This is a genomic window from Pseudoalteromonas sp. SG43-1 (genome assembly GCF_014164415.1).
Lineage (GTDB): Bacteria > Pseudomonadota > Gammaproteobacteria > Enterobacterales > Alteromonadaceae > Pseudoalteromonas > Pseudoalteromonas distincta.
Map to the genome: position 1 here is coordinate 57,672 of NZ_JACJFD010000015.1, position 47,587 is coordinate 105,258.

Annotated in this window: 38 protein-coding genes (1 of these 38 running past the window's edge); 23 read left to right on the top strand and 15 right to left on the bottom strand. The window is 38.8% G+C overall.

Going from position 1 to position 47,587, the window contains the following annotated elements; translation table 11 throughout:
• Window positions 1–97, bottom strand: partial view of a MoxR family ATPase gene (locus tag H5159_RS11810; protein ID WP_010554437.1) — the beginning only. It extends 752 nt beyond the left edge of the window; the window shows 97 of its 849 coding nt (coding positions 1–97); it begins with the start codon at window positions 95–97; its stop codon lies off the left edge, out of view.
• Between the two features lie 52 nt (window positions 98–149).
• A complete protein-coding gene (locus H5159_RS11815; RefSeq protein ID WP_039486721.1) occupies window positions 150–389 on the bottom strand; it encodes a DUF1653 domain-containing protein in 240 nt (79 codons plus the stop codon).
• 60 nt (window positions 390–449) lie between these two features.
• Here H5159_RS11815 and H5159_RS11820 point away from each other — a divergent pair, with 60 nt between their 5' ends.
• The 11 genes from H5159_RS11820 (at window position 450) to rpoS (ending at window position 8,036) form a co-directional block, all read left to right on the top strand.
• A complete protein-coding gene (locus H5159_RS11820; protein ID WP_002958965.1) occupies window positions 450–929 on the top strand; it encodes a DUF2947 domain-containing protein in 480 nt (159 codons plus the stop codon).
• A 75-nt stretch (window positions 930–1,004) separates the two neighbouring features.
• On the top strand, window positions 1,005–1,640 hold the full coding sequence (locus H5159_RS11825; protein WP_002958964.1) for a hypothetical protein: 636 nt from the start codon (window positions 1,005–1,007) through the stop codon (window positions 1,638–1,640).
• A 37-nt stretch (window positions 1,641–1,677) separates the two neighbouring features.
• Entirely contained in the window at window positions 1,678–1,965 is a 288-nt protein-coding gene (ftsB, locus tag H5159_RS11830; protein ID WP_182780329.1) for a cell division protein FtsB, read from the top strand.
• The gene (gene ispD / locus H5159_RS11835; RefSeq protein WP_182673805.1) at window positions 1,955–2,656 is read left to right on the top strand and encodes a 2-C-methyl-D-erythritol 4-phosphate cytidylyltransferase; all 702 of its coding nucleotides are present in this window, start codon (window positions 1,955–1,957) and stop codon (window positions 2,654–2,656) included. Before ftsB ends, ispD begins: the two co-directional genes overlap by 11 nt.
• Complete coding sequence (gene ispF / locus H5159_RS11840) at window positions 2,653–3,150, top strand: 2-C-methyl-D-erythritol 2,4-cyclodiphosphate synthase (protein WP_024604077.1); 498 nt, start codon at window positions 2,653–2,655, stop codon at window positions 3,148–3,150. The genes ispD and ispF overlap by 4 nt, the downstream gene beginning before the upstream one ends.
• Window positions 3,147–4,199, top strand: coding sequence for a tRNA pseudouridine(13) synthase TruD (gene truD / locus H5159_RS11845; protein ID WP_182768998.1), 1,053 nt, complete (start codon window positions 3,147–3,149; stop codon window positions 4,197–4,199). The genes ispF and truD overlap by 4 nt, the downstream gene beginning before the upstream one ends.
• Window positions 4,180–4,944: a 5'/3'-nucleotidase SurE gene (surE, locus tag H5159_RS11850; protein WP_024600608.1), complete on the top strand. Its 765-nt coding sequence runs from the start codon at window positions 4,180–4,182 to the stop codon at window positions 4,942–4,944. Before truD ends, surE begins: the two co-directional genes overlap by 20 nt.
• Window positions 4,934–5,572 carry a protein-L-isoaspartate(D-aspartate) O-methyltransferase gene (locus H5159_RS11855; RefSeq protein WP_002958958.1) on the top strand — a complete coding sequence of 213 codons (639 nt, stop codon included), beginning with the start codon at window positions 4,934–4,936 and terminating at the stop codon, window positions 5,570–5,572. The genes surE and H5159_RS11855 overlap by 11 nt, the downstream gene beginning before the upstream one ends.
• Window positions 5,573–5,581: 9 nt before the next feature.
• Window positions 5,582–6,160, top strand: coding sequence for a YqaA family protein (locus tag H5159_RS11860; RefSeq protein WP_182780330.1), 579 nt, complete (start codon window positions 5,582–5,584; stop codon window positions 6,158–6,160).
• A gap of 41 nt (window positions 6,161–6,201) precedes the next feature.
• On the top strand, window positions 6,202–7,026 hold the full coding sequence (locus H5159_RS11865; RefSeq protein ID WP_182780331.1) for a peptidoglycan DD-metalloendopeptidase family protein: 825 nt from the start codon (window positions 6,202–6,204) through the stop codon (window positions 7,024–7,026).
• Between the two features lie 35 nt (window positions 7,027–7,061).
• Window positions 7,062–8,036, top strand: coding sequence for an RNA polymerase sigma factor RpoS (rpoS, locus tag H5159_RS11870; RefSeq protein ID WP_002958955.1), 975 nt, complete (start codon window positions 7,062–7,064; stop codon window positions 8,034–8,036).
• 91 nt (window positions 8,037–8,127) lie between these two features.
• Here the strand turns inward: rpoS and mutS are convergent, their stop codons facing one another.
• Window positions 8,128–10,713 (bottom strand): DNA mismatch repair protein MutS, encoded by a 2,586-nt coding sequence (gene mutS, locus H5159_RS11875; RefSeq protein WP_182780332.1) that lies wholly within the window; start codon window positions 10,711–10,713, stop codon window positions 8,128–8,130.
• Window positions 10,714–10,734: 21 nt separating this feature from the next.
• Between mutS and H5159_RS11880 the strand changes: the two genes are divergently transcribed.
• On the top strand, window positions 10,735–11,223 hold the full coding sequence (locus H5159_RS11880; RefSeq protein WP_024597314.1) for a CinA family protein: 489 nt from the start codon (window positions 10,735–10,737) through the stop codon (window positions 11,221–11,223).
• A 67-nt stretch (window positions 11,224–11,290) separates the two neighbouring features.
• The gene (recA, locus tag H5159_RS11885) at window positions 11,291–12,334 is read left to right on the top strand and encodes a recombinase RecA (protein WP_002958952.1); all 1,044 of its coding nucleotides are present in this window, start codon (window positions 11,291–11,293) and stop codon (window positions 12,332–12,334) included.
• A 190-nt stretch (window positions 12,335–12,524) separates the two neighbouring features.
• On the opposite strand, the gene H5159_RS11890 is transcribed toward recA, so the two are convergent.
• Window positions 12,525–14,648 carry a TonB-dependent siderophore receptor gene (locus tag H5159_RS11890; protein WP_182780333.1) on the bottom strand — a complete coding sequence of 708 codons (2,124 nt, stop codon included), beginning with the start codon at window positions 14,646–14,648 and terminating at the stop codon, window positions 12,525–12,527.
• Window positions 14,649–14,867: 219 nt separating this feature from the next.
• The gene (locus H5159_RS11895; protein ID WP_024600614.1) at window positions 14,868–16,034 is read right to left on the bottom strand and encodes a DcaP family trimeric outer membrane transporter; all 1,167 of its coding nucleotides are present in this window, start codon (window positions 16,032–16,034) and stop codon (window positions 14,868–14,870) included.
• Between the two features lie 444 nt (window positions 16,035–16,478).
• Between H5159_RS11895 and acs the strand changes: the two genes are divergently transcribed.
• Both acs and H5159_RS11905 read left to right on the top strand, forming a co-directional pair.
• The gene (gene acs / locus H5159_RS11900; RefSeq protein ID WP_024597311.1) at window positions 16,479–18,419 is read left to right on the top strand and encodes an acetate--CoA ligase; all 1,941 of its coding nucleotides are present in this window, start codon (window positions 16,479–16,481) and stop codon (window positions 18,417–18,419) included.
• A gap of 104 nt (window positions 18,420–18,523) precedes the next feature.
• Window positions 18,524–19,174 carry a response regulator transcription factor gene (locus tag H5159_RS11905; RefSeq protein ID WP_002958948.1) on the top strand — a complete coding sequence of 217 codons (651 nt, stop codon included), beginning with the start codon at window positions 18,524–18,526 and terminating at the stop codon, window positions 19,172–19,174.
• A gap of 99 nt (window positions 19,175–19,273) precedes the next feature.
• Here the strand turns inward: H5159_RS11905 and purU are convergent, their stop codons facing one another.
• Entirely contained in the window at window positions 19,274–20,104 is an 831-nt protein-coding gene (gene purU, locus H5159_RS11910; protein WP_024597310.1) for a formyltetrahydrofolate deformylase, read from the bottom strand.
• 206 nt (window positions 20,105–20,310) lie between these two features.
• Entirely contained in the window at window positions 20,311–22,197 is a 1,887-nt protein-coding gene (locus H5159_RS11915) for a hypothetical protein (protein WP_182780334.1), read from the bottom strand.
• 313 nt (window positions 22,198–22,510) lie between these two features.
• Here H5159_RS11915 and H5159_RS11920 point away from each other — a divergent pair, with 313 nt between their 5' ends.
• The 3 genes from H5159_RS11920 to H5159_RS11930 all read left to right on the top strand — a co-directional run bounded on the left by H5159_RS11920 (window position 22,511) and on the right by H5159_RS11930 (window position 26,037).
• Window positions 22,511–23,488, top strand: a complete 978-nt coding sequence (locus H5159_RS11920; RefSeq protein WP_002958945.1) for a DNA topoisomerase IB — start codon at window positions 22,511–22,513, stop codon at window positions 23,486–23,488.
• 210 nt (window positions 23,489–23,698) lie between these two features.
• The gene (locus H5159_RS11925; RefSeq protein ID WP_182780335.1) at window positions 23,699–25,024 is read left to right on the top strand and encodes a murein L,D-transpeptidase; all 1,326 of its coding nucleotides are present in this window, start codon (window positions 23,699–23,701) and stop codon (window positions 25,022–25,024) included.
• Window positions 25,025–25,035: 11 nt separating this feature from the next.
• Window positions 25,036–26,037, top strand: a complete 1,002-nt coding sequence (locus H5159_RS11930; protein WP_154903679.1) for a D-Ala-D-Ala carboxypeptidase family metallohydrolase — start codon at window positions 25,036–25,038, stop codon at window positions 26,035–26,037.
• 274 nt (window positions 26,038–26,311) lie between these two features.
• Here the strand turns inward: H5159_RS11930 and pelG are convergent, their stop codons facing one another.
• The 8 genes from pelG to H5159_RS11970 form a co-directional block, all read right to left on the bottom strand.
• Complete coding sequence (gene pelG, locus H5159_RS11935) at window positions 26,312–27,676, bottom strand: exopolysaccharide Pel transporter PelG (protein WP_182695071.1); 1,365 nt, start codon at window positions 27,674–27,676, stop codon at window positions 26,312–26,314.
• Window positions 27,664–29,181, bottom strand: coding sequence for a GT4 family glycosyltransferase PelF (gene pelF / locus H5159_RS11940; RefSeq protein WP_182780336.1), 1,518 nt, complete (start codon window positions 29,179–29,181; stop codon window positions 27,664–27,666). The genes pelG and pelF overlap by 13 nt, the downstream gene beginning before the upstream one ends.
• Window positions 29,174–30,157, bottom strand: coding sequence for a hypothetical protein (locus H5159_RS11945; protein ID WP_024597303.1), 984 nt, complete (start codon window positions 30,155–30,157; stop codon window positions 29,174–29,176). Before H5159_RS11945 ends, pelF begins: the two co-directional genes overlap by 8 nt.
• Window positions 30,154–31,452, bottom strand: coding sequence for a PelD GGDEF domain-containing protein (locus H5159_RS11950; RefSeq protein WP_182780337.1), 1,299 nt, complete (start codon window positions 31,450–31,452; stop codon window positions 30,154–30,156). Before H5159_RS11950 ends, H5159_RS11945 begins: the two co-directional genes overlap by 4 nt.
• A complete protein-coding gene (locus H5159_RS11955; RefSeq protein ID WP_182721403.1) occupies window positions 31,449–31,964 on the bottom strand; it encodes a protein PelC in 516 nt (171 codons plus the stop codon). Before H5159_RS11955 ends, H5159_RS11950 begins: the two co-directional genes overlap by 4 nt.
• 14 nt (window positions 31,965–31,978) lie before the next feature.
• A complete protein-coding gene (locus H5159_RS11960) occupies window positions 31,979–35,266 on the bottom strand; it encodes a tetratricopeptide repeat protein (protein ID WP_182780338.1) in 3,288 nt (1,095 codons plus the stop codon).
• Window positions 35,266–37,974: an endo alpha-1,4 polygalactosaminidase gene (locus tag H5159_RS11965; RefSeq protein WP_182780339.1), complete on the bottom strand. Its 2,709-nt coding sequence runs from the start codon at window positions 37,972–37,974 to the stop codon at window positions 35,266–35,268. Before H5159_RS11965 ends, H5159_RS11960 begins: the two co-directional genes overlap by 1 nt.
• A gap of 305 nt (window positions 37,975–38,279) precedes the next feature.
• On the bottom strand, window positions 38,280–40,985 hold the full coding sequence (locus H5159_RS11970; protein WP_182780340.1) for an endo alpha-1,4 polygalactosaminidase: 2,706 nt from the start codon (window positions 40,983–40,985) through the stop codon (window positions 38,280–38,282).
• Window positions 40,986–41,506: 521 nt separating this feature from the next.
• On the opposite strand from H5159_RS11970, the gene H5159_RS11975 reads away from it, so the two are divergent.
• From H5159_RS11975 to H5159_RS11995, 5 genes are all read left to right on the top strand, one after another.
• Complete coding sequence (locus H5159_RS11975) at window positions 41,507–43,174, top strand: methyl-accepting chemotaxis protein (RefSeq protein WP_154903671.1); 1,668 nt, start codon at window positions 41,507–41,509, stop codon at window positions 43,172–43,174.
• A gap of 106 nt (window positions 43,175–43,280) precedes the next feature.
• The gene (locus tag H5159_RS11980) at window positions 43,281–43,796 is read left to right on the top strand and encodes a MarR family winged helix-turn-helix transcriptional regulator (RefSeq protein ID WP_259397988.1); all 516 of its coding nucleotides are present in this window, start codon (window positions 43,281–43,283) and stop codon (window positions 43,794–43,796) included.
• A 133-nt stretch (window positions 43,797–43,929) separates the two neighbouring features.
• On the top strand, window positions 43,930–44,679 hold the full coding sequence (locus tag H5159_RS11985; RefSeq protein WP_182780341.1) for an RIO1 family regulatory kinase/ATPase: 750 nt from the start codon (window positions 43,930–43,932) through the stop codon (window positions 44,677–44,679).
• Between the two features lie 315 nt (window positions 44,680–44,994).
• Entirely contained in the window at window positions 44,995–46,347 is a 1,353-nt protein-coding gene (locus H5159_RS11990; RefSeq protein WP_007584828.1) for a magnesium transporter, read from the top strand.
• A gap of 55 nt (window positions 46,348–46,402) precedes the next feature.
• Window positions 46,403–47,464 (top strand): DUF21 domain-containing protein, encoded by a 1,062-nt coding sequence (locus H5159_RS11995; protein WP_182780342.1) that lies wholly within the window; start codon window positions 46,403–46,405, stop codon window positions 47,462–47,464.
• The last annotated feature ends 123 nt before the right edge of the window (window positions 47,465–47,587 follow it).

Genomic DNA, 47,587 nt, shown 5'->3' on the forward strand with positions numbered 1-47,587 from the left:
CTTTAATTAAAAGTGGTTTTTCGAGCATAATGGCAGCATTTACAGCTTGTTTAAGCGCGCTACTCGCTATGTAATTGTCAGTTGAATTAAATTGCACGGTGTACCCTTGTCTGGTCTGAGCAGTAAGTTATTTTGTTATAATGCCATAGTTAAGCAGCAGGTCCAATATAAGCAAAACGCTGTATGACCTCACCTTCTTTTTCAACAGTTTCTAAAAACATACTAAGTGGGCGCGCCCATATACCAAATTCACCATAAAGTGCTTGGTAAATCACAAGCTGTTCCTCGGTTTCGCTATGGGTGGCAACATGAATAACTTTATATTGCGGGCCTTTGTAGTGTTGGTATATGCCTGGTTTTAGGGAAAGTGGTTTTATTGCTGTAGTCATGTTTTGATCTCTTGTATAATTTGGCTTTGCACTTTTAATGTTAACTAATTTGCCAATACTATGAACTATATTTCTTTAGATGATTACAAAAAGGCGTGGGTTTTTCGCCACAAAGATTTACCTGTATCTGATGAAGACGCAGCAAAAATAAAGCCTATGAGCGACGAGCGCGCAGCCGTACTTTGGACAACCATGGTGAGCCGTGAGTTTGATCACCCTGATTTTTTTGAAGACACCGATTGGTGTGGTCAAGAAAAAAGCTTTAGCCAAGAAGTAGATTGGCAAGATGCGTGGGAAAATGGCGATGCGTTACCACCAGAAGCAATCTTAACGTTTTTAGATTGGGAAGCTAACACCACGGTTTATTTTTGTATGGCACGCGATAATATTATCGAAACGACGTTTGATGTATTTAAACGCAATTGGCAAAACTTTATGTTTTTAGCTGATGGCAGTTTATTGATTGGTAAAAAGCGTAATACGGTTGTGCAATTTTTAGAATCAGGTAAAGCAAAATTAGGTGAAAAGCCAAGCGCTTAAAATAGTGCGCTGCGCTTAAAAAACATTCAATACTGTGTTATAAAACATTTACCTGAATATTTTTGAGTACAGCTTTTGGTCGCTAAAAATCAGTCACTTGGTGCTCAACAGCAAGTTGAAATTTGGCAAACTGATGCACAAAAAGTGTTGTATGCACAATTGTGCAATGCGTTTTATCAGCGTGAGGTTCAGCGATTAGTTGCAGAGCCTAATGCCGATAAACTGCGCCGCCAGTTAAAAAGCCTACCTTATTATATTGAGCGAGCGGCAACGTTAGTTGCCAATGGTGACACGCCTTTTACGCTTGATGCACAAAATGGTACGTGGCTTGAAAAGCAAAAACCGACCCCACCCGATGTGAATGTTCAAGCTAATGAACTTTTTTATCAAACGTATGCCAAAGTGGGGCTTATTGTGCCCGTTATATTGCATGGCTACGATCAGGTGCGTCTTAGAATAGACAGTATCGATCAGTTAGGCGAAAATAAGCTGCATTGTAACGAGCTTGGTTGGTTTGATTTTTTAGGAAATGGGCTAGAGCAGCAAAATGCTCAGCTAATAAAGCCAAGTAAAGTGAGTTTAACCGCTGCATGTTGCGGGCATCAGTGGCAATTTTCGAAGCGTTGCATGCCACGGGTTTTATCACTACGCGAAATGCTTTTAGCGGGTAGTATTAATTGGCGCAATTTAAAGCGCCCCTTAGCGTATTAAAGTTAAGGTATTTGGAATTTAAAATAAGGAGTGTTAAATGCGTATTTTTCAAGTTGGCTTACTGTGCTTAGCACTGTTTGTACAATACAGGTTATGGTTTGGTCATAATGGCTTACAAGACTACACACGACTAAAAGATGCAGTAACGTCGCATCATCAAACCAACGAAAAACTCATTAAACGTAATAAAGTACTTAAAGCAGATATTGAAGACTTAAAGCTTGGCCAAGAAGGCATTGAAGAGCGTGCACGCAACGAATTGGGAATGATTAAACCGGACGAAACATTTATTCGTGTTTTACCGGGCAAACAATATGACAAATAAACAGACTATTGCAGCAATTGTACCTGCTGCGGGTGTTGGCAGTAGAATGCAGCACAATGCGCCTAAGCAATATATACAATTAGCCGGTAAAACCATTTTAGAACACACCTTAGCTAAACTTTCTCAATTACCTCAATTACGCACTATTGTTGTTGCCCTTAGCGACAGCGACCCCTATTTTGACGAACTCCCACTGCTTGATAATCGCATTGTGCGAGCCAGTGGCGGAAAAGAGCGAGCCGACTCGGTGCTCAATAGCTTGCTTTTTTTAGCGCCTAACCCACCAACATGGGTATTGGTGCATGATGCTGCTCGTCCATTAGTTAATATCAGTGATATAGAACGTTTAATTGATGAATGCATTAACGCTGATGAAGGCGGTATTTTAGCTAGCAAAGTAAAAGACACTATAAAACGCGGCCACACTCATGCCCTACAAACTGTGCCGCGAGATGATTTATGGCAAGCACTTACCCCGCAGTTTTTTAAATATGACGAGCTTAAAAATGCACTGCAAAACGCATTAGCAAGTGGGGCTACTATTACCGATGAAGCCAGTGCAATTGAGTGGGCGGGTAAACCGGTTAAGCTTGTAGCAGGTCGTAGCGATAATATTAAAATAACCACGCCAGAGGATTTAGATCTGGCTGGGTTTTTATTACATAAACAACAAAACGAGAGTGGATTATGATACGAATTGGCCATGGTTTTGACGTACATAAATTTGGCGGCGAAGGCCCGTTAACTATTTGTGGTGAAAAAATTGATTACCCACAGGGCTTTTTAGCGCACTCAGATGGTGATGTTGCTATTCATGCATTATGCGATGCTATTTTAGGCTCACTTGCAATGGGTGATATTGGTAAGCACTTTCCCGATACGGCAAGCGAGTATGAAAATATCGATAGCCGTATTTTACTTCGCCATGTGGTGGGCTTAGCTAAAGAACAAGGTTATGTACTTGGTAATGGCGATGTGACTATTGTTGCTCAGGCACCAAAAATGTTGCCACATATTCAAGCTATGCGCGCTAATTTAGCCAGCGATTTAAATTGCGACCTTAGCCAAATTAACGTTAAAGCCACTACTACCGAAAAGCTAGGCTTTGAAGGGCGCAAAGAAGGTATTTCGAGCCATGCGGTGGTTATTATGAGTAAAGAGCTTGCGAGTACAAAAAACGCATGAGCGATTTAAATTATTTATACGGTGCACCGCTTTCTAAAGCTGATTTTAAAACCACAGCTGAAGACTTTATGGTTGATGAAGACTTAGGTATAGAATTTACCGGCAGTGGCGAACACGTGTGTTTGCAGGTGGTTAAAAAAGGCGAAAATACGCAATACGTTGCAAAGCTAATTGCGCAGCGTGCGGGTGTTTCACCGCGAGACGTAAGCTATGCAGGCATGAAAGATCGCCACGGCGTGTGCTCGCAGTGGTTTAGTGTAAAAGTACCGATTAAAAAGCCTATCGATTTTAGCGATTTAAATAGTGAGAGTATTTTTATTGTGTCGCAACAGCGCCACGACCGTAAGTTACGTACGGGCTGCCACAAAGGTAATAAATTTACTATTACACTTCGTAACGTAACCAACCCTCTTGATATTCTATGCCGTATTAATGCCGTGCGCGCAGGTGTGCCTAATTACTTTGGCGAGCAGCGCTTTGGTCATGGCGGTCATAACTTAGTTATGGCTGAAAAAATGTTTGCCGGTGAGCGTATTCGCGATAAAAAGTTGCGCGGTATTATTATTTCAGCAGCACGATCGCATGTATTTAATCAGTTAGTGAGCCTGCGTGTAAAAGAGCATGGTTTAGCTAAAACAATGCATCGTGAAGTATTTATGCTTAGCGGCAGCAATGCATTTTTTGAAGATGCAATTAATGACGAAAACATAGAGCGATTAGCCACTGGCGATATTATGATGTCGGCACCTATGGTGGGTAAAAGTGAAAAAGGCTTAACCGAGCAAGAAAAAGTATGGCTTGTACCTTACCAAACATGGTGTGATGGTTTAGGTGAGTTAGGCCTTAAAAATGAGCGCCGAATGCTGCGCTTAATTCCACAAAACTTAACTGTTGAAACACTTGATGAAACCACACTAAAACTAAGCTTTGGTTTACCAAAAGGGTGTTTTGCAACCGCATTATTACGTGAGCTGGTGGATTACACAGATGCTAGCCCTCGAGAGCGCAAAGAAAAGGATAATGGCATAAATGAAGATACTGTTAAGTAACGATGATGGCGTAAATGCCAAAGGCATTGCGGTTTTATATCAGGCGCTTATACAAATTGCAGATGTAACCCTTGTTGCACCTGATCGCAACTGTAGTGGTGCGAGTAATTCTTTAACACTTATGAACCCGCTACGAGCGACTACACTCGAAAATGGTTTTATGTCAGTTAATGGCACACCCACTGATTGTGTACATTTAGGTGTAAATCAGCTAGCTGATGAAAAGCCAGATCTAGTTGTTGCAGGTATTAACCATGGTGCCAATTTGGGTGATGACACGCTTTATTCCGGTACTGTTGCCGCTGCAACTGAAGGTCGCCATTTAGGTCTGCCTGCAATTGCGGTATCGCTTTGCTCACATAATGGCGATCATTTTGAAACAGCCGCTGCTGTTACCGTAAATATTATTAAAGGCTTGGCTTCGCATCCGCTTCCAAAAGATCAAATAATAAATATTAATGTGCCAGATATTCCATTAAGTGAATTAAAAGGGGTGCAAGTAACACGTTTAGGTGCTCGTCATAAAGCTGAAACGATGACGAAACAAACCGATCCTTGGGGGCGTGATATTTATTGGTACGGATCGCTTGGCACCGAAAGCGATGCTGGTGAAGGCACCGACTTTTACGCAATCAATAATGGCTATGCCTCAGTTACGCCACTGAGTGTTGATATGACAGCTAAAGATAGCTTAAAGGCAGTAGGAGAATGGTTAGCCGATTTGGAGATTAATCGTGCTCGCTAATTATACCCGCAGTGCTAAAGCGCTTTCTGACTTACTAAAGCGTGAAGGTGTTGAAGATACGCAAGTACTTAGTGCTATAGCTGATATTCCGCGCCATATTTTTATAGATGATGTGCTAAAACACAAAGCCTATGAAAATACAGCGCTCCCTATTGGGCAAGGGCAAACAATTTCTCAGCCTTACATAGTAGCGCGCATGACAGAGCTTCTTCGTTTAGCTGGTGTGCGCAATAAAGTGCTAGAAATAGGTACGGGATCTGGGTATCAAACTGCAATATTGGCCAAAACGTTTACAAAGGTTTACTCGGTAGAGCGTATTAAAACACTTCAGTGGCAGGCAAAAAGACGTTTGCAGCAACTCGATTTATATAATGTAACCATGAAGCATGGCGATGGTTGGCAAGGCTGGCAATCACAAGCGCCGTTTGATGGTATTATAGTGACTGCTGCGGCCTCTAAAGTTCCGCAAGACTTACTTGCTCAGTTGGCCGATGGTGGCGTGTTATTAGCCCCAATTGGTGAGAGCGATCAAAAATTAGTAATGGTTATCCGCAAAGGCGATAATTATAAAGAGCATGTTATTGCTCCCGTTAGATTTGTGCCGTTAGTACCTGGCGATATTGAATAGGAATTCATTTTGAAGTTGTTTACCAAGTTATACGATATGGCCCTAGTGTGGGCAAAACACCGTCATGCGGAACGTTACTTAGCTGCTATGAGCTTTGCAGAATCAGTTTTTTTCCCGATACCACCCGATGTAATGCTTGCACCTATGTCGCTTGCGCAACCAAACAAAGCATGGCGATTTGCAAGCTTTGCCACAATAGCATCGGTTATTGGTGGAGTGGTTGGTTACTTACTTGGTTTTTGGCTATTTGAACCCGTTGTAGAGCCTTTGATTGCACAAATGCACTGGCAAGAAAAGTTTGATATAGCACTAAACTGGTTTAAGGATTACGGTGTTTGGGTTGTGTTTTTAGCCGGTTTTTCGCCTATACCATATAAAGTATTTACGATTGGCGCAGGCGTTTTACAAATGGCATTTTTGCCATTTTTAATAGCATCAGCCATTGGGCGCGGTGCGCGATTCTTTTTAGTTTCAGGCTTAATGAAGTGGGGCGGAGCTCAAATGGAGCGAAAATTACGTCAGTATATTGAAATACTTGGTTGGGGATTAGTGGTATTAATTGCGCTAGCTTACTTTTTATTGCGTTAAGCGTTAAAAATATCAATTTTCTAATTTAGGGGAAAAATACAATGAATAAACAGTGTTTACTGTATATAACTATATTTATTAGTATTTTTCTCTTTGGTTGCTCTTCTCGCCATGTTCCTGCACCTGTTAGTAGCTTAAATAATAATGTTAATGATTTAGGTCATACTGTTAACATTAATGGGGCTAGCTATAAAGTACAAAAAGGAGATACGCTCTACTCTATTGCCTTTAGTGCTGGGCAAGACTTTAGGGAGTTGGCAAAAAACAATTCAATTCCATCACCTTACACAATTTTCCCTGGGCAAAACATCTCCTTACTCCCTAAGCCCGAAAAAACAAAAAGGGATGGAAATTATACGAATTCGAGTAAAAAGTCTATAAAAAAATTACAAAAAAATAACAAAATTTTAAAGAAAGAGCTTGATCCCCCAAAACAACGAGAGTATGTTCAGAAACAAGCCAGTAACAAAATTAGTAATACTAAACGTTTGTCGAGCAGTAAAGTTAAGTGGTTTTGGCCTGCACAGGGCAAAATTACCAAACGCTTTTCTAATAAGGAAAACGGTTATAAAGGTTTACAGATTACTAATCGCAAAGGGGCTTCAGTCTTAGCTGCGGCACAAGGAACAGTGGTATACGCGGGTAACGCCCTTCGAGGTTATGGTAGTTTAATCATATTGAAACATAATGATGATTACCTAAGTGCTTATGCACATAACTCGAAATTACTTGTTAAAGAAAAGCAGAAAGTTAAGGCAGGACAAAAAATAGCAGAAATTGGTAATTCAGAATCTCCGGTCACCGCGCTTCGCTTTGAAATCCGCTACCGAGGGCAAGCTGTCAATCCTGCTAAATACCTACCCTAATTTTTAGGTATTGATAATTGCTCGGGAGAAGGCTTATGGCTAGCGCAGCAAAACTTGACAAACATACTACGACTGACGAAAAGTTCGATGACATCGATGTTGATGAAAGCACAGCTCTACTAGATAAAGTAGACGACGATGAAATCTTTGCTAAAGAAGAAGTAACTAAAAATCTTGACGCAACTCAACTTTATTTAGGCGAAATTGGTTTTTCTCCTTTGCTTAGTGCTGAAGAAGAAGTGTTTTTTTCTCGCAAATCACTTCGAGGGTGTGAAGCCTCACGTAAACGTATGATTGAAAGTAACTTACGTTTGGTTGTTAAAATAGCACGTCGTTACAATAATCGCGGCCTTGCTCTACTTGATTTAATTGAAGAGGGTAACTTAGGCTTAATTCGCGCAGTTGAAAAATTTGACCCTGAGCGTGGATTTAGATTCTCTACTTACGCTACATGGTGGATACGTCAAACAATTGAACGTGCCATTATGAACCAAACGCGTACCATTCGCTTACCTATTCATGTAGTTAAAGAGCTTAATGTTTATTTACGTACAGCGCGTGAGTTAACTCAAAAGCTTGACCATGAGCCAACAGCTGACGAAATTGCAGCTTGCCTAGATAGACCCGTTGAAGACGTTACTAAAATGCTACGTTTAAACGAAAGAATTGCATCAGTAGACATGCCTATTGGTGGTGAAAACGACAGTGTACTACTTGATATCATTCCTGATGAAAAAAGTGCTGGTCCTGAAGGCGAAGTACAAAATAATGATATTAATAAACATATTGTTGATTGGTTAGGTGAATTAAACCCTAAACAACGTGAAGTGTTAGCACGTCGATTTGGACTGCTTGGCTATGAGCCATCTACACTTGAAGATGTAGGTCGTGAAATAGGCTTAACACGTGAGCGAGTAAGACAAATTCAGGTAGAGGCATTACGTCGTCTAAAAGACATTTTGCAACAAGAAGGTTTAAGTACAGATAGCTTGTTTAATCAGTTTTCGTAACTAGTTAAATAGTTTAAGAGACTATGTGTGTTAAAAAGCCGAAGAGTTTATTCTTCGGCTTTTTTTATGCTTGTAAATTAGGTGATATAAATTACAGCAATGCTTTTAGTTTATATAACAAATCGTGCGCTTGGCGTGGCGATAAATTATCAGGGTCGATTGCGCTTAACTGCTCTTCAACTTCAGAAGGTGTACTTTGTGCAATTTCGTTATTAAAAGTAAAGGCTTGTTGCTCTGTATTTGGTGCAGTAACGCTTTGATGATTTTCAAGCAACTTAAGTTTTTGCTTTGCTTGTGCAATCACAGCTTTTGGCACACCTGCAAGAGCTGCTACTTGTAAACCAAAGCTTTTGCTTGCTGCACCGTCGAGAACTGTATGCATAAACGCAATCGTGTCATTATGCTCTATTGCATCAAGGTGTACGTTTACAAGGCCCGTAGTTTGCTCAGCAAGTTCTGTTAATTCAAAGTAGTGCGTAGCAAACAATGTTTTAGCAGATATTTTTGATGCTAAATGATCGGCTGTTGCATACGCAAGAGAGAGTCCATCGTAAGTACTTGTACCGCGACCAATCTCATCCATTAATACTAAAGACTGCGCAGTTGCATTATTTAAAATCGTTGCTGTTTCGGTCATTTCTACCATGAAGGTTGAACGCCCTGATGCTAAATCATCGCTTGCACCAATACGTGTAAATATGCGGTCGATATTACCAATTTTAGCGCTGTCAGCGGGTACATAACTGCCAATGTGAGCCATTAAAACAATAAGTGCCGTTTGGCGCATATAGGTTGATTTACCGCCCATGTTTGGACCGGTAATAATTAGCATTTTACGTTGGCTGTTTAATTCAACAGGGTTAGCAATAAACGGTTCTTTCATTACTTGTTCAACAACAGGGTGACGACCTTGCTTAATGCTTATATTGTCGTTATCGCACAATTCTGGTTTTGCATAATTGAGTGCGAATGCACGCTCAGCTAAATTGTTTAAAACGTCTAAATCGGCCAATGCTGCTGCCATCATTTGCAACTGCTCAATATGTGGAGCAATAAATCTAAACAGCTCCTCGTATAGTTGTTTTTCAAGCGCGAGAGCTTTTGATTGGCTACCGAGTACTTTATCCTCGTGCTCTTTAAGCTCTGGAATAATGTAGCGTTCGTTATTTTTAAGCGTTTGGCGACGAATGTAGTCGGCTGGCACTAAGTGCGCATTAGCTCTACTTACTTCAATAAAAAAGCCATGTACGCGGTTATAACCAATTTTAAGCGTACTAATGCCCGTACGTTCGCGCTCTCGCAGTTCTAATTGCTCAAGGACATCAGTGGCACCTTTGCTTAAGTTACGCCACTCATCAAGTTCACTATTGTAACCTGGAGCAATAACACCACCGTCACGAATAAGTACCGGTGGGTTTTCTATCACAGCTCGTTCTAATAACGCTTGTAAATCAGGGAGTTCAGGCGAGTGCTTGATGATACCTGCTATACGAGGATCGTTAGCGTCAGCTAACAAAGTATGCAGTGGTGCAAGTGCTTGTAGCGCACTGCGCAGGCGAGTTAAATCACGCGGGCGTGCAGTACATAAAGCTAGGCGTGCAATAACACGCTCTACATCACCAATCTCTTTTAATGATTCGTGTAATTCACCGCAAAGCTGCGCATCTAAAATAGCGCTAATGGCATTTAAACGTGAATTTAGCTCGTCTTTATTACGAATTGGTGTATGAATACGGCGCTTAAGTAAGCGAGAACCCATAGGTGTGGCTGTTTTATCAAGTACTTGAGCAAGTGTATTTTCAAACCCGCCCGATAAATTAACAGTTAATTCTAAATTTTTACGGGTAGCGGCATCTAAAATAACAGCGTGTTCGTTGTGCTCAAGCGTAATTGCACGAATATGCGGCAGTGCAATACGTTGTGTATCTTTTACGTATTGCATTAGGCAACCTGCAGCAACAAGTGCGCTATGGGCTTTATCAACACCAAAGCCAACTAAATCTTTAGTACCAAACTGATCGCATAATAAATGCTGAGCCGTATCTAAGTCGAACTCCCACTCTGGGCGACGGCGAGCGCCTTTTATATGTTCAATTATATGAACGTTTTCAAAGCTTTCGCTATACAGAAGTTCGGCTGGTGATAGGCGCTGAATAGTTGAGCTAAAGGCTTCGTCGGTATTTACCTCGACAATATTAAAACGACCAGAGTTAATGTCTAAATAAGCAATCCCGTATAAGCCTTTTTTACTTTGCCAAACGCTGGTAAGGAGATTGTCTTGTCGTTCTTGTAAAAGCGCTTCATCAGAAATTGTACCGGGTGTAACTATACGCACTACTTTACGATCAACAGGGCCTTTACTGGTTGCAGGGTCTCCCACTTGTTCGCAGATAGCGACTGATTCACCCATTTGGACTAGACGTGCTAAGTAGTTTTCTACCGCATGGTAGGGTACGCCCGCCATAGGGATAGGATCGCCGCCAGCTTTACCACGATGAGTTTGCGAAATATCGAGTAATTGAGCGGCGCGTTTAGCGTCATCAAAAAAAAGTTCGTAAAAATCGCCCATACGATAAAACAATAAAATATCGCGATGCTCTGATTTTATTTTTAGATACTGCTGCATCATAGGGGTTTGTTGTTTTATAGTGTGTGGTGCATAAAGATCAAACGACATGTATTTACCCAAAGGCTGAATATGGAATTACATCAAGAGATTAAAACACTTGCTGCGCAATTAGGCGCTATTTTAACGGATAAATGCTTATGGATCACTACTGCTGAGTCATGTACTGGTGGCGGAGTGAGTTATGCGCTTACCGATACACCTGGAAGCTCAGCTTATATCGACCGTGCATTTGTCACTTATAGTAACCAAGCAAAGCAAGATTTGCTCAATGTTAGTGCTAGTACATTAAATCAATACGGTGCTGTGAGCGAGCAAACAGTCCATGAAATGGCAGTAGGTGCTATTAAAGCAACAAACGCTAATATATCTATAGCTGTATCGGGCATTGCAGGGCCTGGCGGGGCGACAGAAGGTAAACCTGTTGGACTTGTATGGTTTGGCATACAAATTGATGACAAAGTACTGACCTTTAAACAAATATTTACTGGTGATAGGGCTCAAGTAAGACTGCAAGCTATTGTATTTGCATTAAAAAGTGTAATAGATGAGATAAAATGAAAAAATTAGCTTGATACTGTGATTTCATACAGTATACTTGTTCGCATTAGCTGGATTGGAGAACAAAATGAACGATAACAAACAAAAAGCGTTAGACGCAGCACTATCACAAATTGAACGTCAATTTGGTAAAGGCTCAATTATGAAATTGGGTGACAACAAAGCGTTAAACATTGAATCTGTATCTACAGGTTCACTAGGTATTGATATTGCCTTAGGCATAGGTGGCTTACCTATGGGACGTATTGTTGAAGTGTATGGTCCTGAGTCATCTGGTAAAACAACGCTTACTTTACAAGTTATCGCAGAAGCTCAAAAAGAAGGTAAAACATGTGCCTTTATTGATGCTGAGCATGCTCTTGATCCTGTATATGCACAAAAACTAGGTGTAAATATTGATGATCTTTTTGTATCTCAACCTGATACAGGTGAGCAAGCACTAGAAATTTGTGACATGTTAGTACGTTCAAGCGCAGTAGACGTTGTTATTATTGACTCGGTTGCTGCACTTACACCAAAAGCTGAGATTGAAGGCGACATGGGCGACTCGCACATGGGCTTGCAAGCACGTTTAATGTCACAAGCATTACGTAAGCTTACTGGTAATATTAAACGCTCTAACACGTTATGTATTTTCATTAACCAAATCCGTATGAAAATTGGTGTTATGTTTGGTAACCCAGAAACAACAACGGGTGGTAATGCACTTAAGTTTTACGCATCGGTACGTATTGATATTCGTCGTATTGGTTCGGTGAAAGAAGGTGATGAAGTTGTTGGTAACGAAACCCGCGTTAAAATTGTTAAAAACAAAGTAGCGCCGCCATTTAAACAAGCTGAATTTATCATCATGTATGGCGAAGGTATTTCTAAGCAAGGCGAGTTAATTGATTTAGGTGTTAAGCATAAAATTGTTGAAAAAGCAGGTGCTTGGTACAGTTACAGTGGCAACAAGGTTGGCCAAGGTAAATCTAACTCAATTAAGTTTTTGAAAGAAAACCCAGAAATTGCAGATGAGATCGAAGGTAAGTTACGCGAAATGCTTTTACTAAAAGCAACTATTGAACCTGAAGACGGTGAAGATAAGTTAGGCGACGATCCAGATCTTTAAACTGCACCCAAATGAGTTTTTAAGCTTGATTTGACCCGAGCTTTGAAAAGCGCTAATCAGTAATGATTAGCGCTTTTTTGTTATTAAAAACTTACATCAGGTTAGATAAAATAAAAACGACACATTAAAAATGTGTCGTTTTTTTCTATTGAATTAAAAAAATCTAGAGTCTTTAATTAATCAAATATATTTATAATTGCCAGTTTACAGATAGGGCGTAGTTACGAGGTGCACCGTAGTAACCTTGTGCCCAGTACAGGCTGTGCAAATATTTTTCACCGGTGGTGTTATTTACGTTGAAAGTGACTCCTACGTTATCTGTAATTTCGTAAGTGGCCATTAAATCAAGTAACCCGTATGCATCTTGGTGAGTAGTGACGCTTGCAATACCATTTGTATCTTCGACTTGAACTCGGCTAGTTGAATCCTGCCAGCGATAGTTTGCACCAAATGATAAACCATCAACTAAAGGTACTTGGTAGGTTGCGGCCACTTTAAGTTGATTTTCAGGTGTGTAATCTTTAACTAAATCATCACCATCAATAGTTAGGTTACTAAAACTTACACTTGCGCTTAAATCATCTGTTATTCGACCACTTAGTTCAACTTCAAAGCCGTTGCTGTTAATACCATCTGCTGCATAATAACGCGTATCACTAGGTAGTGAGTCGGGTAAAGCTATGGCAAGCCCTTCCTGCTTTGCATCGAAGTAAGCAAAAGTTACGAAAATTTGGTCATCAAGTAACTGTGCTTTTATACCAACTTCACTGCTTTTACCTATTACGGGAGCTAATTGGTTGGCATTAATATCAAGCTCTTTTTGCGGTACAAATGTTTCTGTGTAGCTTGCATAAGCTGATAGAGACTCGTTAAAGTCGTACACCGTGCCAATATAAGGAATAACTTCAGAGTCGCTTCTTGTTTGTTCAACACCGTAAGCACTCCCTTTTGTTTTCCAATCGGTATAACGCACACCAGCGAGCACACTTAAAGGCTCACTTAATTTAATGCGAGTAGATATGTAAGCTGATTTTTGCTCGTTAGTAATATCACTACCATCTAAGCCATCAGCAAGTGTTGCCTCTGGTACTACACCATCCCACGTTTTAAGTGATGGCATAGCTGGAAAACCATTGCCTGTAGTGTAATCGTAAAGAGACTGCTCGTTGTAATCCATTTTAGCTTGGCTAACACCAAATGATAGGTCGTGCTCTTGGCCAAATAAATCAAACTTACCACTGGCATATAAATCAAATAAGTCATGCTTATCTTCGTAATCATAACGGCTAGCATAACCTGTTAAACCAAGTTCAGTATCTTTATCAGGGGTGCCGTATACGTAGAACAACTCTGAGTCTTGTTCGTTTTCGATGTGAGCATAACGTGCTCTAGCTACCCATGTTGCCGATAAGTTTTGTTCAAGTGTTACATATACTTGCTCAGCACTGTTATCCCAGTAAGACCAGTCAGCAGCAGTGCTGGTTGATTCGTCGTAATCGGTTGCTGTTCCGTCTGTATAATAAAGAGGTAGTGCACCCCACAGCGGGCTATCTGCGTCTTTTTGTTGGTTAACATAGTTAACGCTTAATAATGTGTTGTCTGTTAATTTGCCTTCGTAGGCTAAGTAAACAATGGTTTTATCTGTTTCGTAGCGATCTAAATATGAGTCAGCTTTTTGCTTTGTAAATACAGCGCGTACAGCGTGGGCTTCATTTATTGGCGTAGATACATCTAAATCTAAACGTTTTTTATTCCATGAGCCATAAGATGCTGATGCATTTGCCTGTGTTGTATAAGTTGGCTTTTTTAAAACCATGTTTACAGTTGCAGAAGGATTACCAGCGCCAGTCATTAAACCATTAGCACCGCGAACTATCTCTACACGGTCATAAATTGATGTATCAAGACTGCCTTGAATAGAGCCTGAGCTTTGTGGGATCCCTAAGCCATCAACTTGAAAGTTCGTAATTTCAAAACCACGGGCCTTAAAGTAAGTACGATCTGTTTCTATTTGCTCTACTGTTACGCCTGGCGTGCTTTCAAGTACTGAGTTTATATCGTCTAGTGAAAAGTCGTCCATTAATGCGCGTGAAACTACCGAGATTGATTGTGGTGTTTCTTTAATTGTTAAACCTAGTTTGGTAGCCGATTGCGCTTCTTCAGTAATGTAGTTTTTATGATGCTGACCATATACCGCAATTTTTTCGAGAGGTTCAGATTTTACATTTGCCTCATCAGCAAGTGCATAACCAGATAAAATTAAAGAAGTAGCAAAGCTTAGTTTAGATAAACGCAAAACTTGAGGGGACGACATAAGTTTTTCCAGTTAGTTCAAAAGAAGTGCGTAACTTAATCTAAATGATATCGATTTGCAATTGTGTTTGGTGTTTTTATCAATAATAATTCTATTTTTTTGGATTTTAGCGCCACATATAAAGATTTTAGGTACGAATTGATGAATTATATAGAACTCAATCTCGCTTATAAAAAAAGCGGCCTAGGCCGCTTTTTAAAGTAGTTAGCTTTTTAGCTATTAAAAAGAGTATTTAACAGAAAACTGTAAGCGGTCTAAATCGCCATCAACGCCGCTTTCAGTTTCACGCTCAGCATGCTTTAGCTCAGCACCAAAAGTTAGACGTTTAACCGGTGAGTATAGAATGTTAGCGCTATAGCTTTGGCTTGATTCAGTCGGATCACCAGAAATAGCTAATAAATCAGTGTTGTTATCAGCACTGAAGAATGAATATAAGAAAGTTGAACGCCATTGGCTTGTCCACTTGTGCTGGTAAGCAACAAAACCAGAAGTCGAATCAATTGCATCTAGTTCATCGCCATTAAGTACTGCACCGTGAGCAACGTTTAAGCCTACGTAACGGCCTAAGCCTTTACCTTGAGTAAGCATAAATTTAAGGTTGTCTTCACCAAGGTTTATTTTACCTGATGCACTAATACCAAAAGAAGTTTCATCTGCATCAACACTGCCTACTTTATAAGTAAGTTGGCGAGCAAGCGCTGCAACCACAATGTTACCCCAATCGGCTTTGTGTGTGTAACGAGCTGTAAAGTCAGGCAATGATGCATCATCAGTTACTACCATACCGCTAGTAGTAGAAATTGTACTTTCTGGGTTTTCTAATGAAAACGACCATGCTCCAGTGGTGTATTTAATTTGCGATTGACGCACGAACACAGTGCCCTCAGCAGGGCCTACAAAATCAAGCGTTTCAGCAAGCGCCCCCACGTTTTGGAAGTTAGACCATGTTTGACCAAATAACCAACCATCGTAAGTCACAAACGCATGGCGAATACGCGGGGCGTAAGAATTTGAAACTCGCTCATTACCGCCAGCAGCCGAGGCCAAAAAGTCAATTTCAATTTTAGTATTAACGGTTTTACCGTTATCCATAACAGTGGCTGTGCCAAAGTTAAAACGTGACTCACGAGCATGCATATCAAATACAGCATCTGAGCTGTTATCATCGCCAACTGTTAACGTACTTGGTACGTAAAAGTCACGACCTACGTTTGAGCCTGCAGGCGCACCCGCTGAATAATCACTCCACATAGAGTCGAGTTTAATGTATCCACCGTAAGTAAATTCCGTATCACCAATTTTTGCGGCAGTCGCTGCATAAGCAGTGCTTGATAATGCACATAATACAGCGCTTGCTGCTAATGTTTTTAATGGGGTAAATTTCATTGTGGTGTCCTTTATAGGCTACTTGTTGTTTGTTGCTTTTTTTTTCATGTAAGGTTGTATTACTTGCTACTAGTATTACTTACGAATAAAAAAGGGTGTTAATTTGGCTTTTCAATACACATATTGTTTTCATTCGTTAAATAAAGCTTTAGCAAGTAATACCGCAAATATCTTTATTAAAAAGTACACAAACACTTTTGAATATGTGCAATATTTACTCAATTACCTATTGGTCTATAAGACTAAGGTTTTAGAGTTGATTAGTTTGCATTTACTTACATTTAACGCGTTGTATTATTTATGTAAAAAAATTGAAAGCAGGTGGATTATAAACTACAAATGAGTAAATTGGAGTAGAGTACAACTAAGGTCTAATACTTAATAAAGTACTGCTGAGTAATCCTTGATAAAAGCTTAAGGCAAGTAATTTAAATGGAGACGAAGATGTCACAAAGTATCTATCCAGTTCCTGCGCATATTAAAGATGCGACTCTCATTGATAAAAATAAATATAATACGCTTTATAAGCAATCTATTGATGACCCTGAAAGTTTTTGGCGTGAGCATGGCAAACGCCTCGATTGGTCTACTCCTTACACTAAAGTTAAAAACACCTCTTTTGATAAAGGCCACATCAGTATTAAATGGTATGAAGATGGCTATTTAAATGCGTCTTACAACTGTATTGACCGCCACTTAAAAACGAAAGCAGACAAAATTGCGCTTATTTGGGAAGGAGATGATCCTTCTCAAAGTGAGAACATTACTTATCAAAAACTTCATGACGAAGTGGCTAAATTTGCCAATGGTTTAAAAAAACTGGGTGTACAAAAAGGTGACCGCGTAGCTATTTATATGCCAATGACCCCACAAGCGGTGTATGCAATGCAAGCTTGTGCACGTATTGGTGCTATTCATTCTGTTGTATTTGGTGGTTTTTCACCATCGGCTATTGCTGATCGTATTAGAGATTCTGGTGCTAAGGTTGTTATTACTTCTGATGAGGGACGCAGAGCAGGAAATTGTGTTCCATTAAAAGCAAATGTAGATGAAGCGGTAGCGCAAGAAACTGTAACCACAATTGAACACGTTATTGTGCATCAATTAACAGGCGGTGAAGTTGATTGGAATGAGCACGATATATGGTGGCACGAGCTAGTTGCTGACTTACCAGCACAGTGTGAGCCAGAGCCAATGAATGCTGAAGATCCTTTGTTTATATTGTATACATCAGGTTCTACTGGTCAGCCTAAAGGTGTTGTACATACTACAGGTGGCTACTTAGTTTACTCATCAATGACACATGAATACGTATTTGATTTAAAAGAAGATGATGTGTATTGGTGTAGTGCCGATGTAGGTTGGATCACAGGCCACAGTTACATTGCGTACGGGCCATTAGTAAACGGTTGTACTCAGGTTTTATTTGAAGGTGTCCCCACTTATCCAACTGCAGGGCGTATGGGCGAAGTAGTTGATAAACACGGCGTTACTATTTTATATACCGCCCCTACAGCAATTAGAGCACTAATGGCTAAAGGTGATGAGCCTACAGCTTCGTCACATCGCGATAGTTTACGTATTTTAGGTTCAGTAGGTGAGCCAATAAATCCAGAAGCGTGGACATGGTATTACGAGAGTATTGGTAAATCTAATTGCCCGATTGTTGATACATGGTGGCAAACAGAAACCGGTGGCATTATGATCACACCACTTCCGGGCGCTACTGATACAAAACCAGGTTCTGCAACACATCCATTTTTTGGTATTGCGCCTGCATTATTTGATGCTGAAGGTAATACACTCGAAGGTGCCGTAGATGGTAATTTAGTTATTTTAGATAGTTGGCCATCGCAAGCTCGAACTGTTTATGGCGACCATGAACGTTTTGAACAAACTTATTTTAGCGCCTACCCAGGAGTTTACTTTACAGGCGATGGTTGTCGTCGTGATGAAGATGGTTATTACTGGATCACAGGTCGTGTGGACGATGTACTTAATGTGTCTGGGCACCGCCTTGGTACTGCCGAAATTGAAAGTGCGTTAGTTGCGCATGAAGCGGTAGCAGAAGCTGCTGTTGTAGGTTACCCGCATGATATTAAAGGCCAAGGTATTTATGTTTACATTACGCCTAACGAAGGTGTAACTGTAAGCGATGAATTAACTAAAGAGGTACGTAATTGGGTTCGTAAAGAGCTCAGCCCAATTGCATCTCCAGATATGATTCAATGGTCACCGGGTTTGCCAAAAACACGTTCAGGCAAGATTATGCGTCGTATTTTACGTAAAATCGCTGCAAATGAGCACCAACAACTCGGTGATACGTCAACGCTTGCCGATCCTTCAGTTGTCGATGAACTAATCGAGAACAGATTAAATCGTTAAATGTGCGTTAAAAACTTGATTACAAGTTGATTCTAAACGTAGTATATCGGCTGTCAGTAAAGGTTTTAAACCTAACTGGCAGCCGAATTTATTAGGAGTGAACCATGAGTCAGTTTTTAATAGCGGACGATCATCCGTTATTTCGTGAAGCACTAAAGGGCGCACTGAGCGCAAAATTTGAGGGTTTAGAGGTTTTTGAATCATCCGATTTTGACAGCACACTGCAAGTGTTAAGCGAGCAAGAGGATCTTGATATATTACTGCTAGACCTTCACATGCCAGGTAATGGTGATTTATATGGTCTTATTCGTATTAGAGAAGAATACCCAAGCTTACCTATTGCCGTTGTTTCGGGTAGTGAAGACGTGAATATCGTTTCTAAAGTAATGGGTTACGGCGCTATGGGTTTTATTCCTAAATCATCATCGTCTGATGATATTGCCAGTGCAATTAACCAAATACTTGAAGGCGATACATGGCTACCAAAAGAGCTAAAAAACAAAGTAGCTGAAATTGAAGGTGAAGATAGAGAAATAGCAGCGCAAGTTGCCTCATTAACGCCTCAACAATACCGAGTGCTGCAATATCTGCACGAAGGTTTACTTAATAAGCAAATTGCTTATGAACTACACATATCAGAAGCGACAGTAAAAGCACACATTACAGCCATATTTAGAAAACTCGGTGTGTACAATCGTACCCAAGCCGTTTTAATTGCCGCTAAATTAAAGCTCGAACCAATAGAGCAGGCATAATTTACATTTAAAAAGTTATTAGCTTATTTATGATAAAAAAATGCCAGCAACAATGCTGGCATTTTTTATATGTAGAATAATTAAGCAGTTGGATTAATGCTAAGAAAACACCACGGTTTTATTACCATTAATAAATAGCTTATGCTCTGAGGCAAGTTGAAGTGCTTTACAAAACACTGTTTTTTCAACATCTTTGCCCATTTTAGCCATCATTTCGGCGGTATTAGCATGTGTAACGCTGGTTACATCTTGCAAAATAATAGGCCCTTCATCAAGCTCATTATTAACAAAGTGAGCGGTAGCACCAATAATTTTTACACCGCGCTCAAATGCTTGATGATAAGGTTTAGCCCCTATAAATGCTGGCAAAAATGAGTGATGAATATTAATTATTTTACCTTCAAATCGACCCACAAATTCAGGACTTAAAATACGCATGTATTTAGCAAGACCAATAATGTCAGGATTGTAACTGGCAATTAAATCGCCTACCTTTTTATCATGTTCGCTACGGGTTAACCCTTCGTGCGATACAACATGAAATGGCACACCAAACCCTTTAGCTAGCGGCTCTAAATCAGCATAGTTAGCAATTACAGCGAGTACTTCAATATTAAGAGTTTGTTCAAATTGCTTTAACAGCATACCACCTAAACAATGAGCTTCTTTAGTTGCCAGTAAAACTACTTTAGTTTTTGCGCCGCAATGTAGCGCAAGTTTAGCGCCTTGTGGCAACAGTGCGCGTAATTGATCTAAAAAGTCGCTTTGTGGCTCACCTGTAAGCTCTGTACGCATAAAAAACCGCTGCGCGTCTTTATCTACAAATTCGTTGTTACGCGTAATGTTTAAATTATTTTTATGGCAAAGCCCTGTAATTTTAGCTATTAAGCCTACATCATCAGCACATTGGGTGGTTAGTATATAGCTCATTGTCCTCATTCTTACCCTGTAATTAATCCTTTCATTATTTGTGTTTTGGCACATAAAGCAAGGGCTTTGTGAACTAATCCAATATTAATCATGTTGTTGAGTGCAAAAGAGGTAATAAAGTTAAAAAGTATTGAATAGAGGTTAAAAAAAATGCCACCTAAGTTAACAAGGTGGCATTAATAAAAGTTATCTAGGTTTGAGGTTAATTAACCCTTGGGCTCGGGAGATAAGTTTTCTTCTTGTCTTAAATACCCGGCAGCTTCTTCATCATCTTTCGCTATCGCTTGCTGAGTAGGTATAGCGCGCGTTTGTTGGTTTAGTTGATGTATTTGTGACGCATTACCTAAATCACGCTCACTGGTGATTGAGGCGATAGATTCGCGGTCTTTTAAGAATGAAATAACGTCTTTTTTGATTGCTTGTAATTGTCCTTCGTCTTTATGCATTTCCATAATGTGGCGAGGATGTTCAAGGTTTTTCATACCTGTTGCAGCAAACGTAGTAGAAATAACACGAGAAACAATAATCCAAGGCGTTATGCTACTGCGTACTAAAGTATTTTCTGAGCGGGTGCTATCGTGAATACCAGTACCTGTTGATATTTTAGACTCAGTAAAAGTGCCTTCACATTTAAAGTACACAAGCAGTGACTCAAATTGCATTTCTGCAAAAAATAGATGCGCTGTGTTTGCAAGTAACTGCGCAAATGCTTTAATAAGTACGCCTATTAGCAATAAGTGAAAGCTTGTCATTAATAGCTCACTAAATTGAATGACATGTTGGTTATTAAATGCCTGTTTAAAACTATTAATATTTGCCGCATCAATGTAATGGTAAATATTAATAAACGAATACGCTAAAAGTACAGTAAATGCTAACGCTACAATATAAAGTAAGTTACCGCTCACCAAAGCAAGTAATCTCGCGAGTGTAAAGTTTTTACCTAAGTCCATTGAGTGCAGTTTAGGCTGAATCTCTTGGATCATTTCACCTTTAAAACCGCCTTTACCTTCTATTTGTTCTTGAAGCTTAGGGTCTAATTCTCTGTAAACTCTGTTAGGTACTTCTTTATAACGGCGATTAGCCATTACTAGGTTATCGAGGTTTATGAAAATCTCGTCTGGATGAACAGACTCTTGCCAGTTTTCACGTAGTTCAGATACTTCAGCTGAAGGGGTAACTGAATTTAAACGCGCTTTAATCATGATAAAAGCAAGCGCACAGCTTAGAGTTGCTAATATAATAATTGCAATTAAGTATATTCCAGCATGAAGACTAGGCAGTTGCTCAAGCCAGCTATCTATTTCTTGTTTACTAATGTGCTGCTCTTTCATCAACCATGACATAGAAAGACCAATAGCGATGGGTAAAATAAAAGATAAAGAAATAATTTTAGCAAGCGCACCAGTACCAAGTGCTTCAATATTCTTTTCTGCATTTCGAGAGATAGGTTTACCTGTAGAGCGCCAAGAAAAAAGCACGTAAAACATTAATATTGCACTATAAACCGGAAATGCTAATTCCCCAGCTTCACCGGTAAAGCCCGACAAAGATACAAATGCAACAAGGCCATAAGCAATAAGGGCGACAAAGGTGCTTACCCATGAGCCAAATAATCGCTGGGCAACATTTCGAATAGGATATGGTAGAAACAATAACTTAGGGATTAAGCTGTGAAGTAAGCGTGATAAAAAACCATTAGGCTCTTTAAATGTACTGTTTTTACGACCAACCAGCATTTCTTCAAGTGATTGCGCTGTGTAGGCTACTTCTTTTAGTTCTTCTTGAGCGGTTGATGCTTGCGATTTACTGTAGTTATAAGCAAGTGAAGTTGGGTGGTTTCTACCTACAAAGTATTTAAGTGTTGCGTAAATACCTGCCGATAGTGAGCGAATGCCGAATGCTAAAATAAGCATGCCAAACACCATTAAAATCCAACCCGCGGTTGTATCTTCTTTCACAGAGCCCGCAGCAATAACAAGTAAACTAATACCTGCTATAGACTCAATGAGTCCTCTTAATGCTGTTACTTTACCTTCCAGTTTGAAGGGGTTTTTTAGTCCAAGATCAATCGATCCATAATCAAAAGCCATTGAATTCTCCATTTAAACAGCACCCCAACTGCGGGGGACAAAGTGTAATTAATCTGAACTTAGGATAATAAATCTATCTTAAGTAGCTTTTTTTTAGCGCTAAGTGCATTGAGTTTAATCGTAATAGACTTGTTGCTGGCGCGTAAGTTCGACCTACTTTTACGAAAACCTAAATAGAATTATTAATATATATTAAGTATTTATAATTGTTGTTGGTTTTTTATTATATATCAATAATCTTGTTCAGTTTAAGGTTATTTTAAAGTGATACATTTTGTATTCCGACGCATGCTTAAATATAACTGGAGGGTTAATGAAGCTAATTTATGTAGACGATAATTTACCAGGGATCACTCGTAAACTTAAACATAAAAGTTGGCTTTACTTTGATCCAATCGGTAAGCAAATAAAAGAGCAAAATGTGATTGATCGTTTGAATGGATTGGCATTTCCGCCTGCCTATAAAAACGCTTGGTTTTGCCCAGAAGAAAACGGGCATATTTTAGCGACAGGATTTGATAGTAAGGGGCGAAAGCAATACCGTTACCATCCTGAATTTAGGGCGCAACAAGAAGCAAAAAAATACCAAGCATGTGGAGTATTTGGTAATAAACTCCCTTTGTTAAGAGCGCGTTTAGAAACAGACTTACAAGGCGATGAGCTTAATATTGAACGCACTTTAGCAGCAGTTGTAAGACTTATGGATTTAGGTGCGCTGAGGGTAGGTAACGAGCGTAACGTAAAGCAAAATAAAAGTTTTGGTGCGACAACATTACGAACACGCCATGCAAAACTCACGGGCAAAAATATTCAGCTAAAATATCGTGCCAAATCAGGTAAAGAACGTGAAGTAAATATAACCGACAGGGTGCTTAGCCATGTTATAAAAGACTTACAAGATTTACCCGGGCAGCATTTATTTCAGTATATAAATGAAGGTGAGCGCACAAATGTTACATCAAGTGAAATAAACCAATACATTCAGCAAATAATGGGCGAGGAGTTTAGTGCAAAACACTTTAGAACTTGGCGAGCAAGCGTTATTGCATTCAAACAATTAGCTAAAGCTAAAGGGGCGCTTAGTTTAAAAAGTATGCTTGATAGCGTATCTGAGCAACTTGGTAATACTCCCGCTATAGCACGCAAATCTTATGTGCATCCCGATTTAATTACGCTGTGTAAAGAAGATGAAGATACTCAAACTGCGTGGAGAGAGTCCCTTTCATTACCACGAAAAACAAAGTACTTGAGTCGTTATGAACGTGGTTTTTTAGCTTTTTTAAAAGATTAATTGCCATAGCAACTTTACACACTTGAGCATATTAATTACATATTCTCTAATTTAATTTATTAACGTTTAGAATAAGATTTTTTAAAAAGTCATTAAATTCCAATTGCTTATTTTGAAACTTTAATTTGGCATTACCGTTGCACCTCCAGAGTACTACTTATTGGTAAGTACAAAAGCATTTATCAACGATATTTAGCGAGGAGGTACACAGTGAAGGGGTCATTTTCAAATCAAGCGCTTACTAAAGCAAAGGGTTTTACTTTAAAAACTGCATTGTTTATTGGCATGAGCGGCTTATGCTCAGCACCAACACTCGCTGCCAATGAGCTTGAAAGTGTGGTACTCGCTAACTCTTCACTAACTACTTACAACTCACAAAAGTACGTGCAAGCAGATGACACCTACTACTTTGACCAATATTCAGCGCAGTTAATTGAACGTACAGAAAAAGCCATTAATTGGTATCAAGAAATAGTTAACAAAGGTGGTTTTACACACTTATATAACGATGAATTGCTTGAACTAGGCAGTAATAATAAACAAGTGAGCTTACTTGCACAGCGTTTATACCAAGAGCGTGACTTAAAAACTAATGTGTGCGACGAAGCTATATGCACGTTTGATAAAGATATAGAGCAAGCTGTTAAGCAATTTCAAAGCCGCCATGGTTTAAAAGTTGATGGCCGAGTGGGTAAGCGTACTTTTGCATCGCTTAATGTGCCCGCACAGCAAAAACTCGATAAATTAAAACTTAACTTTTATAGAATAACTAACTTTGCAGGCGCAAGTGATGAGCAATATGTGTATGTAAATATTCCTGAATACAGCTTACGATTTGTAAAAGCTGGCGATGTAAAATTAAAAAATAACGTAATTGTAGGTAAACCAAGTTGGGAAACACCTGCATTTAGCGACGAAATAGAAAAGTTTGTAGTTAATCCTGAATGGCGTATACCCACCTCAATTGCCACCAAAGAAATTGCTCCAAAGGTAGCCGAGGATCCTGACTATCTTGTAAAAAATAATATTGAAATTAGAAAAAACAGCTACCTAGACTCACAAACTGTTAATCCAAGCAATATTGATTGGGATTCTATTAAGCCGTACCAATTTGATCACTTTTTAGTAAAACGTGCTGGTGAAGAAAACCCCCTAGGGGAAGTTAAGTATTTATTCCCCAATGCCGAAGCAATTTATGTTCACGATACACCAGCAAAGCACCGCTTTAGCCAAGCAAACCGAGCCTTATCGCATGGCTGTATAAGAATAGAAAAGCCTTTTTCGTTAGCGCGTGAAATTATTAAGTACGAAGGAGAAGCGCAAACACTCAATAATATGGACACCGCACTTGCTCAAAATAGTACTCTAACGTTTCATTTAGATGAGCCTCTTCCTATTCATTTAGTTTATTGGACTGCATGGGTTGACGAAAATAAGCTGGTTAACTTTAGAGATGACATATATCAACGCGATAAAAAAGCACTATTAAAAAATGATGAACAGTCGGTGATTGCCGCTTTGTTAAAAAATAAATAATGAGAGGGTTTATGCAATTTATTCATTATATTTCTATCGCCATATTTACAATTATATTTAGCAATAGTGTATTTGCTGCCGCGCCTACAAAGCCTGCGCATCAGGTAGTTGATATAAAAAACAAAGCCAACTTTGAAGATGCAGAATTTAGCCTAAAAATTAACGATATAGTTATGCCATATTCGGTGTTTTCAGTATTTGTAATGCCCAAAGAGCAAGTTGAGTTTGAAGTGCTTTTTGCGCAATCAAAAAATGCTTACACGCTAATTAACACTCAGGGGAAATCTAAGCTTACAGACACCAACCGTTGGCAATGGCAAGCACCCAAAGAGCCCGGTTTAACAACGGTAATTATTGAGTCGCCCGATAAAAAACAGCGTATGAAAATCAACGTATTTGTAAAAGTACCGGCAGACAATGTTGAAGGAGGAAAGCTCAAGTATTACCACATTGGGCACTATCCTAAACCTTCACAGATTAAAGACGCTTCACACTACATAGTGCCCGATGGCTTTGTTAAGGTAACGCCTGAAAATGAAAACGTAAAAATATCACCTCACTTTTCACTAAAAGAATTTGTTAGTAAGCAGCGAAGTAAGCACCCAAAGTATTTATTTTTACAAAATAAGTTGTTACTTAAACTAGAAAAAATACGCAAAGAACTGATTTTAGAAGGTATACCGGTTAGTAATATGGTGGTTATGAGCGGTTATAGAACTCCGTACTACAACAAATCAATTGGCAATGTAAAACTTAGCCGACATGTATTTGGTGATGCTGCCGATATTTTTATAGATAACGATGGCAACTACCGTATGGATGATATTAATAATGACGGTAAGCATTCAATTGGTGACGCTAAAGCGATGGCCGATATAGTGGAGTCGTTAGCTAGACGAGAATCATTTAAAGGTTTACTAGGTGGTTTAGGTATTTATGGGCCTAAGTCGCACAGAGGCGCATTTATACATGTTGATACGCGTGGTTTTAAAGCGCGTTGGGTGAGTAAATAATTGCAACGGCTACCTCATTTAGCATAAAGCTAAACTAGCTAAGTCTAATTGTACAAGAGATTAGCTAAGCCAAGGTAGGGGAGCTTGGTTTTTATAAGCCCTTTGTTTTATACCCATTTTATATCTTTACTGAGCTAGTCTTTTTTGCTTTAAACTGAGGCGCTTATGTGAGCTATAAACATGGTGTGTATCAGCCGCTTTCCAATAATTAATTATTTTGTTTTGTACGAAAAGCTTTAAATATAAAGGCTGCATAAGCAGCCTTTATATTATGCTATTGCAGCATAAACGTTTCGTATTCTAAATCTTCAAATTGTTTAGAAAGCCAAAATAAGCCAACAACAGAGGTAATAATAGTTGAGAGAGCAAAGCCGTAACCATAAAACTGCGGCCCAAAAGCGATTGATAGCAAAGTTAAAACAACGTTTATTACCAAAAATAGCCCCGCTAAAAATAACACTGTTGAGCGTTTATCTAAATAAAACAAAATATTTAAAATAGACAAAAATATAACTTGTACACCCACACCAACTACATCAATAAATAAAAGCGTTTTATAGTTTGGATCAATACCAATAAAGGTAAGTATTTGCTCGCCCCATAATAATAAGCAGGCAACGGTAATACCTTGAATTTTAAATATATCGTATAAACCGGCACGTGCAGTTTGGATCATATTGTCTTTTAAATAGTAAATCTCTTCTAACGATGAACCCTCTCGAATAGCTGTGTAAAAACGGTCGTATTCTTCTACAAAGTCGGTTTCCATTTTTACTAAAAATACTGCCATACCGGGAATAATAGACAAATAGGCTAAAAATATAGGTAAGTCGTAAATTGGGCTGGCTCTTAACGTGCCAATAATTTGTATTGATGTGCTTGGTGAATACCAAAAAATGATTTTATCAGCCCACACACCAATGTTATAAAACAGACCACAAAAGAATAGGCTGTAATACACTTTTTTATTGCTTAAAAAGTCAAAGCTTATAAGTTTTTCACCTGGGTAGCGGCGAATAATCATAAACAAAAAGCTAAAAAAGAGTAGAGCTTCGCCTGCAAAAAACGCAAAAAACAAGCCGTCTAACTGCCAGTCTCTTAATAAATATGCAAGCAGTACCATAAAGGCATAACCACTTAGCATGGTAATCAAAATCAACCGGTATTCTTTCATACCCGATAGAAAAATAGCGCCAAGCCACTGATTACATAAGCTTACAAAGGCACCTAAAATTATAATCTTAGTAACAACGGGTATAGGGAGCATAGGCCATACAGCCAAGCCCACCAATAATGCGGCTATTGTTGTTATAAGTTGCGCACCAAGTAAATTAGGGAGTACTTTTGCCTCTTCTTTTTGAAAAAACAAATCTGCAATAAATCGAGTTAATAATAACTGCAAGCCACCCGTTAAAATAAGTGAAGCTGCCATCATGTAGGTAACAAGCGTTAAAAACTGAATAATAAGTACTTTGGGTAATACAACGCCTAAACTTAAAATACCAATTAGCATTAACGCTACAATAGAGAGCAGCCAAGGGCCTGAGCCTATTAAGCCCGCGTAGCCGTATGCTTCAAAAACTGAGAGCAGGGTATTTTTTTTGAGAATTTTTCGTATCTCAAAACCTATTCCGGCCATGCCATTGTATCCTTATAAAGTTTATCGTAACGGGCAAACATGTGGCTCTCGTCATAAAATTTTTGTACGCGGTCTAAACCACTTTTTTGATACTCAAGCCAAACTTGCTCATTTGTTAGCATGTTTGATATTTGTTGTGCTGTTTCGCTAGGTGAAGCAATTGAGACAACTTCACCGGCTTTACCTAATGCTTTATCTTCATCAGTTCCGCCTTCGATTATTTCGCGGCACGAGCCAACATCACTAGCAAGTACAGGCACACCGGCCGCCATTGCTTCTAAAAGTACTAAAGGCTGCGCTTCGGAAATCGAGGTTAAAGCTACAATTCCGAGCTTAGGCAAAATTTTGGTAATATCTTGCATACCTAAAAACTTTACACTGCTTTGTAAATCAAGACTGCCTACAAGTAGTTCACACTCTTTGTAATATTGCGGATCTTCTTCATAAGGGCCGATGATCCAGCCTTCTACTTCAGGCAGCATCGATTGCGCCTCTTTAATCGCACGTATAAAGGTTTTAATATCTTTTATAGGCACTACACGTCCAATTAATCCAACAACTGGTGGTATCTGTTTTGGACGCTGCTCAAGCGCTTCAATAAAGCGCACTGTTTTAATTCCATTAGGTACAACAAATGCTTTTTCTGGCGCTGCACCATCCTTTATTTGGCGCTGCCTGTTACCGCCGTATAGCGAAATGACCTTATCTGCTTCTTGGTATGTTGTTCGGCCGATTTGCTCAAAAAAGCTGATCCACATACGGCGAATAAAGCCCATTTCGGTATTTAAGTTTTTACCTAGGCTTTGCTCAGACTCTTTGATCCAACTGGCTTGAATAAGATCTATTTTTCTCTCTTTGGTGTAAATACCATGTTCGGTCAACAAAAAGGGAGTATCGCTTATTACACTGGCACCAGATCCTAAAATACCAGCATACCCGGTAGATATTGAGTGAATAAGTTTAACTTTTGGAAGTCCGCGTGCAATTTCGGCTATTTTAAATAGCGGTTTATATAAATTGCGGTATGACCAAAAAAAGTCAATAAAAGAGGATTCATCACAAAAAGTTGAATAGTAATTAGTGAGCACTTGCCACGATGATTCACTATATAAAAAGTCAGCTTCGTTAATACCGTCTTTTTTAGCCAAAGTTTTAAATGCAAACTTTAATAACTCAGTTGGGATGGGCTCATCACAATCTCTAAAATAATTTTGTAGTTGCTGCCAAAAATCAAAGAGTTCTTTTTTATATTTAACGCCATGCTTGGCTTTTATTTCAGAAGTGTCATTTTCCACTAAATAATGTACATGCAGCTTGGTAACATTTTTAGGCAAAGTATATTGAATCTCGCCATAATGCTCTGGTGCTCCACCTATAAAAACAAGCTCAAAGTTATAATGAGGTAACCCTTCAATTATTTGATGAACCCAGCTAGATACGCCACCACGTACATAAGGGTAAGTGCCTTCTAAAAGCAGTAAAATGTCTGCATTTTTATTACTCATGCCAATACTCCTGCAAATGACGTAATTCACTGCCCTTAGGTTGTTCTGGGAGTTCTTTTAAGTAGCGTTTACAGTCGTCAAACTTGTTCATACAAAAGGCAACTTCGGCTTTATAAGGCAATACATGGCGCCTTGCCATACCAAACTCAGTTGCTTTAAGTAGATACTCATGGGCTATTTCGTATTTGTCTAAGGCTAAAGATATACGCCCTAAAAATATAAAAGTTGCAGGTGTTTTTACGTGCTCAATACTTTGCAATGCAAGTGCTTCTGCTTTTTCTAAAACGTATTTACGCAGTGCGCCTTGGGCTAAGCCTAAATAGCTCAGTTCCCAATAAAGTTCGGCTAGCTGTTTTTGTAAATGACTCAATTTTGGCTGCTTAGTTGTAACTGCTATTTCTTGCTGATACAAACTGATTTTTTCGTTAAGTTTGGTTTCTTTACCATCAAGGGTTGAGTAGGCGAGCAAGCGAATATCATCTTCTAAATCTTTAAGTGCTAGCTTTAAAATAGGAATAGCTTGTGAGTCACTCATGTGACGAGCCGCCATTACAGCACTTAAACGCTTATTTGGCTCATTAGCGTGCTTCAAAATTGCTTTAAGTCCACCAATTGAATAGGTTGGATTTGCTGATATTGCTCTGGCTTCAAAAGGAAGCTCAGGTATTTTATGCTCCTCTATTTCTATCTCGTCATTCTTGAGAGGTTTACAAAGAGCAAATGTAAGCGCTACTACAACACCTATAATTCCAAGTACTGGTAATGTAAACAATAATAAAAACATGAGTAGCAAAGAGCTATAAGGAGTCGTTTTGTATTTTTTAGGTATAAAAACATAACTAACAATAGCAAAAAAGATGCTAGCGATAGCATGCAATAATATAGCTAAAAACCAATCAGGTGTTTCCAGTACTTCTATTAGTGCAAAGTACTGACAAATACACCCTAATATAGCCGCTACAATAATTATAATCATGAAAGTGAAACCAATCTCTTTATGTCATCTGAGCTTATAGGTAGTGCAAGTTGCTGCTCAATAACAATATCAAGCTCAGCTAAAGTGCTACCAGTGCGCTCTTTACACCAAGTGTTCATTCGGGCGATAAACCCTGCTTTTTCAAGCTCATCAGCTAATGGCATCAATAGCAGTAATACCTGATTTTGATTATCGTACAAATAAATGTCTAAACCACGGCGTGCTTCACTTAAATAACTCATAAGTTGAGTGGATTTATCAGTAATATTATTAGCTTTTATCTTTAGTAGCTGCGATGGAATGTTGTATCGTTTTGCTTCTTTATTCGCACGTTTAACTTGGCGAATAAAGTATGGATACTCTTCATAAGTCATTACTGGGTTTGTTATTTCATGGCGCAGTAGATCGCCAATATGCCCAGCCATTACAGCAAGTAATGTTAGAGTTGTATTTTTAAGCGCAAAAAATTGTATTCTTTCAACCAAAATAGCGCCGTAAATAGTATTGTTTACGTCGATAAGTGGGATTGCCATATGGTATTTACTTATACCCGATGATGCTTTTTTGTCTTTTACCGATACTAATTCTTTTTCTTCGATCATCGCTAATATAAGAGGATCGTTTTTAGCTATTTGACTCATCTTACCTATAGAGGCAAGTGGTGGTTCTAAAACACTGTCGTTTTCAACTTTATATAACCCCGCTCTTTCTAGCGAACCGTACTCAACAAACAAGTCGATTATTTTTTGCGCTGCGCTATCAAGTCTTCTTTCTTTTAATAGCCCGATAGAGGTTCTTACTGCTTGTAGTGATTCACGTAAACTTAACGTATGGCCAGCTAGCATTTGCTCAATTCTATCGTGAGATGAATTAATTAAATGATACTGACGAGTAAATGTTTCAAGACGATCTGTTACGTACTCAAGCTGAATACTTTGCTGTTGATTAGTACGCTCCCACACATCCCTAAATTCGCCTGTGATCATAATTACAATAATGTAGCCAATCATAGCGTTAATATTGAAGTCGCTTTGCGGTGATAAAATATTTGCTTGAAGTAAAAAAAGTTGGCCAACAAGCAAACATAAAATACTAATAAAGCCTTTTGAAAAGCCATAGCGTAAAGAAACTAAAAGTGGGCCAAGTACAGGCCACGAAAACCCTCCCTCAGTCCAAAATGGGTCCTGTGCGTTAAATAATACAGGCAGCCCTAAAGCAAGCGCGGTAAATATAAATACCTCAGCCCATATTTGTAGCTCAGGAACGTCTCTTGGTCTAAGGAAATGTGTTTTCACTCACTAACCTCTATATAAGAAATTAAATCGGCAATCACATCTTGTGCTGTTGCTGCAATGCTATCGCGGCCCCAGCCACTTTTAGCAATAGTACCTGTCCAAACTGGTGTGGTTTGTCCATTTACAGTGAGTGATAATGTAAGTGCAACAACAGGTTCGCCATCAAGGCCTGCTTTATAGCGCCACTCTTCAATGCTGCCTGTTAGTACATAGTCAGCTTGTTGAGTGCTTAACCATTGCATAGCATTGTCTAAACGGTATTGATCATCCAGTGGTGGAAGCTCTTTGCTGTTTACGCGAGGTGCACGTATTAGAGTTGGTAATTTATTTTGTTGCCAAATGCTGGCTAAAATATCTTCAGCACGCTCACCGGCAAGCGGTGTTTGAGCATGATTAACAAGTGGCATTAATGCCACTGTTTTTAAAGGGCTAAGCTCTACATCATCAGCAACTCTGCTGGTGGTACATGCTGATAATAGTAATACCAAACACGGTATAATTAAACGAAACATACTCTCTCCTAACATTAAAAATGTACGTAATAACCTAATTGTAATTGTGTATCTGAGTTACCCACTTTATTACTACTTTGGTAACCCAGCTGTAATTTAAATAAATCATCGCCCAGTACAGACCAACCTGCGCCACTTGAAACTGATACATCTACTGTATCGTTAAGTGTTTGATAGCCAGTACTAATATCAAATAACCACGAAGGGCTTGCGCCTAAATAAGGAGGTTCTAATGAGCCAGTTGAAGCAAATGAAGTCCCTAGTGCAAAACGTCTAAATGGTTGAAGGTCAACTCTTAGCGGTCTTCTGCTTGCATCTGTATTTATTAATGCATTAACACGTTCAAAGTCTTGCCATTGCGCACTAAAATAAGCGTTCCAAATTGGGCGGTCTTTTAAAATGCTGTATTGGTAACGAGCATTATATTCTTGGCCGTTTATTAGTGAGCTGCCATCGCTTCTTCGAGAAAAAGACATCGCTGCTGCTGATAGCTGTACGTTTTGTCTACCATCAATATTGTAGTTAACATAGGCCGTGGCTTTATCTAGCTGAGCATAGCTAAGTAGTGCTTCTGATTGGCGGTTTTCAACATTATATTCAAGCTTTAAACCTACCTGTGTTCGTGAATCCCATTGATAACGAGAGTCTATGCTAAGACCTTGGCGGCTAACTAAGCTGCCTTGGTGCGAATCTATTTTTGCATCAAAATACCAACGACCAAATGTCATTTTATCTTCTATTGCAAACAGTAATCCGTTGTTATCAAGGTTTTGCTGATTACTTAAACTTAATTTCCATTGCCCATTAGCATAAGGAAAATAAACGTTTACATCGTACTGGCTACTGTTTAAACCAGCCTCTGGCGATAGGTTTATTTCAAGCGCTCTAAAATAGGATGCGCGTGCATTTCTGAGTAAACTCAATTGCGATTCATTTGCCTCGCCAGTGAGTTCTTCGTACCAACGCTGCATTGTTGCGTATGGCTGCTTTAGATAGAGTAGGGCGTTTAGTTCATCTAATTTGCTTAGTGAGCCTTCTGCTAATAGTTGTTTCGCTTTATTAAATTCGCCGTTGGTCATATAAAGTTGTAGTTTTTGCCATGGCTCTAATTTTTGTGCAGCTCTGCGCGCTAACCACCAGTTTGTTTGGGGCTCACCAATAGTGTCGGGGGCAAGTTCTTCCATTGTGTTTAATTGCATTAAATGAGGAACAGCCATCGCGCCCGCCCAGCGGAACATTAAGCCTCTGTATGCATATTTATCTTTAGGTAAGTGTTGCAGTAAATAGTGATTAAGTTCAGCAGCATTTGCATAATAACCAAGTTGCTTCATTACATCGGCTAAGTTAACCAGTGTTGTTAAATCGCTTGGATCTGCAATGGCTAATTTACGCAAATAAAAGTAGGCACTGTTATATGATTTTTCATAAATAGATAGGCTAGCTAAGAGCTGCGTCCACGCATAGGAAGTGTCGCTTTGAGAATAGCGTGTTAAAATGCGGCCAATCATTACAGTGTCATGCATTTGCAGCGCTAACCAACCTTGTGCAAGCACAACATCAGAGTCATATTCGCTTAATTTAGCGGCGCGGTTTAAAGTTGTATAAGCTGAATTTAAATCACTTTGGTTTTGATACCAATTTGAAAGAATTAACCAAGCAGGGTAGAGAGCTTTATTGTAGCGCTGCTTATCAAGTTCAGCATGAATACGTGCAACTGATTTAGCATCATTTACTTGTGTGCTTAATAATGCAATTTGAATCAATTGACGGTCAGTTTGCGACTCACTTTTCCATAAATAATCAAGAAGCTCCTGAGGCCGACCTTCAAAGCGCAGTTGTTGGTAGTGCAGCATGTCGCCTACGCTCAAAGGACTTATTTTTTGTAACTTCTCTAATGCATATAGCTCATGAGCTTTGTCCTTAACTCGCATTGCCATGTCAACATTGGCGCTCCAAAACTCATCGTCAGAACTTTCATGTTTGTTTTTTAGTACTTGCAGAGCTGTAGAAAAGTCATCATCTAGCCAAAATGCGCGGGCAATCCAAAGTAAATCTTCTTCATTTTTAGGCCCTTTATATGTAGGCCACAAAGCTCTTAATGCTTTTAAATTACCAGTATCGTGAAGTACTTTTGCTTTCCAATATTGTGATAATGCACTTTTACCATTTATTTGCTCAAAGCGTTCAATATTATTTAATTCTTGCTTTGTGTTACCAATAAATTCGTTAGCTTGCATCCAATTAGCAAAGCCATTACCTTTTAGATTTCTATTTTGGGCTTTATATTCGTATATATCATTAGCGTCTTGGTATAAATATAAAGCGGTGGCATCGTTAATACTATCGGTAAGCATCGCAGGAGTTACAGCTTTGTTAGACATTAGCCATTTAAACTCTCGAAGTGCTTCTTTAGGCTTGTTTTGCCAGCGCTTTATCTTCCAATTTAATAAATGTAGCTCTTTGTCAGCTGGGCTTTGTAGTAATAGCTTTGCAAGTAATTGCTCAGCCCCTTTTGCATTTGCATTTGCTAAACGCAGGTGCATTGCTTGTGTTAAGTACTCGCTGTTATTTGGATCGGTCTTTAATAAACTTTCAATGGCTTGAGCCGCATCTTCTGTATTGCCTGCTAAGTTAGCCAAATAAAGTGTGCGTTTAATATTGGCTTGGTCGCCATAGGTTTTCCACCATGCATAAGCTTGTATCGGGTTATTTGCACCAAGTGCAGTTTCAATCGCTTTAGCTGCAATATCAGCATTTATATTTGTTTTATAAATAGCGAATGCTTTGTCAGGTTCCCCTGCGCTTAACCAGTAATCGGCTGCAAGGAGAGGCTGTTTATTTTTTTGATAGTACTGAGCAACTTTTGCATTTAACCCAACTGCTTTTGCAATAGTTAATATTTGTTCGTTCCAGTTTTTATGAGCACCAATTTTTAAAGATAACTCTTCAAAGCGGTCGTCAACTTTAGCACCGCTTGCTAGCCATAATGAGTAGAGCAGCTTTATTTCAAGTGTTGCTTTGCGCTCACCTCTAGGTAGCTTTTCAAGCTCGTTAGTAGCTTGTGAATACTCACTAAGCCCTATATGTAGCTCAACTAATTTTGCGCGTAGCTTTTCGTTGTCGGGCTCTGTATTGAGTGCTGCATTAAGGTAAGACTTCTCAAAGGTATAGTCTTGTGAAAGTGCATCATCTTCAAAAAATAAGGTATGTGGAAATAATGCATAAAGTGCAAAACAACTTACGGCTAATATCGCTAATATTGTTTTTACTGAAATTAACTGAGGGCGCTTTGTAGTATTCATTATAGTGCGGCTCCGTCGCAGTTAAGGTAACCATAAAAATCACCTGCAGGTATTTTGAAATGTGTTAATTTACCTCGGTTAATACCTTTAAAGTGCTCACCCAAACCAGATACAAACTCACAAGAGCGTGCATTCATTAAATCAAGCGAAGCAGGTACCCACGCTTTAAAGCTAACAGGCCCGTTAACTTGCCAGCTATTAACAACAACATTTGCAGATGCTAAATAAGGTTTTTTACTATTTTGGCTATGATCAAAGCTAAGGCGAGCTATGTTATTTATAATATGTATGTAGTCACCTTTTTCAGTTACACCAGATACACCTTCACTTTGAGCTATGTTTGGCACATCAAAATCGGTAGGTATTCGCAAAGTATGAATGTACTTTGAGCTAAATAACCATTCATTATTACTGTTTTTTGCAAGTGCAGAAAAGTAAAAATCCTTTGCTACTTTTGCATAATGGCTTAAATGCACAGGTGTATTTGGTCTTGCTAAAACATAATCTATGTTGTGTTTAAGAGCGTCTAGTCCCGCAAGAACTTCACCTGAATAAAAGTGATAATAAATAGTGTAAGGTTTTAACCTATATGGCTTTTCTGTAATTTCGAAAGTTTCAGTTAAGCGTCTAAAGCCATAATAAGGGCCATGCCATAAGTTTGTGTAAACATTTTCATTTAATATGGGGGCGTAAATTTGATACAGCAAATCTCTTTCAGGGCGACCGATAGGGGAGATGTGAGAAAGGCTTGGGTTATCAGCATTTACATCAGTATTACCGCCATTGACATTTAACACACCAGCGTCACGAGCAAGTTCAAGTGCTTTTGGGCCAGGTGTTGCATCACCAGACCATAGCATCATTACTGTTTTTTTATTTTTAGGTGCGAGCTTGTCATTAATGTACTTTATCGAGTCGGTAATTTCTTTTTTAAGGCTAATTGTGTTGTAGCCAGGCACGTCTAGATGAAAACCGTAATCAGTGTCGTCTTCATCTATTTTTTTTCGCCCAGATAGAGCAGTCCAAAAATAGGGGTGGCTATAGGTGTGTGAAGCAACTTCTACGTAAGGCAGCTTAAAAATACTACGCGCAATGTCTTCGAGTTTGGCACTTTGTTTAGAGTGAATACCGCCTTCTTCAATGTCAGCTTGGATCACTGAGGACGTTAACGGTAGTTTGTAGTGTTTAATTATTTCATCTCGAATTACTTCTGCTGAATAAGGCCTACCCGCATAGTGGGCAATACTTGTAAATCCATCTCCATCGATATGCAAAGTAAGCATTCGCCTGCCGCTTTCGGTGGTTGTATCTGGCACTAATATAGGTGGTAGTTCCATAGCCTGAGTTAGTAGTGTACGTGGATCAATAACCCATTTGCTGCCTTCCATCGGAAATGTATCAATTAGCCAAGGAGCCACCACGACTGCACCATATTTAGTTTTAGCCGCTTGTACAATTATCGTGTTATCAGCTGATTTTATTGTAATTAAAGGAGTCGCATTAGTTGCTAATTTTAGTAAGTATGGTTTAACGATAGGGGGAGGTGTTGTGGATTCTCCTTTGAGCCAAGGTGCAAAGCTATCTTGTTTATATGGACCTTCAGGTAGTGTGTTTAACGACTCAATACCCATGTTAAATAGTAATTTAGTAGACTGTGGTAACTCGCCTAAAATAAGTTCTGGCACAACACCTAAATTAGCTTCAAGCCAATTGGTAAGTGTTGGGGTGTAAAATGCGTCGCTTGAGGTCCACGAAATAATACCGGCATGTAAGCTAGGGTCAACCAAAGGTAAGTCGCGTTTTGCCATATCTATGTAATCAGGTATGTACCCCAAATACTCAATCATGGTCGCAAGCTTTAAGTGTACGGTAGTGTATATGAGTGGTTTTACGTTACTGTTATAAGGGATTAAAATGCGCCTAGGGATCGGCGTAATTGATGATGTGCCCCACGTTTGCAAGTGACCGTCGGTCACCCACGGATTGAAACCTGCGTCTATAATATTTTGTGCCATAGTAAGGCGATTACCGGGCTTTGCATAATCAATAACTTGGACGTTGAGGCCTAAACTTTGTGCTGTTTTTAATTGTGCGCTTAGCCAATCTTGGTCGTTTTTGTTGGTCACTTTATAGCTATTGTCGGTTGGATTGAAGTGGCTATACAAACCCTCAGCAACTAAGTCACTTGCTAAATTAGCGAGTTTAGGCAATAACTCAAATCCCCGATTGAGGATAAGGTGCTTATCAAAAGTCTCAGATAGTGAGCTTATTATGGTGACTAACCCAGCTTGTTGATCGGGTTTACTGTGTGTAGCATCTAATAGCTGATAGCTATCTAGGGTATCTAAAAATAAGCCGCTAAAGCCGCGTGCTTTTAATGCCGCAGCGCTACTTTTAATATGTTGTTGCCAATGTGCTGATGCTAAATCGGCAATATGGCTATTCCAGTTAGGGTTAACTGCGAGTGAAGACTTACTTTCAATAAACGACTCACCAACACTTAAATAAGCATAGACAGCAATATTACGCTGTTTAAACCAATTAAGTTCGTGCTCAGTCACAAGATCAGGCTGGACTACAACGCGAGAATAAAAGGTCATTTCGGCTAATGGCATCGGCGCTGAGTAGTAAAATGCAATACTATTATTCACAGGCTTTGCAAATACTTGACTAGAAATTAAAAGCACTAGGTATAAAAAATATTTCATTAGTAATTCATTTCAATTAATTTATAACTGTGGCTCAAAGTAATGCGGTCCAATTTATCTAGCTATTTGGTATTAGTAATATAGGGTTATTATATGTTAATGGAAGATTAATTTCTACATGTTAATTCAACCATATACTCAAGGGGTATAATAACATGCTGGTTTGATTAACTCACCACAATAAAACCCATTGGTTTGCCACTCGAGTTATTAAGAGCAACCTACAAACCTATACTTAGAAAAACGATAAAAGAATGTATCAATATGTTACTTACAATAAGAGCTTAGTTTTTTATTACTCACCATCAAGCAGCTCTTTTACATTTTAAGTAACCGTAGAATTGACCTTTTGGCAGACTAAACTGTGTGATATCAGCATTTGATTTACCTTTAAAGCGCTTTCCATCATTAGAAACAAACTCACAAGAACGCCCATTAACTAAATCAATTTTAGCAGGCACCCAGGCTTTAAAACTGACAGCTCCATTCACTTGCCAATTATCCATGGAGACATTAGCTGAAGCTAAATACGGTACATTGTTTTCTTGGCTGTGATCAAAGCTAAGCTTTGCTAAATCATCAGTTATATGAATGTAATTACCCTTTTGAGTGACGCCGGATATTCCTGAACTTTGAGCTACATTAGGAACATCAAAATCATTGGGAATACGTAATGTTCGAATACTTTGAGAGCTAAAAACCCATTCGTTATTGCTGTTTTTAGCAAGAGCTGAAAAATAAAAGTCTTTAGCTATTTTTGCATACTGGCTTAAATGTACTGGCGTATTCGGTCTTGCAAGTACGTAGTCTATATTATATTTCAGGGCATCAAGTCCAGCAGGTAGTTCACCAGAATAAAAATGAAAGTAAATACTATAGGGTTTTAATCTGTATGGTTTTTCTGTAATTTCAAATGTTTCGATTAGGCGCTTAAAACCATAATAAGGCCCATGCCACAAGTTGGTGTATACGTTCTCGTTAATAATGGGTGCATAAATTTGGTATAACAAGTCACCTTCAGGTCGTCCAATTGGCGATACATTTGTAAGAGTTGGGTTATCAGCTTTTACTGAAGTATTACCACCATTCACGTTGAGCACGCCAGCTTTTCTTGCTATGGCTAAAGCCTTTGGTCCTGGAACCGCATCGCCTGACCATAGAATTAATACTGTTTTTTTATTCTTTGGCGTCAGTCGTTCATTAATATATTGAATTGACCCTGAAATTTCTTTTTCTAAATCGACAGAGAGATACCCAGGAATATTTAAATTAAGTCCGTATTTCGTATCATCTTCATCTATGTTTTGTATCCCTGATAGCACTTTCCAAAAGTAAGGGTGGCTGTATGTGTGTGATGCAACCTCTACATAAGGTAGTTTAAATATATCTCTTGCAACTTGCTCAAGTTCTTCACTTTGTTTTGGATGTAAGCCGTTAGGCTCTATGTCTGCTTGTATTATGGAGGATGTTAATGGCAATTTGTACCTTTTTATTATTTCATCGCGAATAACTTCTGAGTTGTATGGCTTACCTTTGAAGTGCGCAACGCTACTAAATCCATCGCCATCTATGTGCAAAGTTAACATACGCCTTCCGCTCAGAGTCGTTGTATCAGGAGCTAATATTGTGGGTAAATTTAGTACTTTTGTTAACAAGTTCTTAGGGTCTATCACCCATTTACTGCCTTCCAGTGGTAAATTATCAATTAGCCAAGGGGCTACTATTATGCCACCTAGTTTAGTCTTACTTCCTTGCGCTAGGATTTTACCATTTGCTGAACTAATGCTAATTAACGCTGTGGCGTCTGAGGTTAACTTAAGGGAATTTGGTCTGATAATTACAGGTGCTTTTGTAGTTTCACCTTTTAGCCAATCGGCAAAGTATTCAACTTTATAAGGTCCAGCTTGCGCAACATTTATATTTTCTACGCCTAAACTAGCTAGTAATTTATTTGATTGAGGTAATTCCCCTAATATTAGTTCCGGTACTATTTCTAAACCTTCTTCTAGCCATTTAATAATCTCAGTACTATAAAATATATTACTAGTAGTCCAAGAAATAATGCCGGCATGTAAACTGGGATCTATTCTAGGTAAGCTTTCTTTAGCTACATCTACATAATCAGGAATATACCCTAAGTATTCTATGATTGTAGCAAGCTTTGAATGAACAGATTTTTTAACTAAGGGTGAAATATCGCTATTATAAGGAATTAATATTCGCCTAGGCACCGGTTTTATTGATGATGTACCCCATGTTTGCAAGTGGCCATCTGTCACCCATGGATTAAAACCTGCGTCTATAATCTTTTGTGCCATAGCGAGGCGGTTATCGGGCTTTGCATAATCAATAATTTGGACGTTGAGGCCTAAGTTTTGTGCTTTTTTTAATTGTGCGCTTAGCCAATTTTGGTCGTTTTTGTTAGTCAGTGTATAGCTATTGTCGTTAGGGTTGAAGTGGCTATACAAACCTTCCGCCACTAAGTCGTTGGCTAAATTAGCGAGTTTAGGCAATAGCTCAAAGCCCCGGTTGAGGATAAGGTGCTTATCAAAAGTCTCAGAGAGTGAACTTATTATGGTGACTAATCCAGCTTGTTGTTCGGGTTTACTGTGCTTGTCATCTAAAAGTTGATAGCTGTCTAGAGTATCTAAAAATAAGCCGCTAAAACCACGTGCTTTTAATGTCTCAGCGCTCCTTTGAATATGTTGTTGCCAATGTGCTGATGCTAAATCGGCAATATGACTATCCCAGTTGGGGTTTATACTAAGTGATGACTTATTTTTATTAAAGGACTCGCCAACACTTAAATAAGCATAAACAGCAATATTACGTTGTTTAAACCAATTAAGTTCGTGCTCAGTGACGTGTTCGGGCTGAACTACAACGCGTGAATAAAAGGTCATTTCGGCTAGAGGCATAGGGTATGAATAGTAAAATGCAATACTATTATTTACAGGCTTTGCAAATACTTGACTAGAGATTAAAAGCACAAGATATAAAATATATTTCATTAGTAATTCATTTTTATTAATTCATAACAGTGGCTCAAAACAATATGTTTCAATCTATCTGGTTATTTGGTACTAGGAAGATAGGGTTATTATATGTTAATAAAAAATTAATCTCTACATGTTAATTTAACCTTGAGGTCAATGTTTATACTCGCTTACAAATAATCTAACTCGCTGCAATTAAAACTAATTGACTTAAATAAAAGCAGTAAGGCTACGTGGATATTATTTATAGAGAGTGTTTTAAATAATGGATAAACGTTGGATGAATTATTTTTATTAAGACTAAGGTCTCTGCGTTATTGGTGTCTAAAATGCCGAGTTGGGATTATAATATGGCTAAGCTGACTTCTAACTAACTTGGTCCTACCTAATTTTACCTATGCTTTTCTTAATATAAGTTTAAAGCGATATAAATGAGCGAAGTTATTTTGGGCAAATAAGTAAATCTGCAAACTATATTCGTTTTGCTAGATTTTAGTTGTTGCTGCACACACACCTTTATTCACCTCGGAGAAAAAATGAGTAATTTAAGCTTGAAAAACAAATTGCTGTTACTAGCTATTTTACCGCTAATGCTACTTTTAATCAGCTTAATGCTGAGTTCTTATTATTTAGAGAATAAAAATCAGCAACAAAATTTTGAAGCATTTCAAACTAAGTTAATAAGTGACAAGCAAACGTTACTAAGTACCGAAATTGAAATTGCTAGCAAAATTGTTCGCTATCAATTAGCAAATGGCTCTGAGCAAGATGCTAAAAACGCTTTAAGAGACTTAACATTTGGCCAAGGTGGTTACTTTTTTATATACGACACCAATGGCATTAGTGTTTTTCATGCATTACTAGGTGATGCTATTGAAGGGCAAAACAAAATAGGGATGACTGACCCTAACGGTAAAAAAATAATAGTGGGCTTATTAGAGCAAGCTAGAAAAGGCGGTGGCGCTTTTAACTATCATTTTCAAAAACCAAATACCACAGGCTTAGTTGAAAAGATGGGCTATGCAGCAATGATACCAGGCACAAACTGGATGATTGGTACTGGCGCATATATGGATGATATAGACGCAGAGCTACTTAAATACCAAACAGCAATGCAAAAGCACATGAATGATAAGGTAATGACCTTATTATTAATTGCTTTATTTTGGGTTGTTTTAACAATTATATGTGCGTTAGTTGCCGCAAATACAATGGTAAAACCAATACAGCGCATGGCGCAAAGCCTTGACGATATTGCAAAAGGTGAGGGCGACTTAACCAAGCGTCTAGACATTGATACTAACGATGAAATAGGCCAACTTGGCGAAGCATTTAATATGTTTGTAAGTAAGCTACATGGCATTATTGCTAATGTGGTTGATGTAACACACGATGTAAAAACAGCTTCTGGTGACATAAATACACAAACACGATTAATTGAAGACAAGTTACTTAATCACAATCATGAAACAGATCTTGTTGCGACGGCTATTACCGAAATGTCGGCTACTTCTCATGAGGTGGCTCAAAATACAAACCAAGTGGCAGAGTCAACTCAAGCGGCAACGCAAGAAGTTGCTAAAGCTCAAGAGTGTGTTGATATTTCACTCAGTGAGGTGTCCAATCTAATGGGCGAGATAAACCTAGCCGCTGAACAGGTTGATTCACTCAGTGATCAATCTAAAAAGATTAATAGTGTACTAAGCGTAATTGGTGGAATTGCCGAGCAAACAAACTTACTTGCACTCAATGCTGCAATAGAAGCTGCGCGAGCAGGTGAGCAAGGCAGAGGGTTTGCAGTTGTAGCCGATGAAGTAAGAAGCCTAGCAAGTCGTACTCAAGTTAGCACACTAGAGATTAGTGAAATGTTGAGTGAGCTACATAATTTAGTATCAGATGCAGTTGCAGCAATGCAAGCAAGCCAAAGTAGTTGTAATCGCTCTGTTGAATCCTCTCGTGCTATTTCAGAAAGTTTAGGCGCTGTAACAAGCTCAGTTAGATCAATTAACGACATGAGCACACAAATTGCGACAGCGGCGCTGGAGCAAAGTAGCGTTACAGAAGAAATAAACCGTAATGTATTTGCTATTCAAGAAATAGTTAATGAGCTAACTATTTCAAGTAAAACCACCTCTTCAGTTGGTCAGCATTTAGCTGGGCGTGGTGAAAGCTTAGGACACTTAGTTGGCCAATTTAAAATTTAACAAAGCTTAAAGCCCTACACTAAAAGCCGCTAATAGCGGCTTTATTTTTGTGGGCGATTTTTTATAAAAATTATTGAATTTTTTGTATGCGTTAAGGTCTATCAGCATGCAAATATACTTATACAGTGGAATAACCATGCAAAACATGCCATCAATTAAACGTTGTACTCGAGAAGAGTTAGCGCCAGAGCAAGATTTGGGGCGTTTAGTCTCTTTTTTACGTTCGAGATTAGCCATTCATGTTGATGCCAAGTTACTTCCTATGGACTTAACTTCTGCGCAATATATTGTGGTTGTACTACTTGCGAGAGAGTCGGTTAATACGCTTGCAGGACTTTGCGAGTATATGGTTTATGATCGTGGCGCTATGAGCCGCTTATTAAACCGACTTGAAGAAAAAGGACTCATTATTAAAACGCAATGTGAGCTTGATAAGCGCTCAACTATTTTGTGTTTAAGTGAAAAAGGTAAAGCTCTTTGTCCTGAAATTATGCCTGTAGTGAACGAAGTCTATGCGCAAGCATTAAATGGTTTTTCAGAGCCAGAAAAAAACCAAATAATCGACTTACTATTCAAAGCTATAAATAATCTTGATTCACTGCCAGACTCCCCCCAAAAGTAGATTATCAATAAAATAGCGATACTGTTTCAATAGAAAGTTAGCGTGCTAATTAGTTGATCTGATTGTGCGCAGAATCTAACTTTGATAATATAGTTGCCTAGGCAATTAAAGTTATTATCTTGTTAGGTTTGTTATGATTGAAAATAATTTGTTAGTACAATTACAGCAGCAATATCCAGAACATACTTTTATGCAACATTACTTAAGTGTTGTCCATAAGGGACGTTTTGCTAACGCGATTGTGTATCGATATAAAGATAATGAATTTGATTTAATCGTTAAAGATTTTAGCCAAAGCCCCTGGTTTATCCGCAAAACATTTGCACGAATGTCGGTAAATCAAGAGTATAAAGGGTTGAGCCGTTTAGCAGAGCTTGATGCAGTTGCTAACCGCTTTTGTAGATTGTCGCCGATAGCGGTTGCTTATAACTATATTGAAGGCACGCCACTGCGCGCTTTAATTCATGAAGACAAAACACTACCTGTTAACTTTTTTAGTGCGCTTGAGCGTCAAGTAGCAAAAATGCATCGCAAAGGCATCGTGCATTTAGACTTGCGTAATATGGGTAATATTTTATGCGGCGCAGACGGTAAACCTTACTTTATTGATTTTCAGTCCACTATTAGCTTTTCTCGTTTTCCACGTTGGTTGCAACGCTTTATGCGAGGATCTGACATGTCAGGCGTATATAAAGCATGGAATAAATTGGGTGAGCAGCCTCTGCCACAAAAAAAGCAAGACTATTTAGAGCGCTTTAATCACGTGCGTAAACGCTGGATTTTTAAAGGTTACCCAATACAGCGTGGCTATGCGTGGGGCGCTGCACTTATTACTCAATTTGTAGATTCTGACTTAGTACGAAATATTACTGATAGACTTTAATTTAAAGCATAAACCGTAATTTAAAAACACCTAATTCATTGTGTGATTTTGCCCATATTAGCCTAGCTAATATGGGATTTTTTTTTATTATAAGTAATCCCTTTAGTTTGCTTACTTGTTGTTTAATCCCTCAAAAATAATTCCTTTTACTGTTTTTTTAATTTTTTAAAATAAATATTAGTACTGCATTTAGTTTGCCCATACAATGCGCAAAAATAGCTTGCGCATGCTTAATAAGTTCACGTTTTTTCTGCAATTTTTTATTGTTCAAGTAGACTATAAATAATGTGCGCTTTTAAATTTTAAGGTTTTAAGATGATTGAGTATCCGGTAGACCAACTTCCACAGCTCATAAATGATTTATTGCAATGCGATACAACAGAACGCAAAAATAAATTATTAGCAGATGCGCAGTTAACGCTTTCAACAGAGCACCTGTCATTACTTTTTGAGGCGATACCAAAAGAACAACGACTTGAAATTTGGCAGTTGCTTGATGAAGACACGCAACACGAAATTTTTGTTAATTTAAGTGAAGATAGTTGTTTGTGGTTGCTACAAACGCTAGAAGACACTGAGGCTTTTAAACTTCTTGATGAAGTTAATGTAGAAGAGCTACTGGAACTTGAAGAAGTTATACCAGAGCGATTTGTTGAGTATGCAAAAAAGCAACTCGATGAAGCGCAAACCAAACAATATGATTTAGCGCAGCAATACCCGCCAGAGCAATTAGGTCACTGGTTAGGTTTTGACTTTTTAAAAGTATCGGAGAAGCTAACAGCCGGTGGTGCTAAAAAATTGCTACATAAAGGTTTACCGCAATACAGTGAAGTTATTTATTTAGTAAGCCGCAAGGGTAGTTTAATAGGTGAGGTTGCGGTAAATGATTTAATAAAAGCCAGCGACACCGATAATTTAATGACATTGGCAAATCATGACTTTTCATCGCTCCATGCTGATGATGATTTATATGAAGCGGCAGAAGTGGTGATCCACAGTGAAAAAATGGCACTGCCAGTGGTTAATGCTGATAACAAATTACTTGGGCGATTAACCATTGCCTCTGCTTATGAATTACGACAAGAAATTGCTGATGAAGCAGCCGCTAAAGCCGGTGGTTTACGTGAAGACGAAGACCTGTTCGCAAGTGTGCGAAAAAGTGCTAAAAACCGTGGTATATGGTTAGGTATTAATTTAGCAACTGCCTTTTTAGCGTCGTGGTTTATCGGTTTATTTGGCGCAACGATAGAACAAGTTGTAGCATTAGCGGTATTAATGCCAGTGGTCGCCTCTATGGGGGGAATTGCAGGTAGTCAAACATTAACCGTTATTGTGCGAGGTTTAGCGCTTGGACAGGTTACAGATTCAAACCGTAATGCGTTGCTTAAAAAAGAGCTGCGTGTTGGCGCTGTAAATGGCTTGGTATGGGCGTTTGTAATCGGCCTACTTACCTTTTTATGGTTTAACGACTTAATGCTTAGTATTACGATTACGGTAGCCATATTATTGAATTTAGTGGCCGCGTCACTAGCAGGTGTTGTTATTCCGTCTATTTTAGACAAAATGAAAATTGATCCTGCGTTATCTGGTTCGGTAATTTTAACTACCGTTACCGATATTGTTGGGTTTGTTACCTTTTTAGGTTTAGGCAGTTTATTGCTTTTATAAGCCTTATACCAATTCGCTTAATTAAGTGAATTGGTATTACTAACAGGAAAATACAATGACCTTTGAAGTCATGATTTGGTGTGCAATTGCTTTGTGTATTTCACAATCGGCAATATTTTCGGGCTTAAACTTAGCGTTTTTTTCACTAAGTAGGCTTCAGCTTGAAATGGAAAGTGCAAAAGGGAACGAGGCGGCCATAAAAGTCATGGCCCTTCGAAACGACTCTAACTTTTTATTATCGACTATTTTGTGGGGTAACGTAGGTATTAACGTACTACTTACACTACTTTCTGATTCGGTATTAATGGGCGCAAGTTCGTTTTTATTCTCAACTATCGCAATTACTATTATTGGTGAAATAACACCACAGGCTTATTTTTCGCGTAATGCGTTAAAAATGGCGAGCCTACTTTCGCCGTTAATTAAGTTTTATCAGTTTCTGTTTTATATAGTTGCTAAGCCAACTGCTTTAATTCTCGATGCATGGTTAGGTAAAGAGGGGATTACGTACTTTGCTGAAAGTGAGCTCAGAGGTATTATTCGCAAACACATAGAGGCTGAAGAAGCTGATGTTCAACATGTTGAGGGAATAGGCGCACTTAACTTTTTTAGCTTAGATGAAATAAGCGTAACCAAAGAGGGTGAGGTAATTGATCCAGACTCTATTATTGCTTTGCCTACTAAGCTTGATTTGCCTATTTTCCCAGACCTTACATTAACAACTGATAATGAGTTTTTACGCAAACTACATAAGTCAGGTTATAACTGGGTGATCATTACCAATGAAGACGGTTGGCCTTTATTAGTGGTAGATGCTGACGGCTTTTTAAGATCAGCGTTATTTGAGCCAGATACGTTTGACCCTTATCACTATTGTCACAGACCTATAATTGTTGCTGATGAAGCGATGCGTTTAAGTGAAGTGATTTTAAAAATACGGGCTAATCATTCTTTAGATAAATCGTTTGATGGGGCCATTGATCACGATGTGGTATTAGTGTGGAGCGATGTGAAACGCATTATTACCGGCGCTGATATATTTGGTCGGTTGCTCAAAGGTATGAGTGCACCAAAACTCGAACTGCATGAAAATACAGAGAATAAAAAGCCGCTGTAAAGCTGTCTCTTGATCACAAGTCTGACTCAAGAGATTTTGCTAAATCGTAGCCTTCCAGGATGGCTTGTAACTTAAGCCATCCTTGCCATAACACTTTCACAGATGCACGCCCTGTGCGCTTGG

What these genes read in the sequence shown, in the direction of transcription:
- H5159_RS11815 (WP_039486721.1), bottom strand. Translation starts at nt 389, where the DNA reads ATGACTACAGCAATAAAACCACTTTCCCTAAAACCAGGCATATACCAA.
- ftsB (WP_182780329.1), top strand. Translation starts at nt 1,678, where the DNA reads ATGCGTATTTTTCAAGTTGGCTTACTGTGCTTAGCACTGTTTGTACAA.
- H5159_RS11915 (WP_182780334.1), bottom strand. Translation starts at nt 22,197, where the DNA reads ATGGCTTTTGATTATGGATCGATTGATCTTGGACTAAAAAACCCCTTC.
- surE (WP_024600608.1), top strand. Translation starts at nt 4,180, where the DNA reads ATGAAGATACTGTTAAGTAACGATGATGGCGTAAATGCCAAAGGCATT.
- ispD (WP_182673805.1), top strand. Translation starts at nt 1,955, where the DNA reads ATGACAAATAAACAGACTATTGCAGCAATTGTACCTGCTGCGGGTGTT.
- ispF (WP_024604077.1), top strand. Translation starts at nt 2,653, where the DNA reads ATGATACGAATTGGCCATGGTTTTGACGTACATAAATTTGGCGGCGAA.
- mutS (WP_182780332.1), bottom strand. Translation starts at nt 10,713, where the DNA reads ATGTCGTTTGATCTTTATGCACCACACACTATAAAACAACAAACCCCT.
- H5159_RS11965 (WP_182780339.1), bottom strand. Translation starts at nt 37,974, where the DNA reads ATGAAATATTTTTTATACCTAGTGCTTTTAATTTCTAGTCAAGTATTT.
- H5159_RS11865 (WP_182780331.1), top strand. Translation starts at nt 6,202, where the DNA reads ATGAATAAACAGTGTTTACTGTATATAACTATATTTATTAGTATTTTT.
- H5159_RS11820 (WP_002958965.1), top strand. Translation starts at nt 450, where the DNA reads ATGAACTATATTTCTTTAGATGATTACAAAAAGGCGTGGGTTTTTCGC.
- H5159_RS11990 (WP_007584828.1), top strand. Translation starts at nt 44,995, where the DNA reads ATGATTGAGTATCCGGTAGACCAACTTCCACAGCTCATAAATGATTTA.
- pelF (WP_182780336.1), bottom strand. Translation starts at nt 29,181, where the DNA reads ATGAGTAATAAAAATGCAGACATTTTACTGCTTTTAGAAGGCACTTAC.
- H5159_RS11930 (WP_154903679.1), top strand. Translation starts at nt 25,036, where the DNA reads ATGCAATTTATTCATTATATTTCTATCGCCATATTTACAATTATATTT.
- purU (WP_024597310.1), bottom strand. Translation starts at nt 20,104, where the DNA reads ATGAGCTATATACTAACCACCCAATGTGCTGATGATGTAGGCTTAATA.
- H5159_RS11880 (WP_024597314.1), top strand. Translation starts at nt 10,735, where the DNA reads ATGGAATTACATCAAGAGATTAAAACACTTGCTGCGCAATTAGGCGCT.
- H5159_RS11975 (WP_154903671.1), top strand. Translation starts at nt 41,507, where the DNA reads ATGAGTAATTTAAGCTTGAAAAACAAATTGCTGTTACTAGCTATTTTA.
- H5159_RS11945 (WP_024597303.1), bottom strand. Translation starts at nt 30,157, where the DNA reads ATGATTATAATTATTGTAGCGGCTATATTAGGGTGTATTTGTCAGTAC.
- H5159_RS11895 (WP_024600614.1), bottom strand. Translation starts at nt 16,034, where the DNA reads ATGAAATTTACCCCATTAAAAACATTAGCAGCAAGCGCTGTATTATGT.
- H5159_RS11995 (WP_182780342.1), top strand. Translation starts at nt 46,403, where the DNA reads ATGACCTTTGAAGTCATGATTTGGTGTGCAATTGCTTTGTGTATTTCA.
- H5159_RS11905 (WP_002958948.1), top strand. Translation starts at nt 18,524, where the DNA reads ATGAGTCAGTTTTTAATAGCGGACGATCATCCGTTATTTCGTGAAGCA.
- H5159_RS11970 (WP_182780340.1), bottom strand. Translation starts at nt 40,985, where the DNA reads ATGAAATATATTTTATATCTTGTGCTTTTAATCTCTAGTCAAGTATTT.
- H5159_RS11960 (WP_182780338.1), bottom strand. Translation starts at nt 35,266, where the DNA reads ATGAATACTACAAAGCGCCCTCAGTTAATTTCAGTAAAAACAATATTA.
- H5159_RS11890 (WP_182780333.1), bottom strand. Translation starts at nt 14,648, where the DNA reads ATGTCGTCCCCTCAAGTTTTGCGTTTATCTAAACTAAGCTTTGCTACT.
- pelG (WP_182695071.1), bottom strand. Translation starts at nt 27,676, where the DNA reads ATGGCCGGAATAGGTTTTGAGATACGAAAAATTCTCAAAAAAAATACC.
- acs (WP_024597311.1), top strand. Translation starts at nt 16,479, where the DNA reads ATGTCACAAAGTATCTATCCAGTTCCTGCGCATATTAAAGATGCGACT.
- recA (WP_002958952.1), top strand. Translation starts at nt 11,291, where the DNA reads ATGAACGATAACAAACAAAAAGCGTTAGACGCAGCACTATCACAAATT.
- H5159_RS11920 (WP_002958945.1), top strand. Translation starts at nt 22,511, where the DNA reads ATGAAGCTAATTTATGTAGACGATAATTTACCAGGGATCACTCGTAAA.
- H5159_RS11985 (WP_182780341.1), top strand. Translation starts at nt 43,930, where the DNA reads ATGATTGAAAATAATTTGTTAGTACAATTACAGCAGCAATATCCAGAA.
- H5159_RS11955 (WP_182721403.1), bottom strand. Translation starts at nt 31,964, where the DNA reads ATGTTTCGTTTAATTATACCGTGTTTGGTATTACTATTATCAGCATGT.
- rpoS (WP_002958955.1), top strand. Translation starts at nt 7,062, where the DNA reads ATGGCTAGCGCAGCAAAACTTGACAAACATACTACGACTGACGAAAAG.
- H5159_RS11980 (WP_259397988.1), top strand. Translation starts at nt 43,281, where the DNA reads ATGCAAATATACTTATACAGTGGAATAACCATGCAAAACATGCCATCA.
- truD (WP_182768998.1), top strand. Translation starts at nt 3,147, where the DNA reads ATGAGCGATTTAAATTATTTATACGGTGCACCGCTTTCTAAAGCTGAT.